The 57,671-nt window shown below is 55.1% G+C and carries 46 protein-coding genes, 1 tRNA gene and 1 pseudogene; 30 read left to right on the forward strand and 18 right to left on the reverse strand.

Translation table 11 applies throughout. The features are described 5' to 3' along the window. The 3 genes from VK738_08120 to VK738_08130 form a co-directional block, all read left to right on the forward strand. The coding region (locus VK738_08120) for an FAD-dependent monooxygenase (GenBank protein ID HTD22605.1) at positions 1-381 on the forward strand (381 nt) is incomplete at its 5' end. Positions 382-775: 394 nt separating this feature from the next. Continuing rightward, on the forward strand, positions 776-1,879 hold the full coding sequence (locus VK738_08125; protein ID HTD22606.1) for an efflux RND transporter periplasmic adaptor subunit: 1,104 nt from the start codon (positions 776-778) through the stop codon (positions 1,877-1,879). 206 nt (positions 1,880-2,085) lie between these two features. Then, positions 2,086-5,223, forward strand: coding sequence for a multidrug efflux RND transporter permease subunit (locus tag VK738_08130; GenBank protein ID HTD22607.1), 3,138 nt, complete (start codon positions 2,086-2,088; stop codon positions 5,221-5,223). A 182-nt stretch (positions 5,224-5,405) separates the two neighbouring features. Here VK738_08130 and VK738_08135 read toward each other — a convergent pair whose 3' ends face one another. Beyond that, positions 5,406-6,764, reverse strand: coding sequence for a DUF4215 domain-containing protein (locus VK738_08135; protein ID HTD22608.1), 1,359 nt, complete (start codon positions 6,762-6,764; stop codon positions 5,406-5,408). A 518-nt stretch (positions 6,765-7,282) separates the two neighbouring features. Between VK738_08135 and VK738_08140 the strand changes: the two genes are divergently transcribed. Further along, positions 7,283-8,515, forward strand: a complete 1,233-nt coding sequence (locus tag VK738_08140) for a hypothetical protein (protein HTD22609.1) — start codon at positions 7,283-7,285, stop codon at positions 8,513-8,515. 42 nt (positions 8,516-8,557) lie between these two features. Here the strand turns inward: VK738_08140 and VK738_08145 are convergent, their stop codons facing one another. The 3 genes from VK738_08145 to VK738_08155 all read right to left on the reverse strand — a co-directional run bounded on the left by VK738_08145 (position 8,558) and on the right by VK738_08155 (position 12,587). Next, a complete protein-coding gene (locus tag VK738_08145) occupies positions 8,558-10,864 on the reverse strand; it encodes an APC family permease (protein ID HTD22610.1) in 2,307 nt (768 codons plus the stop codon). Positions 10,865-11,017: 153 nt separating this feature from the next. Next, positions 11,018-11,149, reverse strand: a complete 132-nt coding sequence (locus VK738_08150; protein HTD22611.1) for a hypothetical protein — start codon at positions 11,147-11,149, stop codon at positions 11,018-11,020. A 301-nt stretch (positions 11,150-11,450) separates the two neighbouring features. After that, positions 11,451-12,587, reverse strand: a complete 1,137-nt coding sequence (locus tag VK738_08155; protein ID HTD22612.1) for a hypothetical protein — start codon at positions 12,585-12,587, stop codon at positions 11,451-11,453. A gap of 260 nt (positions 12,588-12,847) precedes the next feature. On the opposite strand from VK738_08155, the gene VK738_08160 reads away from it, so the two are divergent. The 5 genes and pseudogenes from VK738_08160 to VK738_08180 all read left to right on the forward strand — a co-directional run bounded on the left by VK738_08160 (position 12,848) and on the right by VK738_08180 (position 18,391). Next, the gene (locus tag VK738_08160; GenBank protein HTD22613.1) at positions 12,848-13,450 is read left to right on the forward strand and encodes a hypothetical protein; all 603 of its coding nucleotides are present in this window, start codon (positions 12,848-12,850) and stop codon (positions 13,448-13,450) included. Between the two features lie 269 nt (positions 13,451-13,719). Beyond that, entirely contained in the window at positions 13,720-15,327 is a 1,608-nt protein-coding gene (gene lnt / locus VK738_08165; GenBank protein ID HTD22614.1) for an apolipoprotein N-acyltransferase, read from the forward strand. A 150-nt stretch (positions 15,328-15,477) separates the two neighbouring features. Continuing rightward, a pseudogene (gene prfB / locus VK738_08170) lies at positions 15,478-16,530 on the forward strand (peptide chain release factor 2). Between the two features lie 131 nt (positions 16,531-16,661). Next, entirely contained in the window at positions 16,662-17,987 is a 1,326-nt protein-coding gene (locus VK738_08175) for a hypothetical protein (protein ID HTD22615.1), read from the forward strand. 2 nt (positions 17,988-17,989) lie between these two features. Then, positions 17,990-18,391 carry a CoA-binding protein gene (locus tag VK738_08180; GenBank protein HTD22616.1) on the forward strand — a complete coding sequence of 134 codons (402 nt, stop codon included), beginning with the start codon at positions 17,990-17,992 and terminating at the stop codon, positions 18,389-18,391. 112 nt (positions 18,392-18,503) lie between these two features. Here VK738_08180 and VK738_08185 read toward each other — a convergent pair whose 3' ends face one another. Then, positions 18,504-19,847 (reverse strand): replication-associated recombination protein A, encoded by a 1,344-nt coding sequence (locus VK738_08185; GenBank protein ID HTD22617.1) that lies wholly within the window; start codon positions 19,845-19,847, stop codon positions 18,504-18,506. Between the two features lie 15 nt (positions 19,848-19,862). Next, positions 19,863-20,462, reverse strand: coding sequence for a hypothetical protein (locus tag VK738_08190; GenBank protein ID HTD22618.1), 600 nt, complete (start codon positions 20,460-20,462; stop codon positions 19,863-19,865). Positions 20,463-20,727: 265 nt separating this feature from the next. Between VK738_08190 and VK738_08195 the strand changes: the two genes are divergently transcribed. Next, positions 20,728-22,560 (forward strand): VCBS repeat-containing protein, encoded by a 1,833-nt coding sequence (locus tag VK738_08195; protein HTD22619.1) that lies wholly within the window; start codon positions 20,728-20,730, stop codon positions 22,558-22,560. A 205-nt stretch (positions 22,561-22,765) separates the two neighbouring features. On the opposite strand, the gene lpxD is transcribed toward VK738_08195, so the two are convergent. Together lpxD and VK738_08205 are read right to left on the reverse strand one after the other, a co-directional pair. Further along, a complete protein-coding gene (gene lpxD / locus VK738_08200; GenBank protein HTD22620.1) occupies positions 22,766-23,761 on the reverse strand; it encodes a UDP-3-O-(3-hydroxymyristoyl)glucosamine N-acyltransferase in 996 nt (331 codons plus the stop codon). 8 nt (positions 23,762-23,769) lie between these two features. Then, on the reverse strand, positions 23,770-24,735 hold the full coding sequence (locus tag VK738_08205; protein HTD22621.1) for a lysophospholipid acyltransferase family protein: 966 nt from the start codon (positions 24,733-24,735) through the stop codon (positions 23,770-23,772). A gap of 211 nt (positions 24,736-24,946) precedes the next feature. Here VK738_08205 and VK738_08210 point away from each other — a divergent pair, with 211 nt between their 5' ends. Continuing rightward, the gene (locus VK738_08210) at positions 24,947-25,489 is read left to right on the forward strand and encodes a c-type cytochrome (protein ID HTD22622.1); all 543 of its coding nucleotides are present in this window, start codon (positions 24,947-24,949) and stop codon (positions 25,487-25,489) included. A 121-nt stretch (positions 25,490-25,610) separates the two neighbouring features. Here VK738_08210 and VK738_08215 read toward each other — a convergent pair whose 3' ends face one another. After that, positions 25,611-26,483: a lipid-binding SYLF domain-containing protein gene (locus VK738_08215; GenBank protein ID HTD22623.1), complete on the reverse strand. Its 873-nt coding sequence runs from the start codon at positions 26,481-26,483 to the stop codon at positions 25,611-25,613. Positions 26,484-27,432: 949 nt separating this feature from the next. Further along, positions 27,433-28,092 carry a response regulator transcription factor gene (locus tag VK738_08220; GenBank protein ID HTD22624.1) on the reverse strand — a complete coding sequence of 220 codons (660 nt, stop codon included), beginning with the start codon at positions 28,090-28,092 and terminating at the stop codon, positions 27,433-27,435. Between the two features lie 87 nt (positions 28,093-28,179). Between VK738_08220 and VK738_08225 the strand changes: the two genes are divergently transcribed. Then, positions 28,180-28,617, forward strand: coding sequence for a hypothetical protein (locus VK738_08225; GenBank protein ID HTD22625.1), 438 nt, complete (start codon positions 28,180-28,182; stop codon positions 28,615-28,617). A gap of 33 nt (positions 28,618-28,650) precedes the next feature. Here VK738_08225 and VK738_08230 read toward each other — a convergent pair whose 3' ends face one another. Continuing rightward, on the reverse strand, positions 28,651-29,202 hold the full coding sequence (locus VK738_08230) for an SMI1/KNR4 family protein (GenBank protein HTD22626.1): 552 nt from the start codon (positions 29,200-29,202) through the stop codon (positions 28,651-28,653). Positions 29,203-29,303: 101 nt separating this feature from the next. Here VK738_08230 and VK738_08235 point away from each other — a divergent pair, with 101 nt between their 5' ends. Then, complete coding sequence (locus VK738_08235; GenBank protein HTD22627.1) at positions 29,304-29,987, forward strand: hypothetical protein; 684 nt, start codon at positions 29,304-29,306, stop codon at positions 29,985-29,987. A gap of 3 nt (positions 29,988-29,990) precedes the next feature. Here the strand turns inward: VK738_08235 and VK738_08240 are convergent, their stop codons facing one another. Further along, positions 29,991-30,746, reverse strand: a complete 756-nt coding sequence (locus VK738_08240) for a hypothetical protein (protein ID HTD22628.1) — start codon at positions 30,744-30,746, stop codon at positions 29,991-29,993. 341 nt (positions 30,747-31,087) lie between these two features. Here VK738_08240 and VK738_08245 point away from each other — a divergent pair, with 341 nt between their 5' ends. The 5 genes from VK738_08245 to VK738_08265 all read left to right on the forward strand — a co-directional run bounded on the left by VK738_08245 (position 31,088) and on the right by VK738_08265 (position 36,088). After that, a complete protein-coding gene (locus VK738_08245) occupies positions 31,088-31,408 on the forward strand; it encodes a metal-sulfur cluster assembly factor (GenBank protein ID HTD22629.1) in 321 nt (106 codons plus the stop codon). A gap of 489 nt (positions 31,409-31,897) precedes the next feature. Beyond that, the gene (locus tag VK738_08250; GenBank protein ID HTD22630.1) at positions 31,898-32,449 is read left to right on the forward strand and encodes a sigma-70 family RNA polymerase sigma factor; all 552 of its coding nucleotides are present in this window, start codon (positions 31,898-31,900) and stop codon (positions 32,447-32,449) included. Positions 32,450-32,465: 16 nt separating this feature from the next. Next, on the forward strand, positions 32,466-33,266 hold the full coding sequence (locus tag VK738_08255) for an anti-sigma factor (protein HTD22631.1): 801 nt from the start codon (positions 32,466-32,468) through the stop codon (positions 33,264-33,266). 648 nt (positions 33,267-33,914) lie between these two features. Continuing rightward, positions 33,915-35,387, forward strand: coding sequence for a hypothetical protein (locus tag VK738_08260; protein HTD22632.1), 1,473 nt, complete (start codon positions 33,915-33,917; stop codon positions 35,385-35,387). After that, positions 35,354-36,088 (forward strand): malectin domain-containing carbohydrate-binding protein, encoded by a 735-nt coding sequence (locus tag VK738_08265; protein ID HTD22633.1) that lies wholly within the window; start codon positions 35,354-35,356, stop codon positions 36,086-36,088. The genes VK738_08260 and VK738_08265 overlap by 34 nt, the downstream gene beginning before the upstream one ends. A 582-nt stretch (positions 36,089-36,670) precedes the next feature. Here VK738_08265 and VK738_08270 read toward each other — a convergent pair. Both VK738_08270 and VK738_08275 read right to left on the reverse strand, forming a co-directional pair. After that, the gene (locus tag VK738_08270; GenBank protein ID HTD22634.1) at positions 36,671-38,452 is read right to left on the reverse strand and encodes a malectin domain-containing carbohydrate-binding protein; all 1,782 of its coding nucleotides are present in this window, start codon (positions 38,450-38,452) and stop codon (positions 36,671-36,673) included. A 555-nt stretch (positions 38,453-39,007) separates the two neighbouring features. Then, positions 39,008-39,084 (reverse strand) — tRNA-Arg (locus VK738_08275). A 164-nt stretch (positions 39,085-39,248) separates the two neighbouring features. Between VK738_08275 and VK738_08280 the strand changes: the two genes are divergently transcribed. The 7 genes from VK738_08280 (at position 39,249) to VK738_08310 (ending at position 48,792) form a co-directional block, all read left to right on the forward strand. Further along, the gene (locus VK738_08280; protein HTD22635.1) at positions 39,249-39,683 is read left to right on the forward strand and encodes an SRPBCC family protein; all 435 of its coding nucleotides are present in this window, start codon (positions 39,249-39,251) and stop codon (positions 39,681-39,683) included. A gap of 35 nt (positions 39,684-39,718) precedes the next feature. Beyond that, positions 39,719-40,285 (forward strand): hypothetical protein, encoded by a 567-nt coding sequence (locus VK738_08285; protein HTD22636.1) that lies wholly within the window; start codon positions 39,719-39,721, stop codon positions 40,283-40,285. 33 nt (positions 40,286-40,318) lie between these two features. Next, positions 40,319-41,644, forward strand: coding sequence for a hypothetical protein (locus VK738_08290; protein HTD22637.1), 1,326 nt, complete (start codon positions 40,319-40,321; stop codon positions 41,642-41,644). A gap of 46 nt (positions 41,645-41,690) precedes the next feature. After that, positions 41,691-42,125 carry a hypothetical protein gene (locus tag VK738_08295; protein ID HTD22638.1) on the forward strand — a complete coding sequence of 145 codons (435 nt, stop codon included), beginning with the start codon at positions 41,691-41,693 and terminating at the stop codon, positions 42,123-42,125. Positions 42,126-42,754: 629 nt separating this feature from the next. Beyond that, positions 42,755-44,704: a hypothetical protein gene (locus VK738_08300; protein HTD22639.1), complete on the forward strand. Its 1,950-nt coding sequence runs from the start codon at positions 42,755-42,757 to the stop codon at positions 44,702-44,704. A gap of 366 nt (positions 44,705-45,070) precedes the next feature. Then, positions 45,071-45,796 (forward strand): hypothetical protein, encoded by a 726-nt coding sequence (locus tag VK738_08305; protein ID HTD22640.1) that lies wholly within the window; start codon positions 45,071-45,073, stop codon positions 45,794-45,796. A 236-nt stretch (positions 45,797-46,032) separates the two neighbouring features. Continuing rightward, complete coding sequence (locus VK738_08310; protein HTD22641.1) at positions 46,033-48,792, forward strand: tail fiber domain-containing protein; 2,760 nt, start codon at positions 46,033-46,035, stop codon at positions 48,790-48,792. Between the two features lie 682 nt (positions 48,793-49,474). Here VK738_08310 and VK738_08315 read toward each other — a convergent pair. Further along, a complete protein-coding gene (locus tag VK738_08315) occupies positions 49,475-49,966 on the reverse strand; it encodes a metallophosphoesterase family protein (protein HTD22642.1) in 492 nt (163 codons plus the stop codon). A gap of 168 nt (positions 49,967-50,134) precedes the next feature. Here VK738_08315 and VK738_08320 point away from each other — a divergent pair, with 168 nt between their 5' ends. The 5 genes from VK738_08320 to VK738_08340 all read left to right on the forward strand — a co-directional run bounded on the left by VK738_08320 (position 50,135) and on the right by VK738_08340 (position 54,757). Continuing rightward, a complete protein-coding gene (locus tag VK738_08320) occupies positions 50,135-51,751 on the forward strand; it encodes an OmpA family protein (protein HTD22643.1) in 1,617 nt (538 codons plus the stop codon). Between the two features lie 96 nt (positions 51,752-51,847). Then, entirely contained in the window at positions 51,848-52,240 is a 393-nt protein-coding gene (locus VK738_08325; protein ID HTD22644.1) for a hypothetical protein, read from the forward strand. Between the two features lie 193 nt (positions 52,241-52,433). Beyond that, positions 52,434-53,186 (forward strand): hypothetical protein, encoded by a 753-nt coding sequence (locus VK738_08330; protein HTD22645.1) that lies wholly within the window; start codon positions 52,434-52,436, stop codon positions 53,184-53,186. Continuing rightward, positions 53,183-53,653 carry a GtrA family protein gene (locus tag VK738_08335; GenBank protein ID HTD22646.1) on the forward strand — a complete coding sequence of 157 codons (471 nt, stop codon included), beginning with the start codon at positions 53,183-53,185 and terminating at the stop codon, positions 53,651-53,653. Before VK738_08330 ends, VK738_08335 begins: the two co-directional genes overlap by 4 nt. Positions 53,654-53,803: 150 nt before the next feature. Beyond that, entirely contained in the window at positions 53,804-54,757 is a 954-nt protein-coding gene (locus VK738_08340; GenBank protein HTD22647.1) for a GNAT family N-acetyltransferase, read from the forward strand. A 75-nt stretch (positions 54,758-54,832) separates the two neighbouring features. On the opposite strand, the gene VK738_08345 is transcribed toward VK738_08340, so the two are convergent. Genes VK738_08345 through VK738_08355 form a run of 3 tightly spaced genes read right to left on the reverse strand, consistent with a single transcriptional unit; the run spans position 54,833 to position 56,624 of the window. Next, positions 54,833-55,021 (reverse strand): hypothetical protein, encoded by a 189-nt coding sequence (locus tag VK738_08345; GenBank protein ID HTD22648.1) that lies wholly within the window; start codon positions 55,019-55,021, stop codon positions 54,833-54,835. Beyond that, complete coding sequence (locus tag VK738_08350) at positions 55,018-55,446, reverse strand: DUF6677 family protein (protein ID HTD22649.1); 429 nt, start codon at positions 55,444-55,446, stop codon at positions 55,018-55,020. The genes VK738_08345 and VK738_08350 overlap by 4 nt, the downstream gene beginning before the upstream one ends. Before the next feature lie 11 nt (positions 55,447-55,457). Further along, complete coding sequence (locus tag VK738_08355) at positions 55,458-56,624, reverse strand: M24 family metallopeptidase (GenBank protein HTD22650.1); 1,167 nt, start codon at positions 56,622-56,624, stop codon at positions 55,458-55,460. Positions 56,625-57,671 lie beyond the last annotated feature (1,047 nt).

A 57,671-nucleotide genomic window follows, 5' to 3' on the forward strand; every position in this document is an offset into this window, starting at 1 on the left:
GGCCTGCTCCTGATCGGCGATGCGGCGCACGTGATGTCGCCCGTGGGCGGAGTGGGCATCAACTACGCAATCCAGGACGCGGTAGTCGCAGCCAATGTGCTTGGGGAGCCGTTGAAGGCCGGCAGAGTTGAACCAGGAAAGCTCGCCGAGGTGCAGCGCCAGCGGGAGTGGCCAACACGGTTCATCCAGGCATTGCAGTCATTGGCGCAAAAACAGATTGGCAGGGGCGTGCGCCGCAGCGAACAGATTATGCGGATTCCATGGTATGTGCGGCTGCTCGCCCGCGTGCCCATTGTGCGCGATGTTCCGGCGCGCCTGATGGCGTTTGGAATCAAGCGAGTGCACGTGGAAGCAAAGAAAGAAGCGATCGAGAGGCCCTGATGGTTGCAGTCCGTTCAACAGCCGCGGATCGATTTTTGCCGCCGCCTCTTTCGAGCTCATCGGGCCTCCCGCGAAACAAAAAGACTCATTTTCCATTCCTTGTGTCTATTTCTATTTACAGTTTGAATATAGAATACCCTCATGCTCAACATGGGCTTGCAAGTGACGTCGGGCCAGGTAAGCAGTTCTATCTCCAGGGCGACACACCATGCACGCATTTCTTGTGCGCATTTCTTGTGGAAGGCGCAACCGTCGAGAAAGTTCTTTCATGCTGGTTGTGATTTGAAGATTTTTACGTCCTCTTTCCAGTCCCGAAACGTCTAAGCCTCCAGGTCGGGCGCGAGCGTCCGTGGTTCCCACTGATGCTCGAATCAATGATATTGTGATCGTGTTTATGACGGGTTCAGCACTGCGGCATTATAAGGTCCTGGCGCTCGCAGGCAGCATTGGGCTGCTGGCAATGGCCGTGGGCTGCAGCAAAGGCGAAGGATCTGACCCCAAGGGAGGTATGGCCATTCCTGTGCCCATGACGGTGGCGCAGCCGACGACTGTGAATACTTCCTCGGAATATGTGGCCACGCTGAAATCGCGCAACACCACCAGCATCAATCCACTGGTGGAGGGCCAGATTACGCAAATCTACGTGAAATCGGGCGAGCGGGTGCAGACGGGCACACTGCTGATGCAGATTGATCCGCTCAAGCAACTGGCCACTACCGGCAGCCAGGAGGGCGCGCGCAAAGCGCAAGAGGCCAATGTTCTTTACGCGCAGAAACAACTGGAGCGCACGCGCAAGCTCTATGAGGCGGGCGTGGTCAGCAAGCAAAACCTGGATGAGGCGGTTTCCGCCCACGATGCCGCCGAGGCGCAATTGAAGTCATTGGAATCGCAGGTGCAGGAGCAGAGAGAGCAATTGCGCTACTACCGGGTCATGGCCCCAACCAGTGGAATTGTCGGCGATATTCCGGTGCACGTGGGCGACCGCGTGACCATGACCACAATGCTCACAACCGTAGACCAGCCGGGAGCGCTCGAAGCCTACGTGGATATCCCGGTTGAGCACGCGCATGATGTGGGACTGGGCAGGCTGGTTGAGATCCTGGGGAACGACGGGAATGCGGTTGCGCAAAGCCATGTCACCTTTGTTTCGCCGCAGGTGAACGACGCGATGCAGACCATCCTGATCAAATCGCTGGTGGACAACAAGGGAGACCTTCTGCGCAACCAGCAGTTGGTGCGGGCCCGGGTCATCTGGGGCACGCGGCAGGCTTTGCTGATTCCCATCCTGGCGATTTCGCGCATCAATGGGCAGCCGTTTGCGTTTGTTGCCGTGAGCGAACAGAACAAACCCCTGGTCGCCCACCAGAGGCAAGTGCAGCTCGGCGAAATGATCGGGAACGATTATGTGGTGCTGGACGGAATCAAACCCGGAGAGCGGATCATCACCGGCGGCACGCAAATGCTGGGCGATGGGGTTCCGGTCGCGCCCAAAAGTTAGTACGCTTGTGTCATTGGAGTGTGGGGAATTGGAATTAAGCGGCAGCAGGATTGAACGGGCTGAAAAAACCTAGGTCCCGCCGCGAAGCGCGGCTCCGGTCAGGATGACAAAAGCGGGATTAGGATTTAGATGTTGCTGCAACCCAGCGCTGGGTAACTATATATATCGCCCCTCGCGGGGCTTGCTTTAACAGAAACCGGTGACTTATGTTCGTTGATTTTTTTATCCAACGACCTATCTTCGCCACGGTATGCGCGCTGTTGATCATTCTGGCAGGCGCCGTCGCTATTCCTACTCTGCCTGTCGCACAGTTTCCCAATTTGGCACCGCCGCAGGTCAGCGTCAATAGCGGCTACACCGGCGCAAGTGCGCAGGTGGTGGAAGCTTCGGTCACCACGCCGCTGGAGCAACAAATCAACGGCGTCAAAGGGATGAAGTACATCACCTCCAGCAGCGGCAACGACGGTTCCAGCAATGTCAGCGCCATATTCGACATTGGCCGCGACGTTGACATCGCGGCCGTTGATGTTCAGAATCGCGTGGCCAACGTGCAGGGCCGGCTGCCCTTGGAGGTAAATTCCACCGGCATCAGCATCAGCAAGAGCGGCTCGGGCTTCGTTTTCGCGGCCGGCTTCTATTCCGATGACAATCGCTATGACAGCCTCTTCATCAGCAACTATGTTGACGTGTATCTGAAAGATGCGTTGAAGCGCATCAAAGGCGTGAGCGACGTCATCATCTTCGGAGAACGCAAGTATTCCATGCGCCTGTGGCTCGACCCCGGGCGCATGGCCAATCGCAAACTGACGGCCTCGGATGTGGTGACTGCGTTGCGCGAACAGAACATTCAGGTGGCCGCAGGACAGCTCGGCGAGCCGCCTTCTCCCACAGGCCAGAGCTACCAGATCAGCGTGCGCGCCGTGGGGCGGCTCTCAACACCGGACGAGTTTGAAAACATTATCCTCAAGGCCGGCGAAGATGGGTCGCTGGTCAAGCTCAAAGATGTCGGCCGGGCCGAACTGGGCGCGGAAAACTACGGCGGCAACCTGGAGTTCAACGGATACCATGCCGTCGGTCTTGGCCTCACGCAACTTACCGATGCCAATGCCCTCGAAGTGGACCGCGCCGCCAAGGCGGAGTTGGAGCGGCTGTCAAAAAGTTTCCCTCCGGGACTCAAATACCAGATTGCGTTTGATACCACACAGGTCGTATCTGAATCCATTAAGGATGTCCTGTTTACGCTCTCCGAGGCGATCGCGCTGGTGATTCTGGTGATTTTTATCTTCCTGCAGGATTGGCGCACGACGCTGATTCCGGCGGTCACCATTCCCGTCTCTCTGATCGGAACATTTATTTTCGTCAAGCTGCTGGGCTTTTCCATCAACACGCTGACTCTGTTCGGCATCACGCTGGCCACGGGTCTCGTGGTAGATGACGCCATTGTGGTCATTGAAAACGTGCAGCGCCACGTCTCTGAGGGCATTCATGACGGCCACAAGGCAGCTTCGGTGGCCATGAAAGAAGTAGCCAGCGCCGTGGTGGCCACATCGCTGGTGCTGGTGGCCGTGTTCGTGCCCGTGGCTTTCTTTCCGGGAACGACGGGAATTCTTTTCCGGCAGTTCGCGCTCACCATCGCATTTTCTGTCGCTATCTCAGCCTTCAATGCGCTGACCCTCAGCCCGGCACTTTCGGCCATCCTGCTGGGAGGCGGTGAAACCGTCCATGGCGGGTTCTTTGCCGTTTTCAACCGCATCGTAGAGAAAGGCACCGCCAGGTATCAACGGACATTGCATGGTCTGTTTCGCGTGCGCGCGCTGGTGGTGCTGATTTTCGTCGTGGGATTGGGTGCGGCTTACCTGGTTTACAAATCGGTGCCCCATGGCTTTGTACCGCAGGAAGATCAGGGATGGTTCATGAACGTGATCCTGGCCCCGCAGGGCGCTTCACTCGATTACACCGGAAAGATCGCCGCCCAGGTGGAAACCGTTCTCAGCAAAAACCCTGACATCACCGGAGTTTTTGCGGTCAGCGGTTTCAGCTTCGGTGGAAGCGCACCGAACCGCGGTATGGTTTTTGCGACGTTGCGGCCGATCAGCGAACGCAAAGGCGACGCCCACTCCGCCGATACCGTGATTAACAGCATACGCGGCCCGCTCTTCGGGATTCCGGGCGCAATTGTCGTTCCCTTCTCTCCCCCGGCGGTTTCGGGATTGGGAAACTTTGGCGGTTTTCAAATGGTGCTGCAAGACCAGGGCGGCCACACCTACGAAGAATTTTCCAGGATCGTCGATGAATTCAAAAGCAAAGGCAACGCCAGCGGGCAGGTGGTTGGATTGAATACCTTCTTTACCGCCAATGATCCGCAGTTCGTGGTCACCATTGACCGCGAAAAGGCCAAGAGCCTGCAGGTGCCCCTGCAACAGATTGCCTCTACCCTCCAGATTTTCCTGGGGTCGCAATATGTGAATGACTTCGACTTCAATAACCGCTCGTATCGCGTCTACGTGCAGGCCGATCAGAAATTCCGCTCGCAGCCGCAAGACATCCAGCGGTTCTACGTGCGCTCCGACACGGGTGCGATGATCCCGCTGGAGAACCTGGTCACGATCAGCCAGTCCACGACGCCGCCGGTGGTCTCGCATTACAACCTGTTCCGCTCGGCGGAAATTGACGGCTCCGCCGCGCCGGGGCGCAGCTCCGGCGACGCCATTGCAGCCATGGAAAGGCTGGCCCAGGAAACCCTGCCCCGCGGAGTCTCTTATGCATGGACCGGACTCTCGCTGGAAGAAATAGAATCGGGAAGCCAGGCGGCCCTGCTGTTCGGTTTGGGATTGCTGGTTGTCTATCTCACGCTGGCGGCGCAATACGAAAGTTTCTCTTTACCCTTCATCGTGATACTCGCCGTTCCCATGGCGCTGCTGGGCGCCCTGGGCGCGCAGAAGATCGCGGGCCTGCAGAACGACGTGTATTGCCAGGTGGGATTGGTGATGCTGATTGCGCTCTCCAGCAAGAACGCAATTCTTATCGTCGAATTTGCCGAGCAGTTGCGCGAGCGCGGTCTGAGCGTATCTGAGGCCGCGATTGAAGCGGCTCGCATACGGCTGCGGCCCATCCTGATGACTTCTTTCGCCTTCATTCTCGGCGTGCTGCCGCTGGTGTTCGCCAGGGGCGCCGGCAAGATCGGCCGCCAGTCCGTGGGAACCACTGTCTTCGGCGGCATGCTGGTTTCCACTCTGCTCAACCTGCTGTTCATCCCGGTGCTGTATGTGATTGTCAAAGGTTGGCAGGTGAGACGGGCAGAGCCGGCCACGGTTGAGCAACAGGAAATTCTGCTGGAAAAGTAGAAAATAATTCGCTGCCGGTTTCGCGTTTAAGTTCCCAAAAAAGAACGCCCTTCACGGGTCTGTTGATCCCGACAATTACTGTATCCCACTACCGTGGACGAGCGGGCCTTCAGGCCTGCGTTGAGATGTAAAACAAATGGGCTTCAGCTCCGGTCCCGCGCGGATACGCCAATTCTAAAAGCTTATTTGATAATGACGCGATCGGTGGTGAACTTGAAGAAGCTGGAATAAGCGGCGGCATTCAGACAAGCAGCCAAAGGTACAGCGTTATTTAATTTGTCCTTGCAGGTACTGACCTGGTGACTGGCATTCTCCGCCAAAGTATAAGGTGATCCTGCTCCTGCCGCTGGAGCATTGGGGTCAAAGGTGTCCGGTTGTGTAGCGGTGATTTCTGTTCCGACTATGGGGGCGCTGCATCCACCCACGAGCACGTCGAGCAGCGAGTTGTTAATACCGTAGGGTGTAGTGCAATTGGCCGCGAGCGCAGGCGCAGGCGTGGCCGCGAGTGATGCAGCGCTGACTCCGCCACACAGCTCGCCTGTTCCCATGGAGGGATAACTCATCAACGCCGGATCAAGGTGCTCCGAAGACAAATGTCCCGGCGGCGAACCCGCGGAAGCTGTTGGCGTGGAGAAACCGCTTGTCATGGCTTTAATTTTTGCATTTGACAGACTGAGGTTGGCTCCAACGAAGGGCAGCGTAATGCTTCCAGGGGTGGTCAAGAGTGCGTTACCCGAGATGCTGGTAGAGAGCCGGTTCGCAGGGATCCGGTTGCTATCAATTGCCCCAGGATCGGGGTTGTACCACCAGTCGAGATCACTGGCTCCGTTGTAACCGCTGACGGTGGTAGGCGCGCCAGTGACGACTCCCATATTGAAATTCGGCTCAGTGGTGCCGCTCAAGTCGGCGATGCCCAGCATGACAAACAACAAAGAGATCGAGCCATTTCCGACGTCGGTGTTGATAGCGTTTTGCAATCCGTTTTTGGCGAGAGAACCAACGATTGCCCCGCCTAATGCGTTGGCCATACAAAATGCGTCGGTCGTCGCGCCTACCTGCATCTGCAAAGAATTGACCCGCTGGTTCTGCTCGAACTTGCAGGTGGAACTGCAGCCATCAAGATTCGCATTGTTCCCATCGTCGCACTGCTCGGGTGGCGTCTGCCGGATGCCATCGCCACAAGACGGTCCCGTGACATGAAGCAGCGCGGAGCCACGAAAAGGTCCGCTGGCAGCGATAATTCGGCATGCGCCCCCGCGAACAGCAGTTACCAGACCGGAAGACGGATTCACAGTCGCGACACCCAGGTTGTCGGAGATCCAAGTCGCCAGGCCCGTAATCTTGGTGCGTCCGCCAGTTTTGTTGAGCGCGCCGAGATCGAGGCGAAAGGCGTCGAATTGCTGAGTGGCCGCTGGCGCGATAGAAGAGTTCGCAGGTGTTACCTCAATCCGCACCGGGCCTTGTTGTCCCTGCAAAAACAGGACCGAGCTGAAGACGAATACGACAATCCTGCAATAGGCAGTCGCTCGCACGCAACGCATATGGTTTTCCATTTTCTTTGAGAGGGAGGCATTCATCATACATCGGGCCGTAAGAATCAGCCCCCGGTGTCGCTCTAGCTCCTGATGAGTCTGTTACCTTTCTAGTAATATATGGCTGTTCGTCGCTGATGGCCCCCTATCCCATTTGCTCAAATAGTCTCCATTGATATGAAGTCATTACAATTCAATGACATACGGAGAGACCGGGGGGTACCAGCAGGAAGTGGTCAGATATTTACTTTGCTATAAACCAGACCTCCCTTTCTTCCCAATCTGAAGAGTAAACAGAACTGGCGAATGCCTACTGTTATCGCAAATTTTCAAAGACCAGAAGGCTTTTTTTAGGGCTCGCAGCCGAAATCAGGCTGCACCCCTAAGCCCGCATTCTTGAATGCTGGGTACACTTCCCAACTCAAGGATGACCCACAATTTCCCACAAATCAAGAGTGTGATATCAGCGTGATATCACTTTGCGAAACAAATAAAACGCTGGCGGGTTCTTACAACAGGGTGACCGTGTGAAAAATTCGTTAAGACAGTCATTTGTTTTTATTCTCTGGATCATATTTCTAGCTGTCTCTATCCCGGCAGGGCAATTGCAAGTGTGGGCGGCTGAGCCACAGGCTCCGGTGGGGCGTACGTTGACGGGCGTGCTCGTAGGGCCGCGGGTTGCGGTTTTCGATACAGCCCGGGATTCCTGCGAGCAGATTGACATTCCCGACGAACAGGCGCGCGCCTTCCGCGACTACAAAGGCACGATCCACCTGGTGGCTTCGCACTCGGTGATGCGGCAGAACCTCGGAGCTACGCTGGAGAGCGTGAAGCACACCTGCCAGGTGACTTTTCGTTCGCCGCACGACCCCGATCCGGCGCATTTCAACGATTACAGTTGGCTAGATGCGTTCTACACCCTCGATGGCAGAAAGGTCGTTGCCCTGGCCCACATGGAGTATCACGGCTGGGAGCATCGCATGTGCTCCACCTCCCAGGACACCAGCGCCTGCTGGTACAACGTTGATACCTTTTTCCTGTCGGAAGATGGGGGCTACCACTTCACCTCACCCAAGGCGCCGGAAAACTTCGTTCTTGGGCTGCCGTACAAGTACGAGGTCAATCGCGGGCCGGAAGGTTACAGCGTTGACACCAACATCATCAAGGTCGGCGAGTGGTACTTTGCCATGACAACGGATTGGCCCTGGCCGCCGACGTGCAACCCGAATCAAGTTCCCAATACGTGCCTGGTGCAATTTGGCGGAGCGCCGATTCGTACGACGAATATTCTTGATCCATCTTCCTGGCGCGGCTGGGATGGCAAAGATTTCGACGTCGTCTTCGTTGATCCGTACCGGGGGCCGGTGGCCCATCCGGAAGAGCATATCTTCAAGCCGGTTCCGTATATGTACTACGTGAACGGGGTCTACTACCACGAGGCCGCGCATCGCTTCGTCGCCGTGCTCTTTGATCCCTGGAACGATGCCTATGGCCCGCCTGGATTTTATCTTTCAACCTCAACCGATATGGTGAACTGGAGCAAGCCCACCATGGTCATCGCCCAGAGCCAGCTCCTCGCCAAAGAACCCAAGGGGAACTGGACCTATGGTTATTTCTCGCTGGTTGACCCCAACTCAAAAGATCCCAATTACGGAACCATTACCGATAATCCTTATGTTTACTATGTGCGCTCAGACGCCAATCATGGTCCGTATGTGCGGGTCTTGTTTCGGCAACGAATCAAGCTGAGCTGGAAGTGAGAACAGTCCTCAGGAATCAGTCCTCAATCGTCAGTGGAAACTTTACGGGCATCCTGGCGGATGTCCGGCGGAGTGGTCGCTGCTGTCGTTCAACGATTTCAGGATCTCATCCGGGTCGCTGGCCATATCGTGCGCCAGGCGGGCTAGGGCGACCGTGACGATATCGCAGTGATGCAGTTTGTGGGGGTCAATCCCCTTGTCGCGAGTCGCCCACAGCCACATGCGATGCACCAGGGCCACGTCTTCGGACTTCATGTCGGGCAGGTGCGGTCCCAGGCGGAAGGTTTCCACTTCCTGATCGGGTTTGACGACCTGGAAGATCACCTGGCGCTTGGGTTCGGGCATGGCCTCCCAGGCGCGGCCTAGATTGAAGGCCTGCTGCTGGGCGGTCATCTTGGTGGAGAGGCCGGCAACAATCGTGGAAGATTCCAGCGAGTTTGCCGTCTGCACGATTGCCGACCATACATCGCGGGCCGGGACCACGACCAGAGAAATGGTTTTGCCGAAACTTTCAGCGATGGAAACCGCGCGGGTAAACAAGGTCTGCTCGTAGTCGCTGAAAATCTGGTCCATGGAGAGGTCATATTCCGCGCTTCCGGGTCCAGTAAGGCGGGCCGCCAGCACCACCACGTCGGTCCCCTTGGTATCAACCTGTGAGAGCACCCAGCGGAGCTGGTCGAGCGTGTTGTAATCGCGCACCGTCACCAGAATGTTGCCGGGGCGCACATCGGCGGTTTCGCGTTCGACGGTTTCGTGGTGCAGGAGCTGGAAGTGCTCCTTCATCTTCTTTTCAACGTTGGCGAACTTGCGTTTGTTAACGCGCTCGGAAAAAGCAAACAGGATGAAGAAGGCGAAGGTGAACGCAACGCCGGCCTTGGTAGCAACGGACTTGGTAAACAGATTGACGATGGCCACGGTCAGCAGCACCATGTGCACGGAAGCCAGGCCGATAGGGATTTCAACCCCGCGAATGGTGATGTTGGGTGGCACCTTCCATCCGCGTTCACCCTTGTATTTGAAGCGCAGCACCAGCATGGCCAGGCTGTTAAAGACGAAGCTCCAGATAACGCCAAAGGCATAGGCTTCGCCCAGCACATAGACGTCGCCGCGGCTGATCAGAATGGTGAGCAGTTGCATGCCTACGACCATGTTGATCACGCGGTGGCTGGTGCCGTACTTGTGATGCGGCTTGCGGAACCAATCGGTAAGGACGCCGTCTTCGGAAACGCGGTTTAACACGCCGTTCGAGCCCACGATGGCAGTGTTGATGGCCCCCGCCAGCATCAGAAAGCCCACGACCACTACAAAAGCACGGAAGAGGAGCTTGATGGTCTGCGGACCGGTGAAGTACATCACCATGACGCCCAGCACGTTGTTAATAGCTTCAGGCCGGGCGCGCACCTCATCGGGAACCAGCATGACGGCAAACATGGAAGAAAGACCGGTGAACAACAAGCTGTAAATAGCGATGGTCAGCGCAGTCTTCTTCAGGTTCTTGAGCTTGGGATGGCCAATTTCCCGATAGACCTGGGCCAATGATTCCTCGCCGCTCATGGCCAGCACGGAGTGGCCAAAAGCCATCATGATTCCAAAGATCCCAAAGAGTCGCGGTATGTTGGCGCTGATGAACCCCAGCGATTCGGGAGTAAAGTGAAGATTGCCGGGCGTGGGCCATGGCGGCAACGGCCGGGGATTACGCAACAGCGAGAAGATCGCCCAAGCCAGCAGTATGACCACCATCACGGTGGTGATTTTCATCACCTTCAGGGCCTTGTCGCTGGATTCCTCAATGCCCTTGATGTTTTCCCACCAAAAATACAGGGTCACCAGGATCGCAACGATAACCGACGTAAAGTTTTCGTTGACATGGGGCGGCCCGTTGAATAAATGATGAATCGCACGTGGAACCAATCCGTGGATATCGAGCGCTATAAAGGTCTCATTCAGCAAGCCCGAGATGTACTGCCCCGCGGAAACACCCGAGATGGGGCCGGTCAGGATATAGTCGAACATCAAGGCGGCAACGCCGACCTTGGCCAGGGTCCCGCCCAGGGCTTCTTTCACGATGCGGTAGACGCCGCCGCGCACGAACATGGAGCAGCTCTCCACGTAGACCGCGCGCACCGCAAAAGAGAACAACATCACACCCAAAATGAACCAGGGTGCAGCCTTGCCTATCGCCTGCTCGGCGGTAGCACCGGCATAAAAGGCAGAAGAGCCCAGGTCGTTGAGCACGATAGCTGCTGCCCGCCACCAACTGATGAAGGTCAGCATCACTGAGCTGGCGACCACAATCCGAACTCGGTTGGAACTTAAAATGGGCTGGGTTGTGGCAGTGGTAGACGACATTGGAAGGGATTCGGCTCTGCTATCTCAAGACCACTTTTTTAAGTGGCGAATTTATAAACAATTTATAAAGGCAGATAGCAGTGTACAGCCACTTCTCCATCAGGGCAAACCCGCATGGCATATGTAATATTTATAGGCCGTATAAATATTTCTTTAGTCAGCGACGGGCTCATCCGGCTCAAGGGCTGTTTCGATGTCTTCCACACCGCTCAACAGAATCACCACCGCGGAGCCGAGTAAACCGATCACGAATAAAGCTTCAAGAATCTTGATTACAATCGCCATGATTTGCATGATTTGCCTGTAATTATTGTACCGGAATTCCAGCAGAAGAAACATGGGGGCCTGGAAAGATGTCTGGCAGGGTTAGAGGGGCGGAAAGGCCGAGAGGAGTTATTAGGGGGAAAATTACCCGTTCCCTTTATTTTCGTCCAATTCTATCTGCTTCGATCTGTTAAGAGGGCCCTCTACAGTGCGGCGGAATTGCTGCGTAATAGTATCCAAAATCCCTGTATTGCCGCTGGATATCTCCAACAAATCAGAGACGCTTGTACCATTTAACAACTGCGTCATAACACACTCCCTATCAATTCAATAGTACACCAAGCAAAGCACAAAAGGGCTGCAAAAGCTTTGCGATTTCATCGGGAGCATCCTGGAAAACATGTTCCTCGCTTGATTCCACATTGATAATACCGCGCGGGCCTTCCGGGCCTGGGACAATGAGTGAAGCAAAGCTGCGAAAGTTCTTCTTATGACTGAAATAATCCTGCATACTTTTCCGAATTTGTTTGGGCAGTTTATCGGCAAAATCGAGCTTGGCCGTCTGAACCACTAAATCAGTCTTTCGCAAGAAGGCCTCCGGCGCCCCGGGCAGGGTCCAATCTGCCCAGTCAGGATCGAGTACGGGGTCCTCAACTGGCAAAACGAAGTGTTCTTGACCCTCGGGATAAGCATACTCTTTTAACAATAAGAGATGCCCATACTCATGACCCTCTCTGCCAAACATCACGCCCTTCTTTTGTTCCAAGGTGGCTTTCTTCCAAGGAACCGCCAGCATGTAATTCGCATTGATTGCGGGCTTGGGATTGGCTGTGGAATTTGCCTTAACCACCAGGCAAATGTGCTCTAAGAGGCGTTGTGCAACTAATTTCTGAATCTCGCCTGGCCGGCCCTGTTGAATGTAGTGGTCTACTGCGAGAATTACCGCGGCCAAGGAATGTGCCACCTCGGCAGAGAAGTTGCGCAACTGTACCAGTTTGTCATCGTGTTTGCGTTCCAGGCCCGCTCTGAATTCTTCTTCATAATAGAGATGCCCGTAGCGCAAATAGTTTCCGACCGGGTGAAATGGTTCAGAAGGATAATCCTGCGGGCGCCGGGTTCTGATCTGACGGCAATGGAAATAGATTTGCGACGCGGATATAGCCAGCACGACCGCCCATGCGCCGACAAAAAACACACAATAAAAAAAGAGCAGTCGAGGCTTGTCTATCTGGTCTACGCTCAGCAATCGTTTTAAATCGCCAATAAATGTGATAATAAAAACGGCGAAAGCCCATTTGAAACTTCGTACTCTTGGGTCCTTTCCCAGTTCGGCCACCTTCCGGGAAGCTCGCCATGAGAGACCAAATACAAGCCCCAAAACCAACCCTATCAGCGCAACAATGACCTCAATGTAGCTGTCAGGTAGCCACCTGGAAATTATCACAACAGATAAAGTCATCACTGTTCCGTTGAATCGAAATTACCGTTTTGAGTTCGAAGACGGGATGCATTCTACACCAACCTCATTTCCTGGGGTCACCCGACCCAGTGTTTTCAAAGATGTTTTAAACTCATTACGTGCGCACCCTGACTCTTCGGCAGTGGTTGAAGTAGGAAGGAGTATGATAGGTGCGTTGATACTCCCCTAAGCCCTTCCCCCAAAACCTCGCCTCAGTTTTTAAGTTTTTAATGCCGAACTTTTCACGGATCACGAGCTTCTTGCGACGGCGTTGGGTGCGCGCAATCGCGATTACGGCAGTATGCATTCTCACGTTTGCAGCGATCAGTGCCGCTGGCGAGTGCCTGTTTTATCTGAATGGCAACAAGACGATCCTTCTGATGGAGTTAACGATCTGGACCTGGTTATTGCTGCTTTTCGTGTTCGTTGCGCGAAGGTGGAGCAGCCGCATCCTTCTTGTCATAGCCGCGCTCAGCGTTCTGGTGATAGCACCAGGTTGCATCCTGACGCTGGGCCCTGTTGTCCGCGTCGGCTTGTACCTTCACATGACTGCGCGAACAGTTCACGCCAGCGTAGTGGGTTCGCGCGCTGTCTACCCAACGGAAATGCCTCCCTCAGCAATGCCACTCAGGCCGTTGGTAGAGCGGCAATATGAGTTTCACTACGCTGTTTTTGGTGATCCCGGAAACGGTGCGAACAGCCATTTCCGCATTGAGGCTGTCCGGCGGCATTGTCTTTGTCGCGCACTGACTAACCTGACTATTTTTGACGACGGAACGATCTATTCGACAGATGAGAACAGGGCCGCGAAAGCGTCGGATGGAATCTTCTACAAACCGCCTAAGGACGCTGAATTCCCTTAACTGCTCCGCGTAGTCGTCGATAAGTCGCCGTATGGCAAGTTAGGCCCCCAGAGCGAAGAGACGGCGCAAGCTCGAACCCCTGCCTCAACAGGCACCAACCTAGTCAATTAGGTTATTTGTGGGTAATTGAAAGAGTCACCGCACGCTTACTGTGTTTCTGAGAGGGCCGCAATCTTCTGTGCATCGGCGTCGGCGACTTCAAGGCCGATGAGGTCTCCAAAGTTGTACTCTCGCCGGTCGTTGTTAGCGATCCTTGTTAAACTCAGATCGTGCGTACGCTTACCCTTCGGCAGTGGCTGCTGGCCATAACCTCAGGCATTCTGCAGGTGCTGATTTTTCCTTCGCCCTCGTTTTATGTCCTCTCCTGGATAGCTCTGGCCCCGCTGCTGCTCGCCATCCTGCTGCCCCGTTCCGGCAGCAACCGTGCCAGTGGAGTGATGCTGGATGGCCAGGGCCGCGACTTGACCACAGCCACACCCTGGCAGGGGTTCCTGCTGGGTTATGTCAGCGGCTTTGTGTGGTATGCCGGCAGTTGTTTCTGGATTTACAACGTGATGCATAACTACGGCGGGCTTGATGGACCGGTCGCCGTTGGTGTGCTGATTCTTTTCTGCCTGTTTTATGGGTTTTACCATGCGCTCTTCGGCTGGCTGCTGGCCAGAGTAGCACGACCCAACATCGGTGGGCATGGACGCCGCAATGCTTTGTTGCTCACTCCGTTCTTATGGGTCGGGCTGGAGTTGGCCCGCACCTGGGTGCTGAAAGGGTTCCCCTGGAACCTGCTGGGTACCGCCCAGGTGGATAACTTTCCACTCACCCGCATCGCAACAGTTATAGGCGTTTACGGAATCTCGTTCCTGATCGCTTTAGTCAACGCTGGAATCGTCGCGGCCTATCTTGCGCCAGCGCGGCAGCGGCGGCAACTGTTGCCGATTGCCATCGCCGTGGCCGTGATGTTGCAACTGGGCGTGCTGGTCTCCCCTGGCTCCGTGCCTGCGGACCATCATGCCGTGCTGGTGCAATCGAACGTCGCCCTGGATGAATCATGGACCATGGAATCGTTCAACCAACTTTTGACTGAACTCAAACAGTTGAGCGCCATACCCGCAGATTCAAGTGGGGAAAAGACCAAGTTGATTGTCTGGCCGGAGTCTCCTGCTCCTTTCTTTGACAACGACGATAGCTTTCGCATCTCGCTCAGTTCGCTGGCCCGTGCACAAAATGCCTATGTGTTGGCCGGAGATGTGGGAGTCGTTCCGGGCATAGACTCGGCAACACCTGAGGTCACCAACCGCGCCGTTGTGATAGGCCCGAGTGGTGCGCTGGTTGGCCACTATGACAAGATCCATCTGGTCCCGTTTGGGGAATACGTTCCTTATAAATCTTTCTTCTTCTTCGCGAAACACCTGACGCGCGAGGTGGGGGAATTCCGCCCAGGAACGATACGCACCGTGTTCAATGCAGGCGACCAACGCTTCAGCGTTTTTATCTGCTATGAATCCATCTTCCCGGATGAAGTCCGCGAATTCGCGGCGAACGGCGCAGAGGTGTTCATCAACATCTCCAATGACGGCTGGTATGGAAACTACAGCGCTCCCGGCCAGCACTTGAATCAGGCGCGGATGCGGGCCATCGAAAACAATCGTTGGATCCTGCGTGATACCAACACCGGCACCACTGCCAGCATTGATCCTTACGGGCGGGTTGTGGCGCGGGCTCCCCGCAACCAGCGCACCCGCCTGGTGGCACCATATGGTGTTATCTCCGCGCAAACCTTCTACACCCGTCATGGTGATTGGTTTGCATGGATGTGTGCGATAATTTCGTTATTGGGAATTTTTGTGGCCTTCGGAATGCGCATGGGCGTTCCACGCTGACGCATTTCCCGAAGCTGGAACCCAGGTCCCTCGACTCCGCCGCGTGACGCGGCTGCGCTCGGGATGACAAAGTTAAGGATTGAATTGGAGGAAGTAAAAACGTGGTAGAAGAACTAGAACGCGAATACGCGCCGGTGCGCGACAAAGTCCGCGACCTACAGGAGTATCTTTGACGCTCCTCGACTCCGCCAGCAACTGCAGGAGATAGAAAAGAAAGCTTCAGACCCCAACCTGTGGTCGAACCCCGAACAATCACAGCAGGTCATGCGCGAGCGCAAGCGCCTGGAAGGCGCCATTGCGACCTACGATGATCTCTCCCGCCGCAAGGGAGATGTGGACGCTTACCTGGAACTCGCCCATGAGGGCGAAGATGTAAGCGGCGATATCCGCCGCGAACTCGATTCCCTGCGCGACCTGGTGGAAAAAGTTGAGACTGAGACGCTGCTCTCAGGCGGAAGCGACCAGAACAACGCCATCGTGACCATTCACCCCGGCGCCGGCGGCACCGAATCGCAGGACTGGGCCGAGATGCTGTTGCGCATGTACCTGCGCTGGGCCGAACGCCAGGGCTTTGAAGCGGAGCTGAACGATTATCAACCGGCGGAAGAAGCCGGACTCAAATCCGCGACCTTTACCGTCAACGGCCAGTACGCTTACGGGCTGCTGACCAGCGAAATTGGCGTGCACCGGCTGGTGCGCATCTCTCCTTTCGATCAGGCCAAGCGGCGGCATACATCCTTTGCCAGCGTCTTTGTGAGTCCGGAAATTGACGATTCGATCCAGATCGACATCAAGCCCGACGACATCCGGACTGACACTTACCGCTCCGGCGGGCGCGGCGGCCAGCACGTCAACACTACGGATTCTGCCGTGCGCATCACCCACATCCCCACCGGCCTGGTTGCCAGTTGCCAGAATGAGCGCTCCCAGCACAAGAACCGGGAGCGCGCCATGAAGATGCTGCGCTCAAAGCTGTACGAATTCGAGATGGAAAAGAAGCGGGCCGCAACCAAGAAGATCGAAGACGCTAAGCTGGATATTGATTTCGGATCGCAGATTCGCTCTTACGTCCTGCATCCTTACCGTATGGTCAAGGACCATCGCACGAAAGTAGAGGTAGGAGACGTGGACCGGGTGCTGGATGGCGATTTGAGGCCGTTTATCCGGGGGTACCTGCTGGCGAAGCGCAAACCAAAAGGCTAGTATTTGGGCAGGTCTGCGGTCGGACAAAAGTAACTTGTGGTTTGAATAAAGACAACTTACGATTCTGAAATCTCCCCTTATAGTAGTATCATTCGCTTAAATCACTTAGGTTTGGCACGAGGATTCTCTTCATGCCCAAAATGATTGATCTCATCCGGCAGTCAGCCGTGCCCGCCAGCGTGATGCGTTCCGCGGCCCGGGGCGCGCTTTCGTTGCCGACCGGGGAAATGATTGAGATCCTCGTCTATCTGACCAGTAATCCCGTATTTGCCGAGCAGGCCAAAATGACGCTCGCCGGATGGGATGAACCTTCGTCTATCGCAACCGCCTCCGACCCTACGACGCCTTGGGAGGTACTGAGCTACCTGATTTCACCGGAGAACCTGCGCCCTAAACTACTGCCCGCGCTGCTGGAGAACTCCAGTATCCGCGAGTCGGTGTTCATTGAGATGGCGCCGAAGGCCTCCCGTGAAATTATGGAAATCATGCTGCGCAGCCAGCGCGTCAAGCGTTCCGCCCACATTCTGCACGCGCTGCTTCCCAATCCTAATCTCAAAGAGACAGAAACACAGCAGTTGTACCAGACGCTGCGCTCTCTTGGAGAGGAGACCACCAAAATCATGGCTTACCAGGAGGCTGGTGCAGAGGAGAAGACCCAGTACGAAATTGAACATGCTGATGAAATTGCCGCCGCCGAAGCGGAAAATTCGCCCTTTGAGATTTATGGCCAAGACGATGAGCTGGAAGACCTTGAACACCTGGAAGCATTGACTCCCGCCGATGAGGTGGTGGCTGAAGCAAAAGCGGCAGGTGGGGCAGCAGCCGGTCCAGCAGAGTTTGAAATTGTGGCGGAAACCACTCCGGCAGGAGCCTCTGCTCAGCAGGACAGCATAGAAACGGTTGCTCTTGCGGATCCCGCGACGGCGCAAGCCGGCGAGGGCGAAAACCTCTCCCCAGCGGCTGGCGGGGAAGAAGAAAGCGATCTTGTCCGGCTGACGAGGATTCGCGATGCACAGAACAAATCGCGGGAGCGCCTGACCAGCTTTCAAAAGATCGCGCGCATGGGGGTTCGCGAGCGCATCCAACTGGCGGTGAAGGGAACCAAGGAAGAGCGTTTCATCTTGATCCGCGACGGGGCCAGACTGGTTTCCTCGGCGGTATTGAACTCTCCCAAGCTTAGCGAACCCGAGGTCGAGCAGTTCGCTAACATGAAAAATGTATCGGACACGGTTTTACGGGAAATCTCACGCAGCCACAAGTTCATGAAGAACTACAACGTGATTCGTAACCTGGTCAACAATCCACGCAGCCCACTTGACCTCTCCCTGGCGCTGGTCAATCATCTGACGGTCGGAGACCTGAAGAGCCTTTCCTCCAACAAAAACGTGGCGGACACCTTGCGTAAGCTGGCGATGAAAAGATTTAAAGACAAAACTGAAGTCAAGAGAGGCGGCTAGCAGTGCCGGAGGATGCCATTGCCAAGCTGCTGAAATCGGCCCGCAACATCGCTGTCGTAGGACTGTCTGCCAGCCCGCTGCGGCCCAGCCACGGCGTGGCCGCCTACATGCAAAGCCACGGCTATAAGATCATTCCGGTGAATCCGGAAATTACAAACGTGCTGGGCGAAGATGCCTACCCTTCGCTGGTGGATATCCCCGAAAAAATTGATATCGTGGATATCTTTCGCCGCCCGGAATTTGTTCCACCGATTGTAGATCAGGCCATTCAACTCAAAGTCGCAGCCATCTGGATGCAGGAGGGCGTGGTCCACAACCAGGCTGCCGAAAAAGCCCGTCGCGCAGGAATTTTAGTGGTGATGGACCGGTGTATTTTGAAGGAGCACCACGCAAGGTTCGGGTAAGTCAGAAGTAGGAATTACGAAGTCAGAAGTACTAAGGTAAAAGACAAACTATGCTGCCAGCTCTTCACTTCTAACTTCTTACTTCGCACTTCTAACTTCGTAGTTCCGCCCTTTACCCTTCGCGCTTTTTCTGCGCTTCCCTTGCCTGCCGAATTTGCCGTAACCTCTGCTGAATTTCTTTTTCGCGGCCTTCGGACGTAGGTTGGTAATAGATGCGGTCGCGCAGGTTATCGGGCAGGCATTGCATATCGGCGACTTTGCCTTCCAGATCGTGGGCGTACTGATATCCTTCGCCGTAACCGATGGCCTTCATCAATCCTGTTGGCGCATTGCGCAGGTGCAACGGGACCGGATCTGCCGCGGTTTTCTCTACGTCTTCGCTTACCGCTCCATACGCCTTATACAGTGCGTTTGATTTGGGAGCGAGAGCGAGATAGGCAGCGGCCTGGGCCAGCGCCAGATTGCCTTCCGGAATACCCAGAAAATCCATGGCATCGCGCGCGGCAATGGTTTGTGTAAGCGCCTCCGGATCGGCCAGTCCGATATCTTCCACCGCCATGCGAACCAGGCGACGCGCAATATAGAGCGGGTCTTCTCCGGATTCAAGCATGCGCGCCACCCAGTAGATCGCGGCATCGGCGTCGCTGTTGCGCACAGATTTATGCAAGGCTGAGATGAGGTTGTAGTGCTCTTCTCCTTGCTTGTCGTACAGCAGTACACGTTTTTGCAGTGCTTCCCTGACAACTTCCTGGGTGATTACAGGTTGCTGGTTCCCCGCCACAGTACCGGCAGCGATTTCCAAGACATTGAGTGCACTGCGTGCATCGCCGCTGGCATAGGCGGCAATAATTTTCAGAACCTCATCATCAATCTTGAGCTGCAACTTGCCCAAACCACGATCTTCGTCTTCGAGTGCACGACGCAGCAAGCCAAGCAATTCTTCTTCTGTGAGCGGTTTGAGCACATACACGCGGCAGCGCGAGAGCAACGCGCCAATAATCTCGAAGGAAGGGTTTTCCGTGGTGGCCCCAATCAGGCGGATGTTGCCTTTCTCAACGTGGGGCAAGAATGCATCCTGCTGCGCCTTGTTGAAGCGATGAATTTCATCCACGAATACGATGGTGCGCGTGCCGTATTGCCGTACTTTTTCGGCATCCGCCATGACCTGCTTGATTTCCTTAATGCCGCTGAGCACGGCGGAAAATTGCACGAACTCGGCACGGGTGCGGCTGGCAATAATCTGCGCCAGCGTGGTTTTACCCACTCCCGGCGGGCCCCAGAAGATGATTGAGCCGGTATCATCGCGCTCAATTTGCACACGCAGAGGCTTGCCCGGAGCAAGGATATGCTGCTGCCCGGCGAACTCCTCGAGCGTGCGCGGCCTCATGCGGTCGGCCAGAGGACGCTGGATGTCTGTGCTCGCGCCCGGCTTCGGAATGGCTTCGAATAGGCCCATTGGGGGAATCTCTACTCAGCTTATCCTTTGCCGCACCCACTCCACAATCTCTGGAGTCACATAATCAGGAGGTGTGATGCGGAAAACGGTTTTGCCGTGGAGCAGCTTGAGCGAAACATCGCTCCATTGCGGAGGAGTTGCAGACTGATGCAACACGATGGCATCAGCCCGGTCGAGAAATTCGCGGGCCGAAGCCTTGAAATCGGCCGTCTCAAAATCGAGCACAGATAAATAAAGATCAGGCCGCAGGAATTTTATGACCGAGTTTGATTCCATGATCACGTTGCTTGTACCTTCGATGCGTTTGCGCAGGCTGGGCATGGCTTCCGCCAGGAACCCCTGTTTGGTGCGCACCCAAAGCGAGCGCTGCGCACCAGCCAGCAGAAAGCGCGAGGTATCAGAGCCGCCGCTGCGGTCCCGCTCTTCGCTGATGGCTACGGTGTGTTCATCGGTGGCGCAGCCGCAGGATTCGCCGTTCACCGAGCAGATCCCATGCCCAAACTGCGTGATTTTGACCGCTGTCCATTGCCGTTCGGGTAATGCAGCAATCAGGCCGGCAACTACGCTGGTCTTGCCCACACTCCGTGAATGCCCGCCAATTACCAAAATGGCCATAAGATTTACATACGAATCAGGGTAAAATACCCTGTAACTTCCTTAGTAAACTACCCTAACCATTATTACCTTGACGCTGATTCTTGCCTTGACGCCTAATGATTAGCGACCCTTTGCGTAGTTTGGATTTTAATCTTTTCCAGATGATTTGCGCTGTCCGTAAGGCAGCTTCGGGGGCGATTGAGGCTGCTTTTGCCCCTGTAAACCGCGTGCGCCAGTGATGTTCAGGCGTCTTTGGCCACAAGTAGTAGACAGGAGATTTACGATGTCCATGATCAGACGTTTAGGGGTAGTTTCGCTGCTTTGCATTCTGTTCTGCCTGGTAGCAGGGGTTGAGCCGGCGCTGGCTGCAAATCCTTTTACGCCAGCACCAGGATCGCCCATCATTACCGGCGCCGGAGCCGGCTTTGTAGCCGTCGGCGATTTGAATGGAGACGGAAAGCCCGACGTGGTTGTCGTCAACGGTAGCGCTAACAGCGTCTCAGTTCTACTGGCAACAGGCGGAGGAAGCTTCCTGGCTCCGGTCAATTACGGGGTCGGAATCGGTCCCAACGATGTCGCTATCGCAGACGTCCTTGGGAATGGCAGGCTTGATTTGGTGGTTACGAATAGTGACGGTACCATCGACCTTCTGATCAACAATGGTAGCGGCGTTTTTACCACTCCACTTCCACCCCTTTTTGCAGGGTCGGGAACGGGACCCGAAGGCATTGCTGTTGCCGATCTTAATAAAGACGGATTCCCCGACATTGTTGTCGCTGACTCCTTCACCAATAACGTCACCGTCTTCCTGGGAGCCGGACTTGGAGCTTTTACACCCGGTGTTAATTACACGACCAGCACAAATCCTTCTACGATTATCACCAATCCTTCATCTGTTGGGGTGGCTGACTTCAATGGTGATGGAAAACTTGACCTGGTCACTGCCAATAATGCCAATGACACGGTCAGCCTTCTTCTGGGCAACGGAAACGGGACCTTTCAAGCCCCTATAAGCGTTAATGTGAACCCCAGTCCGACTTCGAGCTGCTCGGATCCCGATGCTCTTGTGGTTGCTGACCTGAACGGAGACTCAAAGCCCGATGTCGCTGTGGCATGTACGGGAGGCACCGTAAGCATACTCTTGGGGAACGGAAGTGGAACTGGAACCGGGATTTTTGCAGCCGCCGTCAGCTATACCACATTTGATAGTGCGAGTGGCGCCGGAACGGGACCCGAGTCTATTGCCGCGGCCGACTTCGACGGCAAGAATGGAGTTGATCTGGTCATCGCGGACTCCTCCAATGATGCGGTTGTTCTGCTCAACAGCGGCACTGGAACTTTTGGTGCTCCCATCCCGCAGCCTGCAGGCAAAGGGGCATTTGGGGTAGCCACTGGTGATTTTAATGCCGATAGCAAGCCCGATCTAGCCGTCGCCAATTTTACGGACGGTACCGTAAGCATTTTGTTGAATGGAGGAGCCATAGGAAACGGTGGCGGCGGTGGTGGTGGTGGCTGCACCCCAACTACATGTCCTGCTAATTTCACCATTACTGTAACTCCGGCTTCTGTAACGACAAAAGCCGGCACACTGGTTACTTATACAGTTACCGTGACCCCTGGACCTGGATTCAGTGAACCTGTCGCACTCACTTGCTCCAGCAGCGCCCCGGCATCTGGTTGCTCTTTTAGCACCAAAACTGTCCTTCCCAGAAACGGCGCCTCCGTGAACAGTACGATGAGCGTGGCCACCAACTTCAATCCTTCTGGAGGCCCTTTTAGCAAGGCAGATCCTTCTCAGTCGCCTATGCCGCACTCGAACAATAATCTCTATGCCATGCTTTCTTTCAGCGGAGCGGGGGTTTTCGGGTTGGTCCTGTCGGCAAGACGTCTTCGAAGCAAACGCAGACCGTTGGTAGGAGTGGTAATAACAATCCTGGGGGTTCTAGTGATTTTGATGACCTTGCAAGGGTGCGGAAAGAAAGAAGATTTCCCAGTCGGCCCCGACGTGGTGACGCCACCCGGCACTTACGCTGTAACTGTGACGGGCACGGCAGGAAGCGGCTCCAGTGCACAGGTCGCGACTGCAACACCAACTCCGGCCTTGATCGTTAATTAAATCAGACCTCTAAATCTGGGTTCTTTCTTGGGGCGATTCGCGACAGCGAGTCGCCCGGTCTTTCTTTCTAAGGGCTCCGCAGCCAAAACAAGGCCGCTGTGCCCTCGCTTTTGGTTCGCGCGTAACGGCACTCACCAAAAGCTCACCCGTTTTCTGAGGGCTCCGCAGCTCAGACCTGTTGGGTAGCCTTTCATTTTTTGAGAAACTATTTTTTCTTTGCCAGCCGGGCCAGCACGGCCAGCTCTTTCAGATATTCGCGCAGCGGCTTGGCTGGTCTTCCCCAAAAGACCACGCCTTTACCGCGCACGATTTTTTTGGTCAGCACGCCGGAGCCGGAGCCAAGAATCACGCCTTCCGTTATCCGGACGTGATCGCCGATTCCCACCTGTCCTCCAACTACAACGTTGCTTTCGATGACCGAGCTGCCGGAGATTCCCGTGAGCGCTGCGATAACGACGTTTTCGCCGATCCTTACGTTGTGTCCGATGTGGACGAGATTATCAATCTTTGTTCCTTTGCCAATGATGGTGGCATCGAGCGCGCCACGGTCAATGGTCGTGTTGGAACCAACTTCCACATCATCCGCGATCTCAAGCGTGCCAATTTGGGGGAACTGTTCATACTTCCCTGTTGCCCGGTCGCGGACATAACCGAAACCATCGCTTCCCAAAACTACTCCAGCATGGATGGCCGCGCGTTTGCCGATGCGCGTCCCAGCGTAAATGGTCACGTTGTTGTCAATGAAACACTCCTCTCCAATGACAACTCCGTTGCCGATGCAGCTTCCCGGACCGATGCGGGTGTGGTCTCCGATTACGCAGTCTTCGCCCAGGACCGCGTGCGGCCCTATGGAAACTGCCTTGCCCAGCTTGGCGGAGTGATGAACTTCAGCGGTCGAATGCACGCCGGGGTGCTGGCGCCGCCGATGATGCAACAGCTTCGCCGCCCGCGCAAACGCCAGGCGCGGATCGGCAACAATCAAAATGGGTTTTGTGGCCTTTGCATTCGCTGCGAATTCTGCGGCGATGATTGCGCCCGCAGAGCTGGCGATGGCCTGCTCGAGGCGGGCAGTATTTTCCACAAATACGAGGTGCGTGACGCCCGCCGACTCCAGGCTGGCCACGCCGCTGATCTCCGCTGTGCCCTTTCCCAGCAGGCGGGCTTGAATGCTATTTGCGATCTCTTCAACCAGCATTGACATGATGCGACTCAGTATAGCGGAGGCTCGCCTGCAGGGCGCGTCTTCCAGCGGCGATGCACCCACAGCCATTGGTCAGGATATCTGCGTACATAGCTTTCAATGGTCTGATTGAAAAGCCGGGTGTTGGCGATCACGTCGGCCTCATCGTCTCCGCTGCGTATCAGCGCAAGCGCCGGGGCCATCTGTAAGCGATACTTGCGAATCTGCTCATCCCAAAATGCAAAGCCGGGAAGCACAGCGGCATCTGTTCTCAGGGCCACGCGCGCCAGGCCGCTGGCCGTGCAGGCAGGAATGCCAAAAAATTCGGCGAAGATTCCCTGCGGCGGAGTCATGTTGGTATCCATGAGAATTCCTACGGTTTCTCCCTCCCGGACGGCTTTCAAAAGGCCGCGCGCATAGTCATCTTTATCAAAAACTTTGTTGCCGTGCAGGGTGCGATAACGTTTGACCAGTCGGTCTACATAAGGGTTATCCAGGCCACGGGCCACAATGTACATAGCGTGTCCGTGCAAGGAATGCATGAAAGAAGAGAGCTCCCAGCCGCCCAAGTGCGCGGTCAGGAAGAGCACGCCTTTGCCGCGTGCCCGCGCAGCCTCAAAATTTTCGACACCGTCATAAATAATGACGTCGGAGACGTTGGCCGGGGTGTACTGGGGAAATTTGCAAAATTCCGCAAGCTGGCGGCCCAGGTGCAGAAATAATCGGCGCACAACTTTGCGGTGCTCGCGTTTACTTTTTTCCGGGAAGGCCATCTGCTGGTTCCGCATTCCCACCCGGCGCAGGCGTCCGAACAGTAGCCACACAGTGCAACCCAGACTCATGCCGGCAAAGCGCGCCACAGGACGCGGTAAGAGAGCCAAGGTATGTAGCAGCAGCCAAACCGGCGCGTACTCCAGGCGGTGGCGAAGGGTGCCCCGGAGTGATGAATCGTCTCCTGAGGTCGCGGCTTCCGGCTTTATTGTCTGAGCGTCCATGTACTCGAAAACTAACTTGCGGAATTGGTGACGGTACCATTCGCGGCCAGCAGCGTCAAATTCCTATGCGGAAATAAATCCCTGGGAATAAACCTTTGTCACTAAACCATTGGGCCGAGTGTCAGCCTTCTTGATAAAACTGGTACGCGCTGCCTTCAAAATAACCCGCGATTGTTACAATAGCCATCATTCTATGTGGAGCAAGAAAATAATGAACCGATCTTTGAGTCTGTTGATGGTATTTTGCATTCTATTCCTTACTGCCTGCAAGGTCAGCAAACCGGGTGACATGGAAAGTTCGATCATGAAAAACGTAGAACGAACGGTCACCATCGGCGATAAAGATAAGAAAAACCCGATTGCTTCTTCTCCGGATGCGATCAAAGAGGGCGGAGAACACTTCCAGCATCATTGCCAGATCTGCCACGGTCTCGACGGCCATGCTACAGGAGTGCCCTTCGCAGCTCAGATGTCACCCCCTGTCCCTGATTTGGGCGACAAGGACTCGCAGGAATACACCGACGGGCAGCTCCACTGGATCGTTGAAAATGGTATTGCTCCTTCCGGTATGCCCGCATGGAAAGGCATTCTGGAAGATGACGAGATGTGGAAAATTGTGCTCTACATGCGCAACCTGCCTGCCAAAGGCAGCCTGGGCGCCCCGGAAATTTTCAAGGAAGAACAGGAAGAGCACGAGGAGATGGAAAAGGGCGGCACGCCGGAGCACGAACACCATCATGAGCATGCACACTGATTCTTTGGCGCTTGCGTTCAAAGCCAAGCTTTCAAAACCCAAATATTCAGCGAACAAAAACAGCGAGACGTAGCTTGCTACGTCTCCACCCGTATAACCAATTACCAAAAAAATTGCGCCCTCACCGGGTTTTCGGAGCCGTTGGGTCGGGTTTTTCCTGGCTGCTGCTTTCACTGCTTGCAGTGGCATTGGTCGCAGGCTGTGCTTGGGCTGCAGGCTGCGCTGCCGTTGCTCCGGTGGTTGTTGTGACGGTTGCTGCGGATGTCGTTGACGTACTCGCAGGCACCGAGGTTGCAGTGACGGGAGCGTTGGAGTCGGATTTACCCTTGTTGTATTTGGCGACAGCTCCCAGGAACGGCTGGGCTTCGCTTGGAGACTCCACGCCACCTGTCAACAGGGTCCGGAACGGAATCATGCGCCCGTAAAAAGCGCGGGTATCATCTTTATGCTGCTTCACCACGGCGCCGTTGAGACTCACGCCGGCAAACAGGCCGCGGGCGCGGGAATAGGTGAGAATCTCTGAGCGCATGGAAATATCCGTCATGCCCTCGGCAAGACGGCCCACCGGACCCGCCGCAGCCGAAGCATCGGCCCCCAATTTCACGTGGCTGGCCAGCAGCGACTGCATGCCGCGCTGGTTCATGACCAGCATCACCAGGTCCACCGCCTGTCCGCCGATTTGGAATCCAAAGCTGCCGCCTTCAATGCGGAAGAAAGCAGGGGCGCTCCAACCGTTCGGGGTACGGCAGGTGACCACGCCTTTGCCTAAAGCGCCTCCGAACACAAAGCCGCCTTTAAACATCGAGGGGACTACAGCCACGCATTCGGCCGAATCCATAACTTGCTGGGGAACACCGCTATCGGGTGCAGACATGATTTCATCGAGCACCTGCCCGGCTGTCTGCAGCCGTTCAATATCTTTTTCACGATCATCCGCCAGACAGACACCAGCAAACGACAGGACCATCAGAGAAACAAGCAGAAGTTTTTTCATGCGCACCTACTTTCCCGAGGGAAAAATTTTCGTTCTGATATAGAGAATAGCTGGAAATGGCTTATCAAGATAGATGCTGTCTGATAGCAAAGCAGATGCCTGGGCTTGGCAGTCAGTCTTCAGTATTCGGTGCCCAGCATTCAGATGAAAGCGTGCGCCGAGAAATCGCCCGCAAAAGCAGGGTCAGGTGGTGTGGGCAAGGGGTACTTGCTCAGCAAGTGGGCGAACCCTAAAACAACGCTGATCGCCGCATATCTAGCGGCTAACGTTGATGTCAAAGCAGGGACTTGCTGATGACAGTTCCAAGCTCCAAAGTCACACTGTTTCGCTTGCTCTTCATCCCAGCGGCAACCAAGTTTTCAAAGACCATTTCATTCCAAGGGCTTGGCGGTAAACCACTACACCCTCGCTCCCGCTCTGCGGGATCGCGCGGCTTGACGCTCGCGTCGCGCTCACCTGTGCCGCTAAACACACCTTACGGGATCATAATGGCCTGCCATTCTCCAGAAATCAAGATCTTGATATCACTGTGATACCAATTTACGTGGTAAATAAATGCCATGCGATAAAACTGCATTTCTCAGCGGGAGGCACAATCTGTGGATAAAGAAAGTTGATCTCAAGTTGGAGCAAATCCGGGGTTCTTCTGGAACACAACACCTGTAAGAATCAGGATAAAAGTCTTTGAGCTGCAGGGTAAACGATAATGCTTGTGGGGTAAACGATAATTCCTGCGAGAAATTTAAAAAGGGTTGGAACCGGCGACCCTCGTTACCAGATCCAACCCCGTCTCCCAGGTTCTGTGGTAGGTGAAGAGAGTATGCCTTCCGGGCAGAAATCCAACAACGTCACGTTTAGACAGTGTACTTATAGGAATTTAGCCATGTACTAAAGTAACTAACGTATTACATACTATTACTTTCGTTCAATTACTTTTATTATCATGTAGCTACTTGTTGGCGGTTACCAGCGAATGGGTAATAGCGTGCACAGAAAGTGCAATCCGGTTCTGCACACCCACCTTGCGCATCAGTTTGGCCACGTGGGCCTTCACGGTGCGCTCCTCAATGCCTAAAGCGGCGCCGATCTCTTTATTGGAGCGGCCAACGACCAGCAGTTCCAGCACCTCTTTTTCGCGGTCGGTAAAGGTCACCCGGCCTGCCGGGAAAATGCGGCCCGGGCTGGCGCTGACCCTCTCAATAAACATAGAAAGCACCCGTCGCGGGGCCCAGACGGAGCCCTGGTGGACGATACGGATGGCCATGATGAAGTCTGAAGGGGCTGCGGCTTCATCCACATAGCCCTTGGCGCCTGCTGCAATGGCCTTCAGGATGGTCTCATCGTCGGCCCCGGACCCGACCACGATAATGCGCAAATCGGGGCGGGAGGCCTTCAGGCTGGCCATAACGTCAAACAGGTTCTGGGCGGTGCGGCTGCCTAATAAGACCAGATCTACGTTGGATTTTGACTGAAGTTCAGCCAGGGTGGCGGCGCTCAGCTCCAGATCGGGCTCGGTATCGAACAGAGTCCGGAAGCCCACGAACCGCAAAGGATCGCTTTCCACCACGGCAATATTGATTTTCGGCTTTTTTACGGTAACAGATTTCATTTTTCTTTCCTAAAATATAGTGGGCGTAGGATATCTTGATTTGTTATATCTGGAAAGGGGGGAGAACCCCTTCTTTCAGGAGGAAGCATGGTTCGGCAATTCCGCTTCGTTGTTGTTGTCATTGTCGCGCTGCTGGCTAGCGTTCTGGCCGGGGCCCAAGAGCAAGAAAAAGCTAACTATCACAATCCAAATATACCGGATGCTCGCTCTGACTCCGAGGTTAAAGCCTTGGCCTACATGAAAACAGTGCTCTATGCCCAGAATCTCTACCGTAAGAAGCATAAAAAGTATGCCCCCTCGCTTATGGCGCTGGTAGGCTCGGGATCGTTTACCCGCCGCATGGTCAGCCCTGACCGTGGTGATTATACGGCCAGCTTCGCGCGGGGATTCTCCCTTCAGATGATGCCCAAGACGCAGGATTCGACCCATCGCTCCTTCTGGGTCAATGAAAGCGGAACCATTCGCGCGGAAGAAGACAAGCCAGCTACGGCGGAGTCACCCGTTCTAAAACCCGATAGCCAGTAGCACCCATTGAAAACCGGCCCATCGAGCCGACTTTTATGGCGAGTCTCCGAGAAATTCGCATACCAGATATTCCTTCAGCGAGTCGCCATAAACAATCGCATCCTGCCTGTCTATGATGGACAAGACAACGCTGGTGCTGAGATTCGATGTGCACATTACATAGCGATGAGCAAAAATCGGCGCTAGGCCGGCTTCGGCAGGAAGATCAAAACCCTGGTCGGCCAGGGTGATTCGCAGCTCGGCTCGACTTTCGCTTACGTATTCAATTCCTCGTTTTATGATTTCTATGTCTCTGGGATAGGAATAGACGCCAACGGATTGACACGGCGGGTAACCACTGGAGCCGTATATGTTCAAAGTTGGGATATCGGTTCCGTTCATCGCTTTGAGGAAAAGCTTAAAGTCATGAGGGAATCGAACTCCGAGGAGATTTTCGTATTCTGCGACAACTTCATCCGACAAACCTGGATTCCAGCGGGTCCCGGGTTGGAACTGAAACCCATAGATCATGGGATCAAGAGATACAGTGCTCCACTTCGCTTCCGTAGTACGTTTGAACTCATCCAGGAAATCGCTATTTAACATTGGGTTTCTCGCTCTCACTTAGACTTCTATCCGAGAAAATTACACGCCGCGTGAAACGTAACAGTTTCGAGCATCACTGTATTTTAAATAAGGAGATTGCTATGAGATTACGGCTAACGCTCACAATGTTGTTTTTAGCATCGCTTCCGGCTTTCTCACAGAACTTCGGGCTCCAGCTTACTGGGGGCGCGGTCAGTTTTGGCGCTGCTGCCATGAACATCACGGTTTCCCCCAATGGGGGAGGCACAAATGGCCATCTCGCCCCAACGCTGCCTCCGGCAACGCTTTCTTGCACGAAGACCGAGGCAGTGACTTTGCTTGGCGCCGGTCCTTTTGTCATCCGCGGAACCACAACCGAATTCGGCCATCAATGGGAGGTCGAGTTTGTGTTTCCCCATCCGCCTGGCGCCAACCAGGGAAATCTCTCCTTCACCTCCACGAACTGGGAGTTGACCGGCAAATACAGGATGACGATCAAGGACATGGTTACAGGTGCGCAGTGCTCGAAGGTCGTAGGCATGTCGGGGGAGTACCAGTTTGCAGGACCGAAACTGAACGGGTGGCCCCACTCTTGTCCGCCTCCGCCCCCGCCGCCACCAACCAACACTCCCGGACAATCGCCCGGGCTTACAGGAGCCATGACGCTTGGAGGACACGGCAGCGCCTTTCCCAAATTTGTGGGCGGTGTTGGCACCTGCTCCGTAATTCTTGCGAACCAGGCGAACAGCAGGATCGTGAATAAAGGCTTCGATGCGGCACAGCTCGACTACAAGTTGACGTACTGAGGATCAGTGTTCAGGGACAGGCTCAATCTGTTGGGCCTTTCCATCTATAAATGTCACTCGCAGCGGCTTGCCTCCGTTGGCATAGCGCAGCACGCGTTCGGAGCTGTCATAAGATTCGAGCGCACCCACGCCGATGGCAAACAGCACCTGCAACTCATTCATGCCGGGCTGGGCTTGGTGACGATCAACGGCGCTCCACACATCCGGTGACCAGTGCTGGTAAAGCTGGTGGGGATCCTGGTAATACAAGACATCGTCGGCAAAGATTTTGTAGTCGCCTGCGTTCTTCTGACCGATAGGGAAGGCATAATTTTTCCCGTCCTTTTCAAAAACAGCCAGCACTTCATGGCTGCGGACATGAATACGTACGTTGGAACCAGGGACCTTCTCCCACTGGAGGTTTTCTGGCGAAGGCTGCTCGATTACATCCTTCACCTCGACCCGCTCGATAGGACCCATGAGACCGGCTTCGTGATTGAGATCGGCGCGCTTGGCGGCTGTGTTGTAGGGGTAGCGGGTGAGCTGGTATCCACCACGTATCCACACCGGCTGGCCCACCAGCTCCCGCAGTGAAGCCAGATCATAAGCATGCAGCTTGCGGGGAACAACATAATCATCGGCATGCAGCCTGACCTTGGGGGTCTGAGGAACATTCCATGGTTCCTGCCGGCTCCGGTAAATCAGAAACAGGCGGATTCCGGCTGCCACGGTCACGATCAAAATTACGAGCAATACTCTATATTTGGTTTTTAATGACATGTATCATTCCACCAAAATAATAAGGTTTTATTTCCTAGTTACCTAAGATTTTCATTCCATACCGCACTCGAACAAAAATCTATACTTCAACCTACCTTAACCCTAATCCAATCGAGTTCGTTGGAGCTGCTACACGAAATTCCTTGCTGCCGGCCTCCTACGAACCGATTGGTTCCTCACTACCTCGCTGATTAAACGATCTGCGAGGTAGTATGCCTTTAATACTAAAGGGTTTCGCTCGTGCTCTACCGCGCTTGCTTTCGCTCACCCTAGCTTCTATCTTCTCCATCTAAGGGCTCTGTACCCTGCTCATCCGCCTCCCGCCCTGCTAAACTATTCACATGGCTGTTACGCAAGAAGATGTCCTTACTGCTCTGAAGGATTGCTACGATCCCGAAATTCCGGTCAACATTGTTGATCTGGGATTGATTTATGAAGTCCGGGTCACAGAACCACAACCCGCAGGTGCGCAGGACGTCGAAGTCATCATGACCATGACCTCACCCGGTTGTCCTTCACACGTAATGATTGGAGACCAGGTCAAAGACCGGGTCCACAAGATGGCAGGCGTGAGAGACGTCAAAGTGGAAGTGGTGTGGATGCCGCCGTGGACGCCAGAACGGTTGAGCGCCGCCGCCAAGAAACAACTCGGGATCGAGTAAACGCGCCCTTCCAACCAGGGCTTCGCAAAAATTGGGTGAGCTTTCGGTGAGCGCTGTCTCGCGCGAACCAAAAAGCGAGGGCGAAGCAGCCTGGGTTTGGCTGTGGAGCCCTTAGAAAACGGGTGAGCTTTTGGTGAGCGCTGTCCTGCGCGAACCAAAAGCGAGGGCGCAGCAGCCCGGGTTTGGCTGCGGAGCCCTTAGAATAAAGCCGCGAAGCGCATATCCTGCGTTCGCGGCCCTACCACAGTCATCACGGAAAGCTAGTTCCGCAATGGACTCCCCGTCCCTGTGAAAACCTAGAACAACCGGGCTCACTCGCGGTTGCGCTCGGGCAGGATTGCTAGTATGGTATCCAGTTCCCGAGCATGTATATCAGGTACGAGTGCTCTTCTCAGGTGGATTGCCCAGTTCGAAAAAAAATAATGTAGGCGCTAGTTACCATCCAAAGGCAATTGGTATGCCGTACATAGAAAGGAAGCACTGGTAGGCGTGCACAGCGCAGGCTCACAAGAGGTTTCCAAAGACGCGATGCTGGTTGAACGTTTACGCGCGAGCGACGAGGGCGCCATGGCGCAGCTCTATGACCGCTATTCCGGCATTGTGTACTCGGTGGCGCTGCGCGTGTTGAACGACACCGGGGCCGCAGAAGATGTGCTGCAGGAAGTGTTTCTGCAACTGTGGCGGAACCCCAATGTCTTCGACGCCGGCCGTGGCTCCCTGGGTGCATGGCTTTCAGTCATAGCCCGCAACCGCGCGATTGACGCCCTGCGCAAGCGCAAGCCGATGACTGATTTTGACAACGTGGTCCTGGCTGTGGAGTGCAACCTGGAGAGCGAAGCGGGGCGCAAGGTTTCCATTGAAAAGGCGCGGGCTGCTCTTACCAAGGTCCCGGCCGATCAGCGCAAGGCTCTGGAGCTGGCTTTCTTCCAGGGGCTGACGCATACGGAAATTGCCGCAAAAACCGGTGAGCCGTTGGGCACGATCAAGACCCGGATTCGGGCGGCATTGACGGCCTTAAGAAAGGCGATGACAGAGAAATAGATTTAAGTAAGTAAGCATGAACGACAAGATCCAACCCGGACACGAGCAATACGCTGAAGACCTGGCGCTTTACGCGCTGGGAGCTCTGGAAGCGGGCTCGTGCGCGCAACTCGAGCTGCACCTGAAGGATTGCCCCGCCTGCCGCAGCGAACTGGCAGCTCTGCGCGGCGATGCTGCACTGCTGGCGCTCTCGGTTTCCGGTCCGGCGCCGCCGCAGCGTTCACGCCAGCGTCTGCTCTCGGCCATCGCCGATATTAAGAAAGAACAGCCGGTTGCGGTCCGCGCCATCCCTGTGCGCCGCCCCTGGTGGAGCTTTGCGCCGGTCTTTGCTTCTCTTGTTCTGGCCGTCATCGCAATCTTGCTGGTGCGCGAGAACACCAACCTGAAGCAGGCCAACGAGCAATTGACTGCGCAGATGATCCAGGCAGATAAAGAGAGCCAAAAAGCACGCGAAATCATGGCTTTGATCACCGCCCAAGACGCTGTACACGTCTCGCTGGTCTCGACCAAAACGCCGCCCGCACCACATATCAAGACCATTTATCAACCGCGGACAGGACGCCTGGTGCTGATGGCCAGCAATCTTGATCCTCTGCCCGCTGGCAAGACTTATGAGTTGTGGCTGATTCCCAAATCGGGAGCACCTATGCCCGCGGGTCTCTTCAAACCCGACGCGCATGGCATGGCCATGATGATGCCCGAAAATCCTGAGGTCCCCGCATGGACAGAGCTGAAAGCCTTTGCTGTAACGGTTGAGCCTGAAGGCGGCACTACGACTCCGACCATGCCCATTGTGCTGATGGGATCAGGGCAGTAAGGCCCTTGCAGTGCTTCTTTACTGGAATTGTTCTCTTAAAAACTGAAGAATGGCGCTCCCTAGAGGACGGGACAGGAGCAATCCTGTCCTGTCACTCGGTACTCTTCCCGTCGTCCCGACGCCTGTCGTCGGGACGGACTGGCTTTCCGCATAGGTAAGGAATGTCAATCCACGGAATTCTCAAGTCGAAGAATGTCAGTCAAGATACAGAAACCAGATGACACAATCATAGGCACTCACCTTGCCTGGTGCCGCCAAACTGCCTTTGGTTCCGCCGGATGACCACGGAGCGATAGATTTCCCAGCTGGCATCCTTCGGGACTAAGGTGTTGTATTTATCTTGCAGTTTTGTTTGGCGAAACATATTGGGCGCGTCTAACAAAGCGTCTGCTTCCCAGGCAAACCGCTGCAATCGCCTTGCCGAAGATCGAATATCTATTTTTAAATCAATAGTTCCACGTTATGCGCGTTAACTTAACTGTTTCATCGCCAATTTAAACTTGATTGCCGAGAATTGAGCACTATAATCGGCGGGTTTTTGTGCAAGTTGCGAGGGCCCCCGAGCCTGCACTCCTGTTTCAGCCCTTCATTGGTATCGCGGTCCATCGGGTGCATGCGACCGAACACGTAGAGAGGATGGTGACGGACGTGAAATCCAAGAAAATAAGAATTCAAAAGAATGTGCTTCGAACTTTTTTCGCCGCATCGCTGGTGCTACTTACCTTGTCCATCGGTGAAGGTGCGCAGGCCCAGTCGTCTGTCACCGTCACTTTGAGCCCAGGCAGTCCCGGCGCCGCTATTCCCAATGATTATATTGGCCTGAGCTATGAAACCGGCTCGATCAATGGCGGCAACTATTTCCGGCCAACCAACCAGCCGCTTCTCCAGGTTTTCAACACGCTGGGCATCAAGAGCCTGCGCTTCGGCGGAAACACATCCGATAGCGGAACGCCCGCGAACGCCGACCTGGATAACATGTTCGGTTTTGCCCGGGCGGCGGGCATTCCCGTTATCTATACGCTGCGCCTGAAGGGATCCAGCCCCGGCGCCGCCGCGACCACGGCGGGTTTCCTATGGGGCAAATACAAATCCAGCATCACTTGCTTCTCCATCGGAAATGAGCCCGATTTGTACCTGGGCAGCTTTGCGACGTATGCGTCCGACGCCAGCGCGTACATGTCGTCGGTCGGAGCAGTCGCTCCCGGCGCCAAATTCTGCATACCGGATACCTCGCGGCATAACACTACCTGGGTCGGTCAAGCCGCCAACCAGTTCGGCACGGCAAAGCTCGCGCACGTAACCCACCATGTCTATCCCGGCGGTAGCGGCGCCACCACCTGCTGCGCCGCCGCGCGCGATACCCTTCTGGGTACCGGCATCTTCAGCGAGTACATGTCGCAATACAGCGGATCGGTTCCCACCGCGTTCGGCGACGGCCTCACTCTGCGCTTATCTGAAACCAACAGTTTCGTCCATGGAGGCGCGCCCAACGCCAGCAATACATTTGCCTCCGCCCTTTGGGGCCTGGACTATATGTACTGGTGGACCACGCAGCAGGACATGCTGGGTGGAGTCAACTTCCATACCGGCGACAGCGTTGCGTCGGGCCCGCCGAATTACGCCGTCTTCCTGAGCACCGCGGGCGGATATTCCATGCATCCGCTGGGGTATGGCATCAAGGCTTTCGACCTGGGAGGGCACGGACGAGTCGTGCACGCCGCGCTCAATAATCCATCCGGAGTGGATTTAACCGCTTATGGAGTGCTAGCTGCGGACAACAGCCTGTGGGTCACGGTGATCAACAAAAGCCACGATGCATCCGCCACCACCGTTAATCTCACCATTCAGTCCGGTGGATCCTACAATCAGGCCGTCGAGTGGGTCTTGCAAGCGCCGAACAACGACGTTTCCCAGACCACCGGCGTGACTCTCGGCGGTGCCGGATTTAACGTCGATGGCACCTGGAACGGAACATCCACTCCGGTGGCCATCTCCGGCGGCAACGTAAGCCTGACCATGCCGCCCGCTACCGCTGTTGTCGTTCAATTGCAACCGGGTGGTACCACCGTGGTGCAGCCCCCACAAACTTGGTTGCCACCCAGACTTCCCCTAACTCGATAAACCTCACGTGGACCGCCAGCACCACCAGCGGCGTAACCTACAACATCTATCGCAGCACCACGCCTGGATTTCTTCCGTCCGCTTCCAATCGCATCGCGTCCGGCATAACCGGCACGAACTTAAGCGATACGGGATTGCAGGCGAATACCGCCTACTGCTATCTGGCTACAGCCGAGAATAGCAGCGCCATGGAGTCGGCTCCTTCTAATCAGTCCTGTGCCGGCGGAACAACGCCGCCGCCAGGCGTAAGCATCAATGCGGGAGGCCCGGCCGTATCTCCGTTCATTGCCGACACCGATTTTACCGGCGGCGTCACCATCAACCACGCCAACACAATCAACCTGAACGGACAGCCCAATCCCGCACCTACAGCGGTGTATCAAAGCGCACGGGTGACCACCACAGCAGGAGCGGGCACTACGTTCACCTATAAGATTCCGGGCTTTACCGCCGGGTCGAGCCACACTGTCCGGCTGCACTTCTGCGAAACGTTCTGGACAGCGGCCGGTCACCGCATCTTTAACGTGAGCATTAACGGCACGGGGGTACTCTCCAACTTCGACATCTTTGCCGCGGCTGGCGGGCAAAACCGCGCGTTGATTGAGCAGTTCTCAGCAACCGCGGATGGCGCCGGCGACATCACTATCGTGTTCACCACGGTGGCCGACAAAGCCCTCATCAGCGGCATAGAAATTCACTAAGCGTTTTGGCGGTTTGTTTGAAAAACTAATTGGGGCGTCTGCGGCACGCAGACGCCCCTCATCACAGCCAAACTGTTCGAAGGAATGGCGCGCCCTAGGCGACGACGTTAGAACTTTTGCTTTTTCTGAACCCCGAGGCGATGACGTTAGAACCGATCAGCTTTGAGTAACATTGGACGCCATGCACTAGCCGAAAGCAACTCAGGCCAGGGGACGAAGCCGGTCGGTGGCGAGGCTCTCTCGTAGCGCCTCGCGCTTAGGGTGTTGATGCCAGGCCTGTGAAGAAAGGGATGCAACCGCCACAAGCTGTCTTAACAACCATACGGCCTCATATTCATTTTTATTGCGGGACTCCTTAGGTTTGCGATTTGGTACTTCCTCTGAACTAGTACCGAAACTAAACCTCGACTTTCTGCATCACGCACTGAATTCCACCCGATGATATTCAGCCCCTTTGCCTTTGCGCTGGGTAATAGCCTCGGCAACCAACGAAACTGCGCCAATACTCTGAGTAATTGCTTGGGGATTGCGAGTAATAACAGGGGCGATAGCTTATGCTATCGCCCCCAGAGGCTTGTCTCGCTAGAACGGGTCAAAGCTGTGCGAGAACTGCAAATTGCTCTGCGCAATGCCGCTACAAGTGGGCGAGGCAAAGGTTTGACTTGGACAACCGCCGTTGTCACGTGCCAGCGACCAGAATGCAAGCCGCGTGACATAACTGTTCGCATTGGCAAAGTTCAGCACCGCGTTGGTGTCGCTGAGGCGGAAGATCTCTCCTGGGGTGTCGTTCTGCCCAATCATTACCGTGATACCCACCGAAGAGCTTAGACCAGCTTGTTGGATTTGGTTGTGCACTGCTTGACCGGCATCCATGGCATCCAGCCCCATCTGCCCGCCGTTATCGGCGGAACCTCCGTAGTCCATTGCCATTACGTTGACCACGTTGAGATCGAGCCCGTCCTTATGCGCCTGGTTGAGAACGGCCATGCCAGTGCCGATCAGCCCAGTCGGCAGCACCGGCAGGGTGAAGGAAACAACCAGGTTCGGGTTTGCCGCCTTCAGCCCCTTGAGGGCCTGGTCCAGTACCGGCAATCCCGGCCCGTCGCCAAGCGTGTCGCTCGCCTCCATGTCGAAGTCGAGCATGTTGACGCTATAACGAGTAAGCACCCCCTGTAGGCTTGCCTGCAATGCGCCTGCGTTCCTGCAGCTACTCACAATGGGTCCACCCGCGCCGCCGAACGAAATGATGACGGTCACGCCATTGGCTTGCATCTGATGCACCAGAGACTGAATCGACGTGCCATTGGCCAGGTTGTCGGTGGGAAGCGTTCCTCCTAACCCACCCCAACCGAAGGTACAACCCCCGTTGCCGTCCAGGAAAGCCAGAGTAATTGCTTTAAGTCCGGCATTTTGCGCGTTAGAAACAATATTCTCGCTGAACCCGAGACTCATATCGTTATAGGGAGCAAATTGTTTTGGTCCGTTTCCTCCTCCGCCCGCCCCCGTTGTCACGCTGGCCTGGTTCGAGGATGCGGACGTCCCGCCCGAGTTCGTGCCCTTCACTACGTAGAAGTAAGTGGTGGAGGCGGCAAGCCCCGTATCGGAGAACGATGTAGAGCTCACGCCACTCGCGATTTGGTTGCTGCTGGAGGGTGTGAAGCCGCTGGTCGTGCTGCGGAACACGTCATAGGTCACCGCGCAGGACGATGAACTCGCCATCCAGCTCAGGTTGATCTGGCTGGCTGATACCTCGGTTGCCGATAGTCCGCTCGGCGCCGTCGGCTGGCTGCAGGTTCCAATTGTGACCGGGTCGATTTCGATCCCGCTGATGAGCGCATTGTTGGTCACCGAGGTGAACGTAATTACAAACTGCCCGCTCGCGTTCGCCGGCTCCGTGAACTGCTGGACGTTGGCGATGTTCTTCCCGCCCGAGGCCGCCGCGATGTCGAAGCGCGTCAGCACCTGCGTCCCGTTGATCGTCACGTTGAACACCCGCGAGCCGACGGTGGCAAAGAACGTCTCGCAGAAGTGCAACCGCACCAGATAGTTGGTTCCGGGGGTGAAGCCGGGGATGGTGTAGGTGAAAGATCTGACTGTGGTCGTGGCGATGCGCGCCGACTGGTATATGGCTGCCGGCGCCGGATTCGTTACCTTGCTCGTGTTGATGATGTTGGCATGATCAATCGTCGCGCCGCCGGAGAAGTCCTTGTCGGCAACGAAGGGGCTGACCGCCGGCCCGCCGGAATTAATGGCAATGATTTGCTGTGCCGATGCCAGGCCTGCGAAGAAATTAAGCGCAAGCAGGGATGCAGCCACCACCACAAGCTGTCTTAACCAACCATACGGCTTCATATTCATTTTCATTAACGGACTCCTTAAAGGTTTGAGATTTGGCGCTTCGACTTCCACGCCCGCTTGCATAAATGAATTCCCTCAGATCGGATTGGATAGTCTAAGGGATGTCCTCTTCTTCGTTGTTCCTGATTTTGTTATTCCTTTTGACATGTCGCTGAATACGAGCCGAAGGATGAATGCACGAAGAGAACACAGAATTGTGAGGGCTTTCGTAGAGCCGGTATCCTAACGCCCTTCGGTGTCTCCAACGTGGGATGAGTCCCCAGCAACTTGTAAAAAAGCCCGCCGATTATAGCGATCTCAATTTAGGTAATCAAGTTTCATGAACCGTTAAATTGGCCATGAAACAGTTAAGTTAACGCGCATAACGTGAATGGATCTGAGATCGGGAGGCCTATCTTAATGGCAGCATTGGTAATATGGCAGCATTTTGGCAATAAGCCGAGCTAGAAAATCAGTCGCTCTCCTTTGAGGAGATGATTCCGAAACGGGGATGGGTCCCTAGGTCAAGAATGACGATCACCTGAGCTACACCATACGATTGAAAAGAAAGATCAAAAATCCTGGCGCGCCCGGAGAGATTCGAACTCCCGACCTAACGCTCCGGAGGCGTTCGCTCTATCCAGCTGAGCTACGGGCGCGCGCAACGGTGACAGCTTTCATTCTACCTGAGAACAGCTAAAAAACAGCTCCAGGCTTTCATCCGCCAAGCTGCCAGGTTGGAGCCCCTTTCCGCATGCACTATTCCTTTTACACCTTACAAGGAATCCTGCATAATTAACGGCCTCATCCGTCAGGAGGTCATATGACGCGTGTAGTTGTTACACGAACCATAAATGCACCGATTGATTTGGTTTTCAAAACCGTGGCTGACATCAATCAGTTTTCGCAGGCGGTCCCACGCATTATGAAGGTTGAATTCCTGTCTGACGTGAAATCAGGCGTCGGCACGCGATTTCGTGAGACGCGTGTCATGAAAGGCCAAGAAGCTACGACAGAGCTGGAAGTAACAGAGTATATCCCGAATGATCATGTTCGTATCGTGGCCGACAGTCATGGAACCGTCTGGGACACCGTGTTCACTGTCAAATCGGAAAAAACGCACACTGAATTAACCGTGGCGATGGATGCCAAACCTTATAAGTTGGCGCCAAAAATAATCAATCCTTTGATAAGCGGCATGGTCAAAAGAGCGATTGAACAGGATATGGATGCGGTGAAAACTTTTTGCGAAAGATGACTAAGACCAGTCTTCGATTGATCTGGAGGGGGATAATGCAAAAAATACGATATCCCGTTCTGGCTGCTTTAGCGATGGCCGTTGTCTGCGTTGCCTGCACTCGCAAACCCACGATTAAACAGTATCAGAATAACGGAATCCAATTCTCGTACTACTCCGATTGGGCTGTAACCAAGGACGCACCTGTAGATGGGAATCCGAACGTTAGAACCATCAACATCGAAGGACCCGACAACGCCGTGATCGTCATGATTTGCCTGCCTGCCTCGAACGACAAAACCCTGGAAGAATACGCTGCGGCAGTCGCGAAAAGTCGTGACGCTGCCATTGAGGGCAAACTGAGTCTCGGTCCACTGAAGGGAGCCGAGGTAAGAGGCACATCGGAACCGACAACGGGAAAAGTAGCGGGCCAGGAACAACAAGGAATTTTGCAGCAGTTCACCATTAATCTGCTGGGCACACAAGTGCCACACGAGGCAAAGTTCTTCATGATACGCGGCTCCAGGTATAAGACAATCGTCATGTCGCAGGTTGCTACAGCAAGCGCGGCCGCGACTCATCCTGCTTCTGAGTTGATATTGAGCAGTTTGACAGCGGAGTGATACGGCCGCTAGAAATGAATCTATAATCTGAGAATGCTGTTTCGGCGTAACGTGTATTGGGTTTTCGCCTTTAGCGTGTTTCTGGCAGCTACCTGCTGCCCGGTCTTTGCACAAATTGTCTCAGCACCTCAGCAAGGGCCGGAAACAATCAGAAAGATCAATCTGCCGATAGAAGCGTGGCTCTCGCAGGGAGAACGAACTGAGATTCCCTGGAAGGTCTCTCTCAGCAAGCCTGTGCTTACCTTTCAGTTGAGAAATCTGGTCAGAGTGACGGCGGACCTTCAGGCAGACCTTCTACAAAAGGAAAGCATCAAGCACGACCTTCACTTCATGGTTAAAGTGTCGCCCGACGGCGGCCCATGGAAGGAGGGGGAAAGCTACACCCACTTCCAAACGGAGAAGAAGCTCGACACCCGTACCGATATTCAGATGTTGGCCGAGTTATATCTCCAGTCGGGCACATACACCATTGCGACCATCGCCTACGATGCCATTTCGGGAAAAAGAAATCTCTCCTTCAATCGAATTCAAATCAGCGCCCCTGATCCAGATCCGCTCCCAGAGCTTCTCAACGGGCTGCCCAAAATTCAGTTTCTGCCTCCTCCGGACAACGCCGCGCCTTTAGGACCAGGACATGTTTCCCTGCCGGTCACGACTGTGCGCCCCGTGCAGCTTGACTTGATTGTTGATCTCAGCACATATGAGGAAGAGGACCGCGATATGGAAGCTGCGGACACGGCACGGATGCCGATTACTGCCCGAGGCGGCATGTGGCCACCTCTTGCACCCATGCTGCCAGCTTCAGAAACCGCCTCTCAGCAAACGGTTGCCCAGAGCCTGGTGCTCGAAACAGCCAGCGTGCTGAGCGCGATTGATTTGAAGCAGGGATGCATCCAGGTCACGGCGCTCGACGTTCTTCGCCGCCGCACCATCCTGCCGCCCACATCCGCAAGTAACGTGGACTGGGACAAGATCAGGGATGAAATCATGGCCCCGGATAAAGCCATGATCAGCGTTGCCGACCTGAAGGGCAGGCAGCGGGCGGGCAAGTTCTTTCAAGAAGAAGTTGAGAAGCGAATGACCCAGCCACCCTGCAAACTGGATTCTGCAGAGCCTTTGCACATGATTGCAATTCTCTCGCGTGGAGTAAGTTTTCCTTCTGGAAGCAACCAGCCGAAGATCGAGTCGGGGTGTAACTGCAAGATCATTTACCTGCAAAAGAGTGACGGCTTTCATGGCGCCGACAACCTGAAAAATATGCTCAAGCCGCTCTCGCCGAAGCTGCTCCAGTTCGGTGACCCGGAAGATTTTCGCAGAAAGCTTTTTGAATTCACCCAGACCATCAAAAGGTCTCCCTAGCAGCTCTGAGATCTATATAAAAGTAAAGACGGGAGCCAGCAGGAAAATGCCCGACATAAAACACTCAATCTTCATTGACGTTGCGCCCAACGATGTTCATCCACTGATCGCATCAGGGCGGGGTTTTTCCCAATGGTGGGCAGCAGATGTCACTGAAGATAACTCAACCGGAATTGTGGAATTAGGATTCTTCAACCGCGCCACAATTTACCGTTTGCAGCCGGCTGGAATCGTGGCCCCAAAGAAAGCCGAGTGGCTGTGCGAGACGGGCAAAGAATGGCAAGGAACAAAAATATTGTTTGAGTTGACGCAAAATAAAAACGGTTCCCTGCTTCGTTTAACGCACGCGGATTGGCAGGCGGAGACCGATTATTTCGTCTCCTGCAACACGACCTGGGGAGAGCTGATGTTTCGTATTAAAGCAGCCGCCGAGGGCAAGAAGCCCGGGCCGCTTTTCACCAGGGACGGTCTGGGGTATTGAGCTCTCGCGTACGCACAAGGCGCAGATCAGCGTCTTTGCCACATCCAAAGAAACGCAATAACGAATCCCACCACCGCAGGAGGCAAAATCTCGTGCCACCTGAACCCACTAGTAGCGATTGCCAGGCCTGTTGCCTTACCGGACTGAATCTCTATCAAGCGCCAACCTAAATACAAAAGCTGCAGGATAATAATTGCAAGTAAACTTCCCGCCACTCCCGTTGCTGAACTCTTGAGAATCCGCGTAAGCATGAGTGCCTCTTCTCAACCTAAATAATACGTTCAATTACTTTCTACTGTCATGAGCTTCCGGGTGTTTTCCAGAATGCGCGCGTCTTCTTCCAGCGCGCGCCTGTGATTGGCCAAAACTACTGATGAATAAGGGGAAAAGAAGGAGCAGAAACGGTGTGCGCATCAGCGCACCTCAGGGCGTAAAGGAGTTTACAGCAACCACAAAACTGGTCAAACAGCCGGCTATGCCAGGAAGCTGTTGGTCGTGCTTTTTTGCTTCGGCTGATTTGCCCGCTTTGTTACCATAGGTACGCGCCCTCGCACAATGTTCAAATCCAGTGGGGCTATCGTTGTATCATTTTGGAGTCCCCCAACGAGATTGTTATGGAGTTACGACTTATGCGCCAACTTATCCGCGCCGCCATTCTATTTGCACTCCTGGCAAGCGCTCCCGCTGCATTGCCGCAGCAGCCGGCCGCCCAGCAAAATGGAAACCAAAACACGCAAAGCCTGGGCGATATCGCGCGGAAACAGCGTGAGCTGAAAGAGCAGCAGGCCAGGACCGCAGGGAATGACTCCAATACCGGATCACAAGGACAAAAGAGCCTGGCAGATGTGGCTCGCGAGCAACAGGAAAAGAGTCTCCAGGAGGTCAGGACCAGCCTGCAGGACTCGCAAAAACTGTTCGCCTCCATTAACGAGACGTTGGATTTCGCCAGTAAAGAAAGCGGCTTTGCCAAGCACAACGCGGTGAAGCATCAGCTTATCGGCGAAGCTGAGGTGAAACGTCAGATGACGCAAAACCTCTCGAACAGCCAGGAGACACAGCGGCTTTCCCGTTCGGAATTGGTGTTGAAGAAATTTGGCTTTCTGCCACCCAACTTTGACCTGAAAACATTTCTGATGTCCGCCTCCCCCAGAGGGTTAGGGGCCTACTACGATCCCAGGACCAAGATGGTGAATCTGCTGAACTGGATTGAGATTTCCGAGCAGCTTCCCATCTTGTCCCATGAGTTGACCCACGCCTTGCAGGACCAAAACTATGATCTGTTGCGCTGGCGGGGATATAACCCGGATCAGCCTCTCCCGCCGGCTAAAATGCGCGTGGATAGCGACGATGAAGAAGAAAGCTCCGCTCGCACTGCCGTGGTCGAGGGCCAGGCCCAGATTGTTTATTACGATTACCTGCTTAAGCCTTACGACAAAAGCCTGCTGGATACTCCCGAATTCCTGGACATTCTGCAGGCTGCGGTGAATCGGACCTACGATGATATCGTGGTGGTTCACAATGAACCCCTGCTGCTGAAAGAGTCTGGATTGTTTCCGTATCGCGAAGGTCTGAGCTTCGAATTGGAGCTGCTGAGGACCGGCGGAAAACCAATGGCATTTGCCGGCGCTTTTGCTCGTCCCCCGCGCGATACCCATGACGTTCTCGAACCGGAGGCTTACATTTCTAATCGGAAAAGTCCTGCCAGCCTGATGCCCGATCTCACCGCCTTATTGTCCGATAAGTATGAAGCTTATGATTCAGGAGTCGTGGGTGAACTCGAAGTGCGGACCATGGCCAAGCAATTTGGCCGCGAAGACGATGGCCTTACTCTGGCTCCAAATTGGGATGGCGGCGCCTACGTTGCTGTGAAACGTATCACTGCAACTGCCGGCAAGACGCTCCAGCTTGCCAACGCCGATAAACCTGCGCCCGCTGCTGCAACCGATCAGCCAACTTCGATCGTGGTTAATAAGTCTGTTCAGGCAGCAAGCGATAAGCCCATTCCGCTCTCGGCTGACAAGCTCGTAGCGACTAGTGATAAAACCATCCCGGTCTCGGCAGATAAGCCCGCAGCAGCCGGCGGTAAGCCGGCTCCATCGGCAGCAGACAAGCCGATTCCAATTTCCACTCATGATTTGGCCTTGCTGTACGTTTCCCGATGGAAGACGCTGGATGCCGCGCAGCGGTTCCTGCAACTCTATCAGAGCTCGCTGCCAAAACGGGTTACCGTGCTCGACACCAAGACCGCAGAGCCCCCTAACTGTTCGAATGACTCATCTAGCTGCGGCCCGCTCTGGTCTGTGCGCGTAATCACCGATGACGGGCCGATCTATCTCGAGATTTGGCCGAAGAACCTCGTGATCATCGCTCAAAGCTTCGACGAGACCACGGTAAACCGGCTGCGGCAGGCGGTTCTTCTGCACGTTCCCAATAACAAGGCCAAATCGTCCACCGCTGAGCTGAGCATGAAGCTGTTTGAGCTGCCTGAGTTCCAGGCCTACCAGGAAGAGATAGGCCGCCAGATCTACTCTTCTTTCTCACAGCAACTTTTGAAATCGAGCTATTTGAATTCAAAATAGAAGACGGGAAGGTGTGTATTCCTTTGCGTCCTTTGTGTTTCATTCCTTGGTGCCCTTTGTGGTTAAAGATTTGAGGCCACGGAGGCCGGAGTGCCCATTCGCGCGCCAAGCGCGTGTGGGGATAGCTTCAAAGTTTTGCTGGAAAACGACGTCCGTCTCGTCAAAATGACAAGAAGCTTGTTTTTCCGCAGGCTCTGGAAGCCGTGCCCTGATACGGGGCAAGCGTAAAAGAGACTCTTTCCGCAACCTCTAAAGTCGTGCCCTGACACAATGCCGTGCCACCGGTATAAGAAGCCTTGTTTCTACAGCTCCCCTGCTTGGTCAAAAATGCCATCTGTTTGAGGCTTCACCGGTGTCTAATCCTGCATGAAGAAGTGGCGTTGGAGCATTTTGCTGCCGGCGGTGCATGTTGTTATCGCGGCGAGCATCATGGTGCCGGAGCAGATCTTTGAATGGCGCGGCATTCGTGCCCAGAGCAACTACGAACAACACGATGAGGCCAATCGAGTGCGCCGCCAGCAGGAGCGTGCCCAGCAACATCGGCATTTCGCCGAAGGACCGGGTTCGTATGGCACAAGTGAAGACGCGTATTGGAATTCGATGCTCAATGAATACCGGGCTCCCTATGCCGCCCGAGTGATGTACTTCATCAACCTTCCCGCGTCTGTTCTGGTTGGCTGGTACGGATTCCCAATGTCGCTGTCGTTCTATTCGCTACTCTGGCCGGTTCTGGGATTGGCTGCTGATGCCATGCATTGGGGAATGCGCATCATCGTGCTGGATCTTCTGTTCGTCGCCACGGTGACGTTGCAATGGTGGCTGATGGGAAAGCTGCTCGATGTTTTGCGCGAACGAAAAGGAAGGGATCCAGTTTGGAAGTGGCTGGTCCTTTTTATTACGCGGTCTGGAATTCTGTGTGTACTGCTGAGTCTTTTGTTCCACGGAAGTTGGGAAAATTTCGCTGGTTTGCTCGCAACGCTGGTCTGTCTCTTTGCCGGTGGTGCCTGGTGTGCCCTTGGCTGTCTGGCCCTGGGAAATCTGGCAATGCGGTGCGGGACCAAGGTAAGAGCAAAACTTGTGGAGCATGGCTGACGGCAAACGATTACGCCTGTCCTGCAAACGCCATTGGCTAGAATCAAACTGGACTATCCGCATGTTGCTGTCGTGGACAGGGAACATTGTAGACTGCCAGGGTCCGACAAAGCCGAGACGTTAACAACAATGTCCGCCAGGCTATTACGCCCGCGTGGCGGCCATGAATCACCGTATTTAATCTTCCGCGGCGGCGAGAAAAACGTCGTATCTACCATCATTCTTTTGGAGGCACTATGAGAAGGTTTCACACCATTCTGTTGTTGTTTCTGTTCATGAACCTTGCTGTGATCCATGCCCAACAGCCGCTTCAGATGGCCAGCCTGCGGCCGAATAGCCAACTTCTCTGGCATCGTGTTTCACCGAGCGCCGAAAAGCCTGATGGCCCGGTACTCTACCAGATCATATTCCGCTCCAGCGCGCATATCGGTTCGATTCCCAAGATTGGCCCTACCTACGCGCTGGTGGATTCGGGCCTCATTACGGATAACAGCGGCAATCTCATCATCGGCGGACTGACGATCAATGGCAGCACGGGAATCCTCAGTTTCGCCAACGGTCAGATGTTTGCTCTGCCAGCGGGCAACGGAGATATAGGCGGCACGTATCCAAGCCTTACCGTCGTAGGTCTGCAAGGACGAGGCGTCTCCGGCGCGGCCCCCGCAAATGGGCAAATATTGCAGTTCAATGGCGCACAGTGGGCGCCAGTTACACTTCCTGCTACGCAGGCAGTATGGCTGCTGGGCGGCAACAGTGGCACAGGGTGTACCAGTTCGCCTTGCGTAGATTTTTTGGGCACGACCGACAACACCAGCCTGGAATTCAGGGTCAATAACAATCGTGCATTACGCATTGAACCGGCGACAGATCGCTTTTATGGTTTTAGCCCTAACGTGATAGGGGGCTTTAGCGGGAACTATGTGACGGGTGCTGGAGTAGGGGGGGCGACGATTGCAGGCGGAGGCGCCAGCGGCTTGGTCAATACTGTGAGCGCGCATTTTGGCGCCGTAGGCGGGGGTTACAACAACACCGCCAGCGGCACCTTTGCCAGCACGGTAGCCGGAGGCTTCAGTAACACCGCCAATGGCCAGGATGCGGTCGTAGGCGGAGGGCAGCGCAACACCTCCAGTGGATTTTTTGGTTCTACCGTGGCCGGGGGCAATGAAAACACCGCCAGCGGAGAGTTATCCACCGTATGCGGAGGCCAACTCAACCTCGCCAGCGGAGACTGGTCGACCATACCCGGGGGAGATCGCAACACGGCCAGCGGCGCTTTCAGCTTCGCCGCAGGTCGAAACGCCAATACCAACAATCACGTCGGCGCCTTTGTGTGGGGAGATGACTCGGTCGGCGTCATAAACCTTTTGGCCACTGCGGACAATCAATTTACAGCGCGCGCAGTCGGCGGATTCAACTTTATTACCGGAATTGTTGGCTTTGGCAATCCCGATCCTGCCAAGACCGTTAGTATTGCACCCAATAGCGGGATTATTACTTTTGTCGCGGGCCAAACTTTTCCCGGAACCGGCACCATCACCGGCGTGACAGGAGGAGCGGGGCTGACGGGCGCAGGAACCAGCGGCAATGTAACCCTGGCCGCCAATCTGGTACGCGATGCTTCCTTGAGCGGCAATGGTGGCAGCTCACAACTGCAGGTGAATTACGCTGGCACGGGTTCCGCTCTGACCGCAGCTCACAGTGACCACAACCATGATGCCACGTATTGGAAGCAAGGCGGCAACAGCGGCACGGATTGCACCACTTCTCCGTGCGCTAATTTCTTGGGCAGCACCGACAACAGCAGCCTGGAAGTACAGGTGAATGGACAGCGCGCCTACCGCATCGAACCAGCGACAGACTCTACGTTCAATAGTTTTGCACCCAACGTTATTGGAGGGTTCAGCAGCAACAATGTCACCGCGCTTGCAGGTGGAGCGACCATCGCCGGGGGTGGCGACAGTAATGCTCTCAATTCTGTCACCGATGACTTTGGAACCGTTGGCGGCGGCTCCGGTAACCAGGCAGGCAACAATGCGAACGGTACCACCGATTCGCCCTACGCCACCGTGGGCGGAGGGCGGCTCAACACGGCCAGCGCACCCGCTTCCACTGTGGCGGGAGGCGTTAACAATAACGCCAGCGGCCAGTATTCCACTGTGACCGGAGGCGCCAACAACAACGCCGGCGGCGATAGTTCCACCGTGGCCGGAGGCACCAGCAACACCGCCAGTGGTCAGGATTCCATCGTCGCCGGAGGCGCTCACAACACCGCCAGCGGCCTCTTCAGTTTGGCCGCCGGGTCTCATGCTAATACTGGCGGCTTCCAGGGCACATTTGTCTGGGGAGACAGTTCCAGCACCGCCGATGTCACGGCGACGGCAAGTCATCAGTTCGTGGCCCGCGCTGCCGGCGGCGTTATCTTCTATACTAGCTCCGACTTGAGCACCAGCGCCCAGTTGGCCGCAGGCAGCGGGACCTGGTCTTCGGTCAGTGACCGTAACGTCAAAGATCATTTTGCTCCCGTGGATGGCTCACAACTGCTTGTGCGCGTACTGGCTCTTCCTATCACTACATGGAACTACAAATCGCAAGCCACAGATATTCGCCACATCGGGCCGATGGCGCAGGACTTCTTCGCAGCCTTCAAGGTTGGCGAGGATGAACGCCACATCACCGAAATTGACGAGGGCGGCGTGGCCCTGGCCGCGATTCAGGGGCTCAATCAGAAACTGGAAGATGAAGTCCGGCAGAAAGACGCGCAGATCACAGCACAACAAGAGCAGATCAAGGCACTGGCGGCGGCTTCGTCCGAACAAATTGCCGCGCTCACGGCGGAAGTGGCAGCGCAACGCCAGCTCACTCAGCGCCTGCTGCAGCGAGTAGCCGAGATCGAACAAACAGCGGAGCAAAACCAACCAGGCAAGCTGGCAGTCAATGAAGTGCACAATAGTGACGAGGAAAACGACATACCAGCCCGGCAGGGCGGCATTAAGTAGCCCAGGGCGGAAGCCCTGGGTAAGCTAGAAAATCGATCCGAGCCCCGGACAGGGGCGACACCCTTTTTTGTAACGCGACAGTGTGTTTGCTGATTGATATCATTCTGATATCAAAACCTTGCGTCCTTAGAAACTGCCCGCCATAATTGTGCCAGACGTGTGTTTACGTTACGCATTCAAGAATGCGGGACTTCTTGTAGTCCTTCAGGTCTTTGAAAATTCGACCCCTAGGCGCGGTCAGAGTGTCCGACCGGGGAGATCCAATCCAGATTTGCAATTCTGAGGACTGATGACTGGGGGCTAGAGCAGCTAGTCCCACACCCCAGATCGATTTTCGCCAGTAATGACGCGGGTACGGACGCGGTTTGGGCACTCGAATGACCTGCTAGCAAGTGGGGGCGCAATCCACTCTAAAAATCAGCATTGATCTGCGCTCATCTGCGGCGAAGGGTTTGCGGTTGTTTTTGAAACTCGAAACTTGAAACCTGAAACTGCTTTTACCAGCAAGTCCCCCACCCCGAATCGATTTTCGCCAGTAATGACGCGGGTCAGACGCGGTTTTGGGACCCAAAAACACCTGCCAGCAAGTGGGGGTGGGTCCGCCAATCTTCCGGAAATCCGTGTTGATCCGTGTTAATCCGTGGCGAAAGTCTTTGCTGTTGCTTTTTCTGAAGACTGAGGACTAAGGACTGACGACTGGGTTCAAAAGCTCAATCACTTCGCTTTTGATCTTCCCTCCCTTAATCAAGAGACGCCCCACGGTAATGGGCAGATTAAACCTTCTGGGACCCGCGCTGCCTGGATTGAAATACAAAACTCCATCCCTCAAGTCCTGTTTCGGCTGGTGGGTATGGCCTGAAATTACGGCAGCAAATGCCGCTGCTTTCGGGTTCAAGTCAAGCTCATTCAGGTTGTGCAGCACATAGACACTGACTCTTCCCACTTCGAGAACATTGCTGGCGGGAATCCTTTTTGCCCAAGCTTCACGATCTACATTTCCGCGTACCGCCGTCAGCGGCGCAACCGCAGCCAGTCGGGCCAGAATCGCTGGATCGCCTATATCGCCGGCATGAATAATGTGGTCTGCACCTTCGAGCGCGGCGATTGCCTCGGGACGCAGCAGCCCGTGCGTGTCAGAGATGACACCGATGGTCCAGGTTGTTTTCGAGCTCAAGCTCATATCCATATATTTTGCTTTATATCCGCGCAATCGGTGAAATCCGAGGTAAGCAGTAACAATCAAAACTGCATTGCTCCGGGCCGCAAGCTTATATACACTCATGGGCACAGCGCCACACGTCGAATGAATACCTCTCGAAGTAAACACCAGGGAGAAAACCATATGAAGCAATTCACATTGAGTTTGTTTTTGAGTTTGACTGTCCTTGCTTCGCTGTCGGCGATGGCGCAGCAACTGCCACAAGTACCGAACCCGGGGCTCGGGAATAATCCTGCGCGACGGCAGGCCTATCGCCCGGAATATTTTCAGGCAGAAAAATCGGCGCCCGTGATCCAGATCAACGTTTCGCGCAACATTCAAACGGTAAATTACTGGGCGCGTGGATCAACCAAAGTGAATTTCATTGGCACTGCGCTGCTGCCGCGCGCCGAAGGCCGGGCCACGGTCCAAAGCACGGGGGGCGCGCTGGCCATCGAGGCCGAGTTTAACGGACTCGCCCCGGTTGCGACCTTCGGTCCTGAATATCTCACCTACGTGCTCTGGGCGATTACGCCGGAGGGTCTGGCGAACAATTTGGGCGAGGTCCAGGTCCGCGATGGTAAAAGCAATGTGAAGGCCAGCACCAAGCTGCAAACCTTCGGGATGATCGTCACCGCCGAGCCCTATTTCGCCGTTACCTTTCCCAGCGATGAAGTTGTCATGGAAAACTCCGCGCGCTCTGACACCAAGGGCGCAGTGGATTCGGTAAATGCCAAGTTTGAATTATTGCAGCGCGGGCGCTACTCTGATGCTCACCTTGAAGCTTTCCCGTTTGATCCTAAGGTTCCGCTCGATTTATACGAAGCTCGCAATGCCCTGCGCATCGCAAAATGGCAGAAGGCAGATCAGTATGCCGCAGAATCGTTCGGCAAAGCGCAAGATGCGCTGAACCGAGCTGAAGATTACCAGAAGAGAAAACAAAAGCAGGCGGTGGCAACCACCGCGCGCGAGGCCGTCCAGATGGCTGAAGATGCGCGTGCCATTTCCGTCAAACGCCAGGAAGACGAACGCATTGCCAACGAACAGCGCGATGCGCAGCAGCGTGAAGCCGCCGCGAAAGCCGCTCAGGAAGCTGAAGCCCTGAGGCGGACCCAGGCCGAAGCGGCCGCCGCCAAGGATGCGCAGGCGCGCGCGCTGGCTGAAGCTGCTGCAGCAAGAGATGCGCAAGCCCGTGCCGAGGCCGAAGCGGCCGCCGCTAAAGATGCTCAAGCTCGCGCCCAAGCTGAGCAAGAGCAAAAAGCGGCCCAGGCCCGCGAACAACAGGCACAACAGGCCGCTGCCCAGGCCGAACGCGAGAAGCAGGAGCTACGCGCCAAGCTGCTCGAACAATTCAATCGTGTGCTGCCCACACGTGATTCGCAGCGCGGGTTGGTGGTCAACCTGGGTGATGTGTTGTTCGATATTGGGAAAGCCAATCTTCGTCCCGCTGCGCGCGAGGCGCTGGCGAAGCTTTCGGGGATCGTCCTGAATTATCCACAGTTGAAATTGACGGTCGAAGGACACACCGACAACACCGGCAGCGATGAGTTCAATCAGACGCTTTCAGAAAAACGCGCCAGCTCAGTCCGCGACTACCTGGTGGTACAAGGCTTGACCGCAGATTCAATCTCGGCCACAGGCCTGGGCAAAACCGACCCTATCGCAGACAACACTACCGCCGCCGGCAGGCAAAAAAATCGGCGCGTTGAGATCATCGTCTCCGGCGAGGTAATTGGAACGCAGATCGGGGGCACGCAGTAGATATTCACAATTGCCTAACGCAGGGAACGTAGACTTGCTCCCTGCTCGCCAGGCGAAAGTGATGGCAGCAAGAAACCGTCGTTTGAGGAACTAAAAATGGCTGAATTCAGCGCTTGCACGAAATGCAATTTTGAAACCACCGAACCTTTCGCTCACTGCCCGAAATGCGGGCGGCGCATGCTTAGCTCGGGCAGGGTCAGGATGCTGGGCTGGCTGCTTGTCGTCCTCGGCGGTTTTCTGGTTGTCATGATGGGCGCCATCACCGCTTTAGTGGCTGCTAACTCTTCACATTTTACCGGCACCGCAATACAAGCGATGTTCATGTATCTCCTGTTCGCCGTTATCATAGCCTTCGGGCTCTTGAGCCTTGCCGCCGGTGCCTGGCAGATCAAGCATGGCAAACGAAACAAAACCATCATGTTCGTCGGCATGGGGTTAGGGTTCCTGCTTGTGATCACAACCATTGCTACACTACGCGTGCTGGGCTAATATCGCATGAGCTCCTTTGCCTCATCGTACCACCCCATTTTTGCTGGGCTTAATCCTCTTGAGAATGGCGCTACATTGCTCTTTTTTCAATCACTTACCCACTGACCTTCTTTTGTCCTCCGGTTGAGCAGCTATGCATTGTCGCTTCCCCGCGCACGCGGCAAAGTTACACCACGCCGCAGGGAGGACTACAATGCAAAGCACAATTTCGCAACACTCATTTCCGCAACATTCATTCGTGGGCTCGGTCACCGAGCTCGCTTCCAAGAACTTCAACGACGCCCGCCGGGTCCACACCAGTTTCTTGGTCGATGTCGAGCGCAAGGCACTTGTCTGGCTTGCCAATCACATGCCCGACTGGCTCAACTCCGACCACCTGACGATTCTGGGGCTGGTTTCGATGGCGGGCGCTGGACTGGGCTATTGGGCCGCGCGCTGGAACAAATGGACGCTGCTTGGCGTGATCGCCTGCCTCGCCCTCAACTGGCTGGGAGACAGCCTCGATGGCACCCTGGCCCGCGTGCGGCAATGCCAGCGCCCGCGCTATGGTTTTTATGTGGACCACATCTGCGACGTCTTTGCCGCGCTCTTTCTGCTGGGAGGCATGGGTGCTTCCGGATACATGAATCCGCTGGTCGCGGCCGGTCTGCTCATCAGCTACTACATGCTTTCCATTGAGGTCTTCCTGACCACCTACACCATCGGGCGTTTTCAGCTTTCCTTTTTCAAGTTTGGCCCAACTGAACTGCGGGTCGTTCTCGCGATCGGTAATTTATTTCTCTTGTTCCACCCCATGGCCCACCTTTTCAAGCACGCCTTCAGGCTCTTCGACATCGGCGGAGTGGTGGGAGCGCTGGGGATGGTGGGCATCACGATTTTCACCGCAGTGCGCAACGGCAAGCAGCTTTATCGCGAAGAGCCCATGCCGGAAAGGATGCAAGGATGACGCCGGGCACGTCTCAAAACAAGGGCCGATGGTCTGGCCTTTTCATCCGCTGGATCAAATTCAACGCCGTGGGCGCAATCGGAGTCGGGGTGCAACTGCTTATGCTGACCTTGCTCGCCAAGGCCGGGGTTTATTACCTGATCTCCACCGGACTGGCAGTAGAGGCAGCGGTTCTGCACAATTTTCTATGGCACGAGCACTACACCTGGCGCGATCGCACACATGCTGAAAAGAGTGCCGGCATGTTGCAACGCCTGCTGCGATTTCATTTGACCAACGGATTGCTCTCACTCACCGGCAATGTGCTGCTCATGCGATTGCTGGCGGGAGCGCTGCATTTCCCTTTGCTGGCCGCAAATATCATCAGCATTATCACGTGTTCCCTGGCCAACTTCCTGATGAGCCACTTGCTGGTGTTTCGTCCTCAATCAGTCACGCTTAGAGGTGAGGTCTTACGCAGCCCTTAAGCAAACGTCAATTACTACCTGGGTTCGCGCCGCCCGTGGTTCCGCCGGGGGCAGAGGGGCTTTCCCCAAAGCGCGTTCCGGCACTAGACTATTTGTAGTGGGCTTTCTGGTCCCCCGCTCGCAGCCCGCATCTCATCTGACCAAAGCGCCGTGGAAATTCTCGATCTGCGTCATTTTCGCTCTTCCGACCTGCGCTCTCTTCTGGAAGAAGAGTCGCGTGCGTGGTCGCGTCTGCTCTCCTGGGACTACAGCGGCTCGGCGGAGATGATCTTGCGCTATATGGATGCCCGCATCCTGCCTGGCTACGCCTGGGTGGAAAACAACCTGGTACAGGGATATTCGTTCTTCGTCTACGAGGGCAGCAAGGGTGTGATTGGCGATTTGTTTGTGCATCCCACCCACTCCGGCCAGGGGCAGTATTCCATCGAAGAGCGCCTGTTAGGGCACGTGATTGAGACCCTGCAACAATCGCCTGGCATCAACCGTATTGAAGCCCAGTTGTTGCTGCATGAGACGGCCAGTATGGAGAGGCCGTTTATAGAAGAAGGTTTCCGGCGGCATCCCCGGCTTTTCATGGTGCTGCCGCTGAATCCCGGTTCTGGAAACGGGAACCACTCAAACCAGCACCTCGCTGACGTAGAGTTCCGCAAATGGTCCGACGAAGACTTTCAGGGTGCGGCTTCGGTCATCACCACTGCCTACCGCGACCACATTGATTCGGAAATCAACGATCAGTACCGCACTTCAGCGGGCTCGCTGCGCTTTCTCAACAACATCATCCGCTTTCCTGGCTGCGGGCTCTTCGACCCTGAGGCTTCTATCATGGCGCGCAGCCGGTCAACGCGTGCGCCTTTGGGCGTGATCCTGTGTTCGCGGGTGCGCAGCGATGTAGGACACGTCACCCAGGTGTGCGTTGCCCCCGAGTATCGCGGACGCGGCCTGGGAAAAGCACTTATGTGTATGGCCTGCAGCGAACTGCAAAAGCGTGGCTGCCGCGCGCTCTCTCTGACCGTGACCGAAGCTAATGCTCCAGCCGTGAACCTTTATAAGCACATGGGCTTCGCTATTCACCGGATCTTTGATGCGTTTGTGTGGGAAGGATGAGGAAAGTAAGAAACAGGAAGTAAGAAGTTTGAAGTTGAAACTTCTCACTTCAAACTTCGCATTTCGTACTTCCCTTCAATGTTTCAATATCCAGAGGAACCAGCCTCCGGCGATGACGCCGGCCACAAACCAGACGAAGCATTTGACGCCGTAGCGGAATTGCTCGCGCACGCCTTCTTTCTGGGTGATGCCAAAGACAATGGAAGCAAAGAATGCAAATAGCAGTGCGGCAGTGAAGTGAGAAAGTTGCAGATGTATGTTCACGATTTTTTCCCGATGGCGATTTGGTGTGCATCCACGGCGGCGATAATGTTCAGCAGCCCGGCCACGATAATGAATTTTGTGCCGTAGTCAGCTGCGGCAATATTGATTGCGCCTTGCCCCCAGTCCATGGTGCGACTGAGCATATAGAGGCCGCCCGAGCCAATGTCGCCGACGAAGCCGAGCATTTCGAGCACGTCTCCGGTGTTGGGCGTGTAGACCTTGCCCTGCATCATCAGCCCAAAAAAGAACATGGAGAAGACAGAGATCATGAGCAGCAGTCCGCGGACCCATTTTTTCTGGATCAGGTGCCCGGCGCCGGGGACCAACCACCCCACCAGCGGGGCCCATATGCCCATCGCGTTTAAAGGATATTCCTTTGCATTCGCTTTTTCGCGTGTATTGATTTTTTCTGATGCAATGGCCATGGTTTTAAGGATTAGATAAGAACGATCTCCTTCTGGATTTTCCCGGTCACTTCGGCTGAGCCCGCGCGCACCAGCATGTTCACCTCGCTGCGCACGCCGAACTCCGGCAAATAAATTCCTGGTTCAATGGAAAAACACGTATTGGGAATGATCTCGCGCTCGTCCTTGGTTTCGAGGTTATCCATATTGGCGCCATTGGCATGGACGCTGGTGCCGATGGAATGGCCGGTGCGATGCACGAAATATTCTCCGTAACCTGCCTGAGTGATGGAGTCGCGCGTGGCTTTGTCCACCTCCCAACCCTCAAGCCTGCGTTTTGCAGCCATGGCCGATTGCACCGCCTGGATGCCGGTGTCGCGTCCGTTGCGCACAATCTCAAAAATCTTCTTGTAGCGCTCGGGAACGGCGGCGCCAACAAAGCCGGTCCAGGTAATGTCGTAATAGACCGCGTTAGGGATGTTCTTTTTTCCCCAGATATCCAGCAGAACGAAATCGCCTTCTTTGATCCTGGCGCTGTGGTCGGCGCGTGGCTCAAAGTGCGGGTTACCACTATGTTCGTTCACCGCCACAATGGGCGGGTCTTCGGTCACCAGATTTTCGCGGCGAAAAGCTTCCATGATCCACTGCTGCATCTCGTATTCGTGCGTGCCGCCGTTGCAGACGCGCCGGCCGATTTCCTGAAAGGCAGCCGCGGTCACTTGGTCCACCGCATCGCGGGCGGCGAAGTGAGTTTGAATCTGCTCCTCGCTCCATGCCGCTTCAAAGCGCGCCACCAGGTCGCCCGAGCTGACAATATCTTTGCCAAAGCTGCGTATCAGCTCCACGGTGCCGGCGTCTACCAGACCGATGTAAGGAACCAGGTTATTAGGAGAATACTGCATGGCGATGAGCTCGTACGGGGCCAGCGTGGATTTCAGCTTCTCCCACAGCTCCGGCCAGGCGGAGTACATTTGCTTTTCGCCAGGCAAGGAATCCAGATGTCCGGCTTCAATGCGGTGCACCAGTTTGCGCGGCTCGCCCTCATCAGGAATCACATAAAACCAGCGGCGGGTGACCATCACATCTTCGCGCAATCCCAGCACGCGGTAGGCGATGGGATCGCGGTGATGATGGTCGTAAAAAAGCCATGCGTCGAAATCGCGCTCGCGCAGGGCTGACTGGATGCCCTTCAGGTCCATAGGTCAAACCTTGATTCTAAATGGAAAGCGTGCAGCGCGCCATGACCGGAACAAGTCAGTCCGCAGTCCGTAGTCCTCAGTCCTCAGAATGGCGAATCTGGTTGGAATCTGCCCCGGTTAATCTGTCAGCCATGTCCCTGGTCTGTACCCGTTTTTGCCACTCCCCCACCCTACTTGCTGCTAGTGGGTAAAGTGCCAAAAATCATCGTTAAACCCGCGTCATTACTGGCGAAAATCGACCCTGGGCGGGACACTAGCTGCTCTAACCCAGTCCGCAGTCCTTAGTCCTCAGAATCGCGAATCTGGATTGGAATCTCCCCGGTCTAATCTGTCAGTCATGTCCCCGGTCTGTACCCCGTTTTTGCCACTCCCCCACCCCCACTTGCTGCTAGTGGGTAAAGTGCCAAAAATCATCGCTGAACCCCCGTCATTACTGGCGAAAATCGATTCGGGGCGGGGGACTTGCTAGTAAAGCAGTTTCAGGTTTCGAGTTTCAAAAAACAACCGCAAAACCCTTTCGCCGCAGATGAACGCAGATCAACGCTGATTTTAGAGTGGATTGTACCCCCCACCACTTGCTAGCAGGTCATTGAAGTGCCCAAACCGCGTCCGTAACCGCGTCATTACTGGCGAAGATCGATTCGGGGTGGGGGACTTGCTGGTAAAAGCAGTTTCAGGTTTCAAGTTTCGAGTTTCGAAAACAACCGCAAAACCTTTCGCCGCAGATGAACGCAGATCAACGCTGATTTTTAGAGTGGATTGTGCCCCCGCACTTGCTAGCAGGTCATTGAAGTGCCCAAACCGCGTCCGTAACCGCGCAAGAAAAGTTTTCAAAGACCTAAAAGGACTACAAAAAGCCCTGCATTCTTGAATGCGTGACGTAAACACACGTCTGGCACAATTATGGCCTGCGGTTTCCAAGGAAGCAAGATTTTGATACCAGGATGATACCATACGGATTTGGTTCCGATCCTAGAGCCACCTGCGCCTACTATTGAGGCATTACCGCCAGATTCTTCGCTGCGCTCAGAATGACAACGTGTATGA

The sequence above is a fragment of the Terriglobales bacterium genome (genome assembly GCA_035487355.1).
Classification (GTDB): Bacteria; Acidobacteriota; Terriglobia; order Terriglobales; family Acidobacteriaceae; genus QIAW01.

Excerpts from the sequence above, each read along its gene's own strand:
- VK738_08320 (HTD22643.1), top strand. The coding sequence starts at position 50,135 with ATGAAGCAATTCACATTGAGTTTGTTTTTGAGTTTGACTGTCCTTGCT.
- VK738_08240 (HTD22628.1), bottom strand. The coding sequence starts at position 30,746 with ATGTCATTAAAAACCAAATATAGAGTATTGCTCGTAATTTTGATCGTG.
- VK738_08300 (HTD22639.1), top strand. The coding sequence starts at position 42,755 with ATGCGCCAACTTATCCGCGCCGCCATTCTATTTGCACTCCTGGCAAGC.
- VK738_08285 (HTD22636.1), top strand. The coding sequence starts at position 39,719 with ATGCAAAAAATACGATATCCCGTTCTGGCTGCTTTAGCGATGGCCGTT.
- VK738_08125 (HTD22606.1), top strand. The coding sequence starts at position 776 with ATGACGGGTTCAGCACTGCGGCATTATAAGGTCCTGGCGCTCGCAGGC.
- VK738_08185 (HTD22617.1), bottom strand. The coding sequence starts at position 19,847 with ATGGGCCTATTCGAAGCCATTCCGAAGCCGGGCGCGAGCACAGACATC.
- VK738_08305 (HTD22640.1), top strand. The coding sequence starts at position 45,071 with ATGAAGAAGTGGCGTTGGAGCATTTTGCTGCCGGCGGTGCATGTTGTT.
- VK738_08210 (HTD22622.1), top strand. The coding sequence starts at position 24,947 with ATGAACCGATCTTTGAGTCTGTTGATGGTATTTTGCATTCTATTCCTT.
- VK738_08335 (HTD22646.1), top strand. The coding sequence starts at position 53,183 with ATGACGCCGGGCACGTCTCAAAACAAGGGCCGATGGTCTGGCCTTTTC.
- VK738_08150 (HTD22611.1), bottom strand. The coding sequence starts at position 11,149 with ATGGCGATTGTAATCAAGATTCTTGAAGCTTTATTCGTGATCGGTTTA.
- VK738_08350 (HTD22649.1), bottom strand. The coding sequence starts at position 55,446 with ATGGCCATTGCATCAGAAAAAATCAATACACGCGAAAAAGCGAATGCA.
- VK738_08270 (HTD22634.1), bottom strand. The coding sequence starts at position 38,452 with ATGAAAATGAATATGAAGCCGTATGGTTGGTTAAGACAGCTTGTGGTG.
- VK738_08245 (HTD22629.1), top strand. The coding sequence starts at position 31,088 with ATGGCTGTTACGCAAGAAGATGTCCTTACTGCTCTGAAGGATTGCTAC.
- VK738_08330 (HTD22645.1), top strand. The coding sequence starts at position 52,434 with ATGCAAAGCACAATTTCGCAACACTCATTTCCGCAACATTCATTCGTG.
- VK738_08175 (HTD22615.1), top strand. The coding sequence starts at position 16,662 with ATGCCCAAAATGATTGATCTCATCCGGCAGTCAGCCGTGCCCGCCAGC.
- VK738_08135 (HTD22608.1), bottom strand. The coding sequence starts at position 6,764 with ATGCGTTGCGTGCGAGCGACTGCCTATTGCAGGATTGTCGTATTCGTC.
- VK738_08255 (HTD22631.1), top strand. The coding sequence starts at position 32,466 with ATGAACGACAAGATCCAACCCGGACACGAGCAATACGCTGAAGACCTG.
- VK738_08155 (HTD22612.1), bottom strand. The coding sequence starts at position 12,587 with ATGACTTTATCTGTTGTGATAATTTCCAGGTGGCTACCTGACAGCTAC.
- VK738_08280 (HTD22635.1), top strand. The coding sequence starts at position 39,249 with ATGACGCGTGTAGTTGTTACACGAACCATAAATGCACCGATTGATTTG.
- VK738_08145 (HTD22610.1), bottom strand. The coding sequence starts at position 10,864 with ATGTCGTCTACCACTGCCACAACCCAGCCCATTTTAAGTTCCAACCGA.
- VK738_08355 (HTD22650.1), bottom strand. The coding sequence starts at position 56,624 with ATGGACCTGAAGGGCATCCAGTCAGCCCTGCGCGAGCGCGATTTCGAC.
- VK738_08190 (HTD22618.1), bottom strand. The coding sequence starts at position 20,462 with ATGGCCATTTTGGTAATTGGCGGGCATTCACGGAGTGTGGGCAAGACC.
- VK738_08130 (HTD22607.1), top strand. The coding sequence starts at position 2,086 with ATGTTCGTTGATTTTTTTATCCAACGACCTATCTTCGCCACGGTATGC.
- VK738_08310 (HTD22641.1), top strand. The coding sequence starts at position 46,033 with ATGAGAAGGTTTCACACCATTCTGTTGTTGTTTCTGTTCATGAACCTT.
- VK738_08220 (HTD22624.1), bottom strand. The coding sequence starts at position 28,092 with ATGAAATCTGTTACCGTAAAAAAGCCGAAAATCAATATTGCCGTGGTG.
- VK738_08230 (HTD22626.1), bottom strand. The coding sequence starts at position 29,202 with ATGTTAAATAGCGATTTCCTGGATGAGTTCAAACGTACTACGGAAGCG.
- VK738_08295 (HTD22638.1), top strand. The coding sequence starts at position 41,691 with ATGCCCGACATAAAACACTCAATCTTCATTGACGTTGCGCCCAACGAT.
- VK738_08215 (HTD22623.1), bottom strand. The coding sequence starts at position 26,483 with ATGAAAAAACTTCTGCTTGTTTCTCTGATGGTCCTGTCGTTTGCTGGT.
- VK738_08325 (HTD22644.1), top strand. The coding sequence starts at position 51,848 with ATGGCTGAATTCAGCGCTTGCACGAAATGCAATTTTGAAACCACCGAA.
- VK738_08235 (HTD22627.1), top strand. The coding sequence starts at position 29,304 with ATGAGATTACGGCTAACGCTCACAATGTTGTTTTTAGCATCGCTTCCG.
- lpxD (HTD22620.1), bottom strand. The coding sequence starts at position 23,761 with ATGTCAATGCTGGTTGAAGAGATCGCAAATAGCATTCAAGCCCGCCTG.
- VK738_08195 (HTD22619.1), top strand. The coding sequence starts at position 20,728 with ATGTCCATGATCAGACGTTTAGGGGTAGTTTCGCTGCTTTGCATTCTG.
- VK738_08225 (HTD22625.1), top strand. The coding sequence starts at position 28,180 with ATGGTTCGGCAATTCCGCTTCGTTGTTGTTGTCATTGTCGCGCTGCTG.
- VK738_08290 (HTD22637.1), top strand. The coding sequence starts at position 40,319 with ATGCTGTTTCGGCGTAACGTGTATTGGGTTTTCGCCTTTAGCGTGTTT.
- VK738_08205 (HTD22621.1), bottom strand. The coding sequence starts at position 24,735 with ATGGACGCTCAGACAATAAAGCCGGAAGCCGCGACCTCAGGAGACGAT.